Below are 53,641 nucleotides of genomic sequence, written 5' to 3' on the forward strand. Positions count from 1 at the left end.
GGTGGCCGCCTCGGCGTACGCCGGGTGCGACTCCTGGACGTAACCGGTCGCCGCGGCGGCGTTGCCCAGCATGCCCGTCCGGATGACCTTGTCCTTGTCGATCGCGTAGTGCAGCGCCTGGCGCACCCGCTTGTCGTCGAAGGGCTTCTCGGCGCAGTTGAACATGAGGAAGAGCAGGCCGAAGGACTGCACCGCCTCCAGCTTGTGCTTCTGGCCGACCTTCTCGGCGTCGAGGTACGGCACGTCCTCGATCGCCGCGACCCGGCCGGACTCCAGCGCGGTCACGCGGGCGGACGGGTCGGACAGCAGCCGCCACGTCATGTTCTTGACCTTCGCGGGGCGCGGGCCGTTGTACTCGTCCCACCGCTCGAAGACGATCTTGTCTTCCTTGGTCGCCTCGATCAGGCGGTACGGGCCCGAGCCCACGGGCTTGGCGTCGAAGGCGGCCTTGTCCTTCTCCACGATCGCCTTCGGCACGATCTTGACGACCGCGAGCCGCTCCTTGAGCAGGGGGAAGGCATGCTTGAGCTTGATCTCCGCCGCCGTGTCGCCGACCGCGGTGACGCTCTCCACGAACGGGATGAACTGCACCATGAGCGAGGCGTTGGCGGGGTCCATGACGCGCTCGAAGCTGAAGGCGACATCCCCAGCCGTCACCGGGGAGCCGTCGTGGAAGGTGGCGCCCTGGCGCAGGGCGACCTTGTACGTGGTGTCGTCGACCTTCTCCAGCTCTCCGGCGGCGAGCGCGGCGTACGGCTCGCGGGTCACCGGGTCGAGGTCGAACAGCGCCTCCAGGGTGTGCATGTTGGCCGCGACGGGCGTGGCGCCGGACGAGGTCATCGGGTCGAAGCCGGTCGACAGGGCGTACGAGATGCCGGCCTCGATGCTGTCGGCGGCGGCGGGCGCCGCGCTGCCGGTGGAGGCGGGGCCCGAGCACGCGGCGAGCGAGCCGGTGAACGCGGTGGCGGCGCTCATGGCCCCTACGAGCCGCAGGAAGCCGCGGCGGTTGACGGACGGGGCGGGATCGGGCATGGCTACCCCTCTCCTTTGATGGTGACCGTTTTGGGGGGTATCGTCACGGGCGGGCACAGGACACATGACGTCTGATGTCTGATGCCGATGCGGGGAATGTAGACGACCTTTGGACGAAAGGGCAAGATGTTGGCCGTGATCGAGCCCATCTCGCGACCGTCCCGCGGTACGCAACTGCGACAGCGAGAGGTGGCCGAGCGCATCAAGCAGTACATCCTGCACCACCGCCTGCGGCCCGGCGACGCGCTCCCCACCGAGGCGGAGCTGTGCGCGGCCATCGGCGCGAGCCGCTCCAGCGTGCGCGAGGCGATCAAGGCCCTCACCGCCCTCGACATCGTCGAGGTGCGCCACGGATACGGCACCTACGTCGGCACGCTGTCACTCGCCGCCCTGGTCGAGAGCCTGAGCTTCCGGGGGCTGCTCAGCCGGTCCGACGACTACCAGGTGCTCTCCGAGCTGGTCCAGGTCCGCCAGACCCTGGAGCAGGGGCTCGCCTCCGCGATCATCCCCGCCCTGGGCGAGGATCTGCGCGGCGAGCTGGAGAGACTCACCGACGAGATGGACGAGCGGGCGCGGGCGGGCGAGACGTTCATCGAGCAGGACCGCGAGTTCCACCTGCTCCTCATGAAACCTCTGGGCAACGAGCTGGTCACCCAGCTCACCGCCGCCTTCTGGGACGTGCACGCGATCGTCGCGCCCACGATGCCCACCACCCCCGAGTCGGTGCGCGAGACCGTCGCGGCGCACCGCGCGATCGTGCGGGCGGCCTCCGCCGAGGACCTCCAGGGGTTCGCGGAGGCGATCGCCGCCCACTACGCCCCGGTGCGGCGGCACCTGAGGGAAAATCGCGGGCATTGACGGCTCTCCACCCCGCGCTTACAGTACGGGACGTCTGATGTCTGATGCTCCTCGGCTCCAACCCCCCGAACCGAAGGAGCGATCGATCCGTGACGTCCCTGCCCAGAAGGCTCCTGCGCGGAGTCTTAGCCCTCGTCCTGTCCGTCGCCGCCGCGGCGGTCCTCGTCCCCGCCCCCGCCTTCGCGGCCGTCCCCGGCGTGTCGGCGACCGTCGGAGCGGACTGCCCGCTCAGCCGGCTCCAGCTCACCCTGGACAACAAGTCGGCCCAGACCCAGACGTACACCGTGACCTGGCCCGGCCGCTCCGGATCGCCGTGGACCCGCACGGTGCCCGCCGGAGGCAGCGCGCTGCTCCACTGGACGCTCGACCCCGGCACCCCGTACACCCTGCGCACCACCACCCCGACCGGCCACGACACCACGCAGAGCGGCAGGTTCCACTGCGGCGGCGGGATGTCCGCGCTCGTCGGCTTCGACTGCACGGAGAGCCGCCTCCAGCTCATCCTGGAGAACCGGACCACTGCGTCGAAGACGTTCACGGTCACCTGGCCGGGCCGGACCGGCTCGCCCTGGACGCGCACCGTCGCCGCGGGCGGTAACTACCTGCACTACTGGACGGTCCCGGCCGGCACGCCGTACACCCTGCGGACCACGGCGGAAGGCTTCGACGACACGCGTTCCGGCGTCGCGCGCTGCGGTATGGCCGCCGACGCGCCCCAGCTGAACTCGACCGCCGTGCTCCGCACCAGCACCACCATCAGAGGGCTCAACGGCCCCGATGGCCGCTACGACGGCACCGTCCGATCGGTGCGGATCCCCGGCATGGCCGTCACCGGGAACGGCACCGTCATCGCCGTGGCCGACGCGCGCGTCGACGGCTCCTACGACCTGGGCGGCGGCACCAACAACATCCAGATCGTGCTGATGCGCAGCACCGACCACGGCCTCACCTGGGAGCAGCCGCGCGTCATCCACCACGCCGCCACGACGGCCCAGGGCGTCGGGGACCCGAGCGTGCTCGTCGACCGCTCGACCGGAGAGGTCTTCGTCTTCTACACCTACTCGCCGCGGCCGGGGATCAGCTTCTGGTCGGGCGGGTCCGGCTCCAACGCCGCGAACGACCCCGACAGCCTGCACATCCAGTACGTCAAGAGCACCGACCACGGCCTCACCTGGAGCGCCCCGGTCGAGCTCAACCCGTCGGTGAAGGACCCGGGCTGGCGGCAGCTCTTCGCGTCGTCCGGGCACGGCATCCAGACCAGCTCCGGCCGGCTGATCCAGCCGATCGTCTACCGCGACGCCGCCGGGACCAGCCACGCCGCCAACATCTACAGCGACGACCACGGCCGGACCTGGCAGCGCGGCTCGTCGGCGAGCGGCAACGTCAACGAGAGCAAGGCCGTGGAGCGCAGCGGCGGCGCCGTGGCGCAGAACATGCGGCACAACGGCGTCCGCTCCCGCTTCCTGGCCACCTCGGCCGACGGCGGCCGGACCTTCGGCGCCGCCGCCGCCAGCCCGGTGCTGACCGATCCGCTGTGCAACGCCGACGAGCTGTCCTACCTCACCCCCGGGCAGCGCGGCTCGAACGGCGCGCCGATCCGCACCGCCACGGTCCTGTACAGCGGCAACGCCCACCCGACCGCCCGCAACGACCTGACCGTCCGGCTCTCCACCGACGACGGGACCACCTGGCCCGCCAGGGCGCTGGTCAAACCCGGCGCGGCGGGCTACTCGACCATGGCCGTGCTCGCCGACGGCCAGGTCGGCGTCCTCTACGAGATCGGCGACACCGGCGGCATCGTCTTCGCCCGGTTCACCCCCGCCTGGCTGAGGGCCGCCTGACCTGCCGAACACGGACCCGCCGGCCTGCGAACGGCCGGCGGGCCCCGGGGCCACCGGCGGTGGTAGCCGACCAGGGCGACCGCGGCCCGGGAGCGCCGGGCTCGTACAGGACCATGGCCGACCGGGACCGTGTCATGGGGGGTCGGGCCAGAGGTAGCGGACGGCCGCCAGTGCGGCCAGGCCGCCCGCGAGGTTCATGGCCAGCCGGGCGACGGACGCGGTCCACGGCTCCGGGTAGCTGAAGTCGGCCAGCAGCAGCACCGTGACCGGCATCCAGAACGACCAGTAGACGTAGTTGGCCGCCCGGTAGGCGTGCGCCAGCGTGCCGGCCGCGCCCACGCACAGGGCGGTGACCAGGGTGGACGGACGGCAGAGCAGGATCAGCGCCGCCAGCGCGCTGCCGGCCAGGCCGCCCAGCATCCGCTTGACGTAGCGGGAGCCGGTGGCTTCCGGTGTGGGCCGCAGGGTGACGAGGATCGCGGTGACCAGCCAGTGGCCCTCGGCGACGCGCAGCCCGAGCAGAACCGTGATCGACATGGAGACGGCGACCAGCACGCCGAGCCGGGCGGCGTGCCGGGCGCGGCGGGCGAGGCTCAGCTCGGACGGCGGGACCGTGGCCGACAGCCGGCCCAGGGGCAGGACGACGAGGGCCGCCCAGGCAGCCCCGGCGAGCTGGGCCAGGCCGGGCACGCCGATGCCGGGGTCGTCCATGATGGCCATGAGCAGGGCTCCGAGCGCGGCCGTGGTGCCCAGGAGCGGCCAGAAGCTCCCGGCGACGGCCGCCGCCGTCACGCCGGCCGCCAGCAGCCAGGGCTGCCCGGCGACGAGCCAGACGAACACGCCCGCCGCGGTGACCGCCGCCCCGCGCACGAGCATGACCAGGGACAGCGGCTGGGGCGCCGGGTACAGCATGAGCGTGGCCGCCAGCGTCACCGCCGCGCCCAGCGAGGTCCGGTGCAGCGCGGCCCCGGCGAGCAGCGGCACCACGATCAGCACGCCCGCCGCCAGCCCGGCCGGGAAGTCCGGCTTGCCTTGCGGCCGCAGCAGGTCCCACACCTGCTCGGCCCAGCGGCCGGCCGTGCTCAGGGTTTGCGCCTGTCGGGCGCCGGGGTTCCGGTGATCATCCGCCTGGCGACGTCCCACAGGCGTTCCAGCGCCGCGATGACCGGCGGGGACTCCGGCCCGAGCAGCCTCGCCCAGGCGCCGGCGCGGTTCGGCAGCGTGCTGGCCCCGCCCGTGAGCCCGCTGCCCGCCACCGCCCCGTGCAGCGCGTCGGCCAGCTCGGCGGCGTCCACCGCGGACGTGATCACGTACAGGGTGGACAGCACGCCGTGGCCGCCGAACATGGCCGGGCCGGTGACCGGCGCCCGTCCGGGGACGAGCCTGATCGGGTCGGCGAACAGCAGCTCGCCGTCCGGGCCGCACACCTCCAGGTCGCTGCAGCAGGCGTCGTAGGCGTGCCGTTCGCCCCTGGCCAGCCGCCCGGCCAGCATCGTCTCGCCGAGGATCACGGTGGCGGTGGGGTCGGCCGTCACCCTGATCCGCTGGTAGAAGCGCGAGCCGGTGAACGGGATGACCGGGTCCGGCAGGTACTCGACGTAGCCGCCCGGCCCCGCCGTGATGGTGACGAGCTGGCTGGCGTAGTCCTGCTCCATCCGGTAGATCTTCGTGGCGGCCTGCGTCGTCACGTGCGTCGACGCCCCGGCGCCGCAGGCGAGGTCGATCCGGTAGCGGTCGCCCTGCAGCACTCCCCCGCCCGTGGACATGACGATCACGTACGGCAGGTCAGGCCGGTCGGGGTCGTAGTAGAGCGGCCGCATGATCTGCAGCGGCGCCTTCTGGTAGTGGCCGGTCAGCTCCGACCGGCCGCCCCGCCGCTCGAAGGCCAGGTCGAGCACGCCGACCTTGCCCGGACTGCCGACCGGCAGCGTGTGCGGCACCTCGGCGTGCCGCGCCACGTCCTCCGGGATCGAGGTGATCGTGTAATGCGAGGCCGCCAGCCGGTCTACGCGCTCGGCGACCATACCGGCCTGCGGCTGGCGATGAAGTCCGCGACCTCCGCCACGCCCGTGCCCTCCAGCGAGTCGGTGAGGATCACCGGGCGCCCGTCACGGACCCGGCGGGCGTCGCGGGTCATCACCTCCAGGTCGGCGCGCACGTACGGAGCGATGTCGATCTTGTTGATGACGAGCAGGTCGGAGTCGGTGATGCCCGGCCCGCGCTTGCGCGGCATCTTGTCGCCCTCGCCGGTGTCCAGGACGAACACGTACACGTCGGCCAGGACCGGGCTGAAGGTGAGCGTGAGGTTGTCGCCGCCACTCTCGTACAGCAGCGTGTCGATGTCGCCGAAGCGGCGCAGCATCTCGGTCCCGGCGGCCAGGTTCATCGTGGGGTCGTCGCGGACGGCTGTGTGCGGGCAGGAGCCGGTCTCCACGCCCACGATGCGCGCCGGGTCGAGCACGCCGTCGAGGGTGCGCTTGACGTGGTCGGCGTCCTCCATGGTGTAGATGTCGTTGGTGATGACGCCGACGCTGTGTCCCCGCCCGATCAGGATGGGGACCAGCGCCTCGATCAGGGCCGTCTTGCCGGAGCCGACGGGCCCGCCGATGCCGACCTTGAGAACGCCTTCCAGCTCGCGGGGCGTGTCGTGGTCCAGGTGATGGTGGTGGTGGGTGTGCATGGCGTACCCCCTTTCAGGTGGTGAAGAGCCGGGCTTCCGCCCGCTCGTGGACGGCGCTCATGGCGTCCGCGACCGGGGTGGCGGCGTGCAGGTCGAGGGGGCCGCGGGCGGCCAGCGCGTGCGCGGCGGCCAGCCCGATCGCGCCCCCCGCGCCGTACAGCGTGGCCTGCGCCCGCCGGAAGTCGAGCCTGCCGAGCCGGACGGCGGCGCTGACCCAGCTCGCGGCGAACGCGTACAGGTCGCCGATCACCGCGTCGTCCACCGGGACGCCGAGCCCGGCGTAGGCGGCGCCCAGGACGACGGCGTGGTTGCCCGGCGTGGTCCCGGCCTCGACCAGCTCGGTGAGCCGGGCGAGCTCCGGGGTGGCGAAGACCAGGGTCGCGGTGCGGAGCACCTGGTTGCCGGTTCTGGTGGCGGCGGCGCGGATCTCCCGGTTGAGCTTGATCGCGTGCAGCCGCCGGTCCGTCTCCACGACCGCGTCCCAGTCGCCCGCCGTCACCGCCCGGTGGATGAGCACCAGGGCGGTGGCGTCGCCCGGCCCCGCCGCGTGCAGCAGCACGTCCTCCAGCAGCACGCCGACGTCGACCGGCCCGGCCTGCGTGTACGCCTCCAGCCCGTGGGAGAGCGTGTAGAGGCCGCCGGGAAAGGCCGAGTCGGTCAGCTGAAGCTGGGCGAGCAGGGTCATGCCAGGAAGAACAGGTGGTTGAGCGGCAGTTCCTGGGCCGGCGCGATGGTGGCGTGCTCGCCGTCGACGGTGACCTTGTACGTCTCCGGGTCCACGGTGATCGTGGGCAGCGCCGAGTTGCGCACCATGTGCCGCTTGTCGACGGTACGGGTGTGGCGGACCTTGGCGATCAGCCGTTGCAGGCCGAGGCGTTCCGCCACCCCGGCGGCGATGGCGGCGTCGGGCAGGAAGGTCACGTTGCTCTTGCGCTGCGCCATGCCCATCGCACCGAACATCGGCCGGAAGTAGACGGGCTGCGGCGTGGGCAGTGAGGCGTTCGGGTCCCCCATCCGCGACCAGTTGATCATCCCGCCCTTGACCACCATCGCGGGTTTGGCGCCGAAGGAGTGGAACGGCCAGAGCACGATGTCGGCCAGCTTGCCGTCCTCCAGCGAGCCGACCGTCTCGGCGATGCCGGTGGTCCTGGCCGGGTTGATGGTCAGCTTGGCCAGGTAGCGCAGCACCCGGAAGTTGTCGTTGCGCTCGGAGTCCTCCGGCAGCTTGCCGCGCTGGTCCTTGTTGTGGTGCGCGGTCTGGAAGGCCCGGGTGAAGGTCTCCCCGATCCGGCCCATCGCCTGGGAGTCGGAGGAGAACATGCTGATCACGCCCATGTCCTGGAGGACCGTCTCGGCGGCGATGGTCTCGGCCCGCACCCGGCTGTCGGCGAACGACACGTCCTCGGGGATGTCGTGGCTGAGGTGGTGGCAGACCATCACCATGTCGAGCAGCTCGTCCACCGAGTTGATCGTGTACGGCAGCGTCGGGTTCGTCGAGGACGGCAGCGCGTTGGCCTCGCCGGCGATGCGGATCAGGTCCGGCGCGTGTCCGCCGCCCGCGCCCTCGGTGTGGAAGGTGTGGATGGCGCGGCCGTTGATGGCGCTGATCGTGTCTTCCAGGTAGCCGGCCTCGTTGAGGCTGTCGGAGTGCAGCGCCACCTGGACGTCGTACTGGTCGGCCACCCGCAGCGCGCAGTCCACGACGGCCGGGGTGGAACCCCAGTCCTCGTGCACCTTGAGCACGCACGCCCCGGCCTCGATCTGCTCGACCAGCGAGGCGGGCAGGCTGGAGTTGCCCTTGGCCATGATGCCGATGTTCACCGGCAACGCCTCGACGGCCTGGAGCATCCGGCCGATGTTCCACGGGCCCGGCGTGCAGGTCGTGCCCCGGGTGCCGTCCGTGGGGCCGGTGCCGCCGCCGATCAGCGTGGTGATGCCGTTGGTGAGCGCGGCCTCGGCCTGCTGCGGCGAGATCAGGTGGACGTGCGGGTCGATGGCGCCCGGCGTGGCGATCATGTGCTCACCGGCCAGCACCTCCGTGCCCGCGCCGATGACCAGCCTGCGGTCCACGCCGTTCTGGGTGTGCGGGTTGCCGGCCTTGCCGATGCCGACGATCCTGCCGTCCTTGATGCCGATGTCGCCCTTGACGACGCCGAGGATCGGGTCGAGCACGACCGCGTTGGTGATCACCAGGTCGAGCGCGATGGTGGCGTTCTGGGAGAGCGGGTCCGCCGCCATGCCGTCGCGGGCGGTCTTGCCGCCGCCGTAGACGGCCTCGTCGCCGTAGTAGCCGGCCGTGTGGTCCTTCTCGATCTCGATCACCAGGTTGGTGTCGGCCAGCCGGACCCTGTCGCCCACCGTCGGGCCGAACATGGATCCGTACTGCTTGCGGCTCATCGTGGCCATGTGTCAGCCCTTCTTCCCGGCTTGCGGCTTCTTCCCTGCGGACGGCTTCTTGCCGGAGGGAGGCTTCTTCGCCGCCTTGCCGGCCCCGACCGGCTTGGCGGCGCCCTTCGGGCGGATCTCGGCCGACGGCTCCGGCTCGTCGGTGTAGCCGAGCTCGGCCAGCCGCCGCAGCGCGTGGGTCCGGGCGTCCCTGGCCTTGATGCCGCCGTTGAGCAGGCCGGCGAAGCCGACGATGCGCATCCCGCCGCCGTACTGGACCAGGTTGACCTGATGGGTGTCGCCCGGCTCGATGCGGACCGCGGTGCCCGCCGGGATGTCGAGGTGCATGCCGTACGCCTTCTCGCGGTCGAAGCTGAGCGCCCGGTTGGCCTCGAAGAAGTGGAAGTGCGACCCGACCTGGACGGCCCGGTCCCCGGTGTTGCGCACGGTGAGCGTGACCGTGGCCCGGCCGGTGTTGATCTCGATGGGGTCGTCGGCGTAGACGACCCTGTCCGTGTCCGTCATGACGAACCGGTCCCTTCTGGTCGGGCGGCGGTCAGCCGCCGATCGGGTCGTGGCAGGAAACGAGCTTGGAGCCGTCCTTGAACGACGCCTCGACCTGCATCAGCTTGAGCATTTCGCGCACTCCCGGCATGACGTCGCCGGCGCCGAGCACGTTCTTGCCGAGCTCCATGCACTCGGCGACGGTCTTGCCCTCGCGGGCCGCTTCCAGGACGGCGGCGCTGATCAGGGCCACCGCCTCGCTGTAGTTCAGCTTGAGACCGCGATCCCGCCGTTTGGCCGCCAGGTCGGCGACCACGTAGATCAACAGTTTGTCCATCTCGCGAGGGGCGAGGTTCATCAGCTCTCCTTAGGTAGGACTGCGCCGCAGGCCGGAGAACGCCGGCACTGCCGCCAGGAAGATCCAGGTGACGATGACGAAAGGCCAGGTCAGGGTGTGTCCGCCGACGGGCTTGAAGAAGTCGGTGACGAACGCCGTGAGCACGGTCGCCGCTACCGCCCCGGCCACCGCGTACAGCACGCCGAGCCGGGACAGGACGACGAACGTGCCGGTCAGGGCGATGCCGGTGAGCACCGCGTTGTAGCCGTACAGTCCGGCGCCGATGTCGGCGGCGGGCGCGCCGAGCACGATCGCCACCACGATGCCGACGGCGCTGGCGAGGAGCGCGGACAGCGCCACGAGCCGGCCGGCGAACGCCAGGCCGATCAGGAAGATGAGCCCGACGTACCACTTGCTCTGGAAGAACACCTGGCCGACCCCGTTGAACAGGCCCTGCCACAGGTCGGTGAACGTCAGCTCGCGCCCGGGGTAGGCGGCCGACGGCGGCGCCGCCATGCTGCGTCCCCTCCAGATCCGCTCGAAGGCCGGGGCCCCGACCACCATGATGGTGGTGACCGCGCAGAACGGCGCGGTGAAGGTCGGCAGGTTGTACGGGCCGAGCAGCGCGACGAGCGCCGAGGTCAGCACGCTTCCCATGATGGCGCCGATGATCACCAGCAGCACGGTCACCCAGCGGACGTCGAAGTACAGCACCAGCGCGACGCCGATCAGCGTCCCGTTGAAGCCCTCCAGCCCGCCGGTCACCCGATCGGACGAAACGCCGAGCACCACGGCGGTGAGCGTGGCGACGGCGGCGCCGAGCAGGCCGAAGACCCCGAACTGCCAGCCGCCGACGAACAGCGCGACGATGAAGCACAGAGCCGTCCGGTAGTCGACCTGGAAATCGACCTGGCTGACACCGCGGACTATCGCGGGCGGCAGCTCGGAAGCCTTCACATTCAACGCCCGCCCCTGTCTCTCCGGTGCCGATGATTCAACGAGGCGCAGCATTCCCTGGCGTGTTCCCACTAAAGCGCAAATGCCATTAGCTGGACATTTATGAGAGAATGCCACCTCACTCTTTAACCGCTATCAACCCGCGACGGCTCTGCCGAGCAGATAGCAGAGGCTGACCGCGACGAGACCCGCCACGACGTTCATGCCGATGTTGATCAGCCCTTTGCCGGTCGAGCCGGACGAGAGCAGCTTGTACGTGTCGGTGCTGAACGTGCTGAACGTGGTGAGCGCACCGCAGAAGCCGGTGCCGATCAGCGACAGCACGGCGTGAGGCAGCGCGTCGACCGAGGAGAGCCCCATCAGGAAGCCGAGGATGGCCGAGCCGATGACGTTGACGGTCAGCGTCCCCCACGGCAGGGCCGACCCGAACCTCCTCTTGACGGAGGAGTCGACCAGGTAGCGGGTCGGCGCGCCGACCAGGCCGCCGATGAAGACGGCGAGGACCGTGATCATTTCCGGCTCCCTCCCAGCGTGATGCCGGCCCAGACGGCCAGGAGTCCCAGCCCGACGCTGAGCACGAGGTAGACGGCGGCCCAGCCGGGCGAGCCGCCCACGGTCAGCTCCCTGACCCCGTCGACGAAGTGCGAGAACGTGGTGAAGCCGCCCAGGAAGCCGGTGCCGAGCAGCATCTTCACCGGCTGGCGGTGCAGCGGGTGGCGGGTCAGCTCGCCGGTGAGCAGGCCCATCAGCAGGCAGCCCACGGTGTTGACGATCAGCGTCGGCCAGGGCAGCGGGTGGGAGGCGCCCAGCAGCGCCTCGGTGAGCAGGTACCGGGCGACCGCGCCGAAGCCGCCGCCGACCGCGACGAACACCAGGGCGCGCCCCACGCGCGGGGCGTCGGCCATCATTCCTCCTTGCCGAGTTGCATGTCGGAGCCGGCGAGCTGCTCGGCCTCGGTTTCCCGCATGCGCAGGAACCGGTCCACGACCTTGCCGATCACCCAGGTGACGACGAAGGAGTAGATGGCCACCGCGATGACCGCGACGATCTGCTTGAGCAGCAGCGTGATCGATCCTCCGTACAGCAGGCCCTTGGTGGTGCTGGCGGTGGCGCCGGTGGCGAACAGGCCGATGAGGACGGTGCCGACGACGCCGCCCGCGCCGTGCACGCCCACCACGTCGAGGGTGTCGTCGTAGCCGAGGACGAGCTTCCAGGTGACGGCGAACGACACCACGACGGCGGCGACGATGCCGATGACCAGCGCGCCCTCGACGTTGACGAAGGCGCAGGACGGGGTGATGGCGACGAGCCCCGCGAGCGCGCCGGTGGCGGAGCCGAGCCGGGTGAAGTGCCGGTACTGGAACCACTCGATGACCAGCCAGGTGAGCATGCCGGCGGCTCCGGCGATCATGGTGCTCAGGAACGCGGTGACCGCGGTCCTGCCGTCGGCCATGGCCGAGCCGGCGTTGAAGCCGAACCAGCCGAACCAGAGCAGGGCGAGACCCAGCATGACCAGGGGGATGTTGCTCGGCTGGGGCGGCTCCTTCCTGCGGAACCTGACGCCCGGGCCGAGCGCGATGGCGAGGGCCAGCCCCGCCATGCCGGAGTTCAGCTCGACGACCAGTCCGCCGGCGAAGTCGAGCACCCCCCACTTGTTGATCCACCCGGCCGGGTCGAACACCCAGTGCGCGATCGGGAAGTACACCAGCGTCACCCAGACGACGGAGAACACCACCCACGGCCCGAGCCGCGTCCGGCCGGCGACGGACCCGCTGATCAGCGCGACGGTGATGATCGCGAAGGTGAGCTGGAAGAGCGCAAAGGCGTACGTGGGCACCCGGCCGTGCAGCATGCCGGGCGCGATGTCGGAGAACCGCAGGTCACCGAAGCCGATCAGCCCCACCCCGCCCACGTCAGGGCCGAACACCAGCCCGTAGCCGTAGGCGAACCACACGATCGTCACCAGCGAGATCGAGACGAAGCTCATGAAGATGATGCTCAGGACGTTCTGCGCGCGGACCATGCCCCCGTAGAAGAAGGCCAGTCCGGGGGTCATGAGCAGCACCATGGCGGTGCTCACGAGTACCCAGGCGGAGTCTCCGGTGTTCAGACCTGGCGGCATCGCTCGACCTCGTTTCTTTTCCTGCTTCTCCAGGAGTGATCAGAGAAGTGCGGATCAAAACCGAGGATGGGGGCGCTTTTGCCATTCCCTTTCGAAATTAGACTCGCTATCAGAAACCCGAAAAATCGGGATAAACGCGGGAATTTGACGCTTCGGATGATCTACGGCGGCGGCGAGTGCGTACTTTTCCACACTCCTGCCGTTGAACTCGGCGGCGCGGCCGGCCGTACCAAGCCACAGAGAACAGCGAAAGGGTCAAGATGCACAAGCGCACCCTCGTGGCTCCCGGCCTGGCCGCCGCCACTGCTCTGATCGCCACCTCGCTCAGCCCGGTCTCGGCGCAGGCCACCACCCCCGTCTACCTGGCGGCGGCGCTCAAAGGCGCCAACGAGGTGCCCGCCAAGGGAGGGAAGGCCGGCGACCCCGACGGCAACGCCCTCGCCGTGTTCAGGATCCACGGTCAGCGCGTCGACTACGCCATCAGATGGCACGGCGTGGCCGCGCCCAGCGGGTTCCACATCCACCGGGGCCAGAAGGGACAGAACGGCCCGGTCACGGTGCCGTTCTTCGGTCAGGCCCTGCCCGCCACGCTGCACGCCGTCAAGGGCACCGTCCGGGTGAAGGATCTCGGGCTGCTGCGCCGTATCATCACCAACCCCGGCAACTGGTACGCCAACCTGCACAACGCCCAGTTCGCCGCCGGAGCCGTACGGGCGCAGCTCTACCGGATCCATCCGGTGGAGCTGGAGTCGGTGCTCTCGCACGGGTTCGGCAAGACGCTCACCACCCAGGCGAACGGCCGCCAGGAGGTGCCGGCGCCCGGCACGAAGGCCGGCGACCGCGACGGGCGCGCCGGATGGCTGGTGCAGCCGGAGGGGAAGCGCGTCTGGTTCGCCACCGCGTGGAAGCGGATCGGCGCGCCGGTCGCCGCGCACATCCACCGCGCCCCGAAGGGCAGGAACGGCCCCGTGGTGGTGCCCTTCTTCGCCGCCGGCAAGGGCCTGCCGGCGGGCGTCAACGGCGTCGCGGGCAGCGTGCCCACCCCCGCGGCGACGGGCCGCCGCATCTGGAACAACCCGAAGAACTGGTACGTCAACCTGCACAACAAGCAGTTCCCCGGCGGCGCCGTCCGCGGCCAGCTCTACCGCGGCGACTGGTGACCCGACCAGGTCTCAGCCTGACGCGGCGGTCGAGGACTGCGTCATCCGGTAGTGCGACGGCGGGACGCCGTAGCGGTCGACGAACGCCTGGCGCAGGGTCTCGGCGGTGCCGAACCCGCATCTCGCCGCCACCACGGCCACCGGCAGGGACGTGGCCGCCAGCAGGTGGGCGGCCGCTTCGGTGCGGGCCTGCCTGATGAACCTGCCGGGCGTCAGGCCCGCGTGCTTGAGGAACAGCCGGGTCAGGTGACGCTCGCTCACGCCCGCGCCGGCGGCCAGCGTGGTCGTGGTCAGATCGCCGTCCAGGTTGGCGACGATGTGGCTCATGACGCGCTCGACCAGGCCGTTGCCGGGCGGGGGCGCGGCGGTGAACATGCTCATCTGGGCCTGGTTGCCGGGCCGCTGCATGTAGGTGACGAGGTTGCGGGCGACCCGCCGGGCCACCTCCGGGCCGTGGTCCTCCTCGACGAAGGCGAGGGTGAGGTCGAGGGCGCTGGTGACCCCGGCCGAGGTGGCGATCTCGCCGTCGCGGACGAAGATCGGATCGGGATCGACCGAGACCTTCGGGTACTTCGTGGCCAGATGCCGCGCCCACTCCCAGTGGGTGGTGACGCGCCGCCCGTCGAGCAGCCCCGCCGCCGCCAGGATCTCCGCCCCCGTGCAGACCGACGCGACCCGCCGGCTCTCCCTGGCCAGGCGGCGTACGTGGGCGAGGATCCGCGGGTTGTCCGCCGCCGCCATGCAGCCGATGCCGCCGGTGACGACCAGCGTGTCGAGCGGGCCCTTGACCTGTTCGAGCGCCTCGTGGGCCTGCAGGGTCAGGCCGCTGGCGCAGGTGACGGGATGGCCGCCGGGACTGGCCATGACCATCCGGTAGGCGGGCGCGGCTCCGTACCAGTTCGCGCTCTGCAGCGTCGAGGTCACGCAGGCGATGTCGAGCAGCTGCGCGTCGGGATAGCCGACGACGACGACACGACGCTCGTGCATGAGAAGACTGTACGGCGTGCGGGCCGTGAGCGGAGGACCCCGGCGGCGGTCAGATCATCCGGGGCCGGGGCGGTGGTCGGTGGGCAGGGGCGCGGGAAGCAGCTTGCCGAACGGGACGGCGCGCATGGCGCGCAGCCGTTCGGCGGCGCGAAGGTGGCCGTGTCCGGCGGCGAGCCTGTAGTAGGCCCTGGCGATGTCGAGCTTCGACGGGCCCTCCTGCTCGTAGGCCCGGCCGTAGGCGAAGGCCAGATCCGCCGCCAGGTCGATCGGCGGCCGGTGACGGTCGAAGGCCTCGGCGCCGGGATGCCGCCGCTGCACCGCGACGTAGGCCCAGTGCCGGGACTCCGCGACCTCGCCCAGCAGCGCCTTGATGATCGCCAGGCGGTAGGCGGGCTCGGAGTCGCCCTCGGCCGCCCGGCGGACCAGGTACGCGACCATCCTGGAGGTGCGCCGGTCGGCCTCCTCGGCGGGCGTCCGGTAGAGGTCGTACGTGCCGGTCGTGTGCGTGCGGGGCTCGTACGCGCCGGTGGCCTGCGCGCGGGGTTCCTTCCTGGCGGCGAGCCAGCGGGCCTGCCACTGCGGCACGGTGCCGAGGGGGGCCACCGGCAGGCCGGTCTGCTCGGCGTGGCGATGACAGACCGTGACGAAGGAGGAGACCAGCTCCCAGTCAGGGAGGCGTTCCCGCTTGCCGTTGAGTATGTCGCTGAGCGTGCTCGTGGGCAGTTCCTTGGGGATGCCCGGCGCGCGCGACAGCCGGTTCATCCGGCCATAGCTCGGCTGCCCGGCCGCTTCCCGCAGCTCTATGAGCTGGGCTATGAAGGCGTGGTGCTCGCCCTTATGCGTTTCAGTCATCGTCCTTGAAAGTGTCGAACGGATCAGGTTGTCGCCATATTTGCAGAAAAAATCTCGCAGTTTGGACGGTTTTCCGATATCCATCTATTTCGACATCAACGGCCACTTTTATTGATCTCCGGCGCAGCCGTACCAGGTGTGGTACCGGTGGTCAGACGGCCGATGGGATCGTCTTAGGTGGCTGATTTCCGGATAAGTCAGGAACAAGCCGGACGACCTCGTACGATCGCGGAAGTTTGCCCCCGGGGACGCTTCGTTGTCGATCTCGTCCGGCTCTGTCCGGGCATGTTTACACCACTGGCCGGCGCCTTTCCCGGAGCCGCACCATGGGTCGCGTCCACCGCCGCCCTCCGGGAGGCCAGCGCCCCCATGCCGCTTCTCACGGCTCGCCCCTCAAGCATCACGTACCGCGCCGACGCTCCCTGCCCGGCGGACGAGCACCTGCTGGTCACCCTCCTGACGACCTGGGTGCTCGCGACCGGGCGCACACCTCCTGACGTGCGCCCGGAAGAGATGACCCCCGAAGAGCTCATCGACTTCTGGGCCGACGACCGCGCCTGAAGAAAGAGGACCGATGTTCACCACCTGCCAGCTGCTCACGCTCACCGTGACGATCATGATCGCCGCGATCACCTGCGCGCTCTTCCTGGCCACCGGCGCGCCCTGGCCGGCCGCCCTGCTCGGCGGCGGCGGGGCGGGCGGGGCGACGCTGGTGGCCCTGCCCAAACTGCTGAACAGGCTCGACCCGTGACGCGTGAGAGATCCGCCTTTCCCGGGAGCTGTCCTGCTACGGTTTAGCCGCTCATTGGACACATAAGGGGATATATGTTCGGCATTGTCCGCCCATGCCGGCACGTCATGTGCGAGGGACTCTTCGCGGACTGGATGGGCCATCTGTGCGGGCTCTGCCTGGCGCTCCGTGACGAGCACGGGCACCTGTCCCGCCTGGTGACCAACTACGACGGCCTGCTCGTGTCCGTCCTCACCGAGGCCCAGTCCCCCGCGTCCGCGCCGCGCCGGCGGGCGGGCGCGTGCGCGCTGCGCGGCTTCAAGGGCGCCGACGTGGTGGAGGCCGAAGGGGTGCGGCTGGCGGCCTCGGTGTCGCTGCTGCTGGCGGCGGGCAAGGTACGCGACCACGTGGCGGACGGGGACGGCGTGTACGCCCGCCGTCCGGTGGCCGCCGGAGCCACCCGGCTGGCGCGCCGCTGGTCCTCGGCGGGCACGGCCATGGCGGGCACGCTCGGGTTCGACCCCGCCCCGCTGACGGCGGCGGCCGGCCGCCAGGCCCTCCTTGAACGCGCGCCCGCCCGCGCCCTGCGTGAGCTGACCGGGCCCACCGAGGACGCCGTGGCCGCCGCCTTCGGGCACACGGCGGTGCTCACGGGGAAGCCGCACAACCGGGCGGCCCTGGAGGCGGCCGGGCGCGGGTTCGGCAGGCTGGCCCACCTGATCGACGCGGTGGAGGACCTGGCCGACGACAAAGCGTCCGGCGCGTACAACCCGCTCGCCGCCACCGGCACCGGCCTGCGCGAGGCCCGCCGTCACTGCGACGCCGCCCGCGCCGACGTCCGCGCGGCGGTCGGCGAACTGGACCTGCCGCGCCCCTCCCTGGCACGCGCTCTCCTGGTACGGGAGACCGGCCGAGCCGTCTCCCGAGCCTTCGCCATCGCGGAGGGCAGTGGAGCACAGCCCCACCACGCCGCAGACGACCGTGCGGGAAGCCATCACGCGGGGAACCACCTCGCGGGAGACCACCGCGCCGGGCGCTTGTCCGGGCGGGCGCCTGAGACGCCGCCCGGTGATCCCGGGGCGCCGCCGGGCAAGCGTCCGCCGAAGCGGGATCCCGGAGGGTTGCTGTCCTCGTTGTGCGCCGCGCTGACGTGCTGCACGTGCGGGTTGTACCGGCCCGCGTGGGACGAGGAGCACGAGAGCTCCTGCTGCCAGCGCTTCGACTGCTCGGGCTGGGACGCCTGCGGCAACTGCGGCGAATGTTGCAACTGCTGCAACTGCTGCGGCGGAGACGGGTGCTCCTGCGACTGCTGATCCCTCGTATGGAACTTGACACTGCATGCTGCCCTATTGCATCTTGCAATATAGAAGGAGGCAGTATGAGACTGTTAGTGATCGGGGCGACGGGCCGTACCGGTGCGCACGTCCTGGAGCAGGGTGTCGCGCGCGGCCACGAGGTGACGGCGTTCACCCGGAAACCGGAGCTCCTGAAAGGGCGCGAGGGCCTGCGCGCCGTCGTGACCGGGGACGCGACCGACCTGCCCACCGTGCGCGAGGCCGTGGCGGGCCAGGACGCCGTCATCTCGGCGGTGGGCACGAGCGGCATCGCGAGGACGCTGATCGCCGCGATGCGCGAGACCGGCGTGCGCAGGGTGGTGATGACCAGCAGCCGCTCCATCCCCGCCACCCGCCCCCGCCTCGCCGTCGGCCTGGCCTGGCTGTTCTTCCGATCGGCCTACGTGGACCTGGCGCGGGCCGAGGGCATGCTGGAGGTCTCCGGCCTCGACTGGACGATCGTCCGCGCCACCATGCTGACGGGCAAACCCGCCAACGGCCAGCTGCACGTCGACTTCGAGGCCAACGCCACCGGCGGCGAGGCCACGCTGCCCCGCGCCGACTACGCGACGGCGCTCCTGGACGCGGCCGAGGACGACGCCATGATCGGCAGGACGCCGGGCGTGTGCGGCGCCCGGGCCTGAACCGGACCCGCGAAGCCCTCCACCGTCGTCATGGGGTGCACGTGTAGCCCGCCGGCAGGGATGGGTCGCCGCCGGGGCGGGTGGCCTGGAAGCCGAAGGACGTCTCGCCGCCCGGCGCGACGGGTGGCGTTGTGCCCGGCGGACGGGCGGTGGCGGTGCGGCCGTCGAGGGTGATGACGGCGTTCCGGTGGCCGGTGAGCTGGTGGCCGGGCGGCACAGTGAAGGTGACGGTCCAGCCGGTCAGCGGGGCGCTGCCCGGGTTGGCGACGGCGGCCTGGATCACGTAGCCGGTGTCCCACTGGCTCTGGGCGCCGGGCCTGACGGTGCGGCCGGCGGGGTCGGGTGACGGCCCAGGCTCCTCGCCGCCCGGCTCGTAGGTGAGGCCGAACCCGTACGGGAACAGCGGCGTCTTGCCGTCCCCATCGTTGATCGGCTGCTGCGACGAGGCGCGCATCCAGGTCACCGGCAGCTTGCCGGTCGGCTCGACGTCACCGAACAGCACGTCGGCGACCTCCTGCCCCTCGGTGCCCGGCAGCCAGGCGGCGACCAGCGCGTCCCAGCCGGACAGGTGCTCGGCGACGTCCAGCGGGCGTCCGGACACCAGCACCACCACGAGGGGGATGCCGGCCGTGCCGCCGTCGCCGATGTAGTGCTTGGCGGTGGCCAGCACGGACGGGGTCCCGTCCTGGAGGCCGGTGACCAGCATGGCCATCGAGGCGGCCAGTTCCGGCGTCTCGCCGAAGGACTCGTACGTCCTGCCCCAACGGTCGTCGCGGGCCACGCAGAGGCACGGGGCGAAGTTCCAGCCGGTGCCGGTCCCGGCCATCTCCGCGGCCACGGCCCGGCCGATCCGCCGCACCAGGGCGGGGTCGCGGGTGGCGCCGAGCCCGATGTTGTGCGGGAAGATCGTGGCCCCGTGGACGTTGTTGTGCCCGTGCACCGCGTCGACCCCGTACAGGATGGGGATGCCGAGCGGGGTGGCCAGCGCCGCGTTCTGGAACCTGTCGTACATGTCCGCCCAGGCAGCCGGGGTGTTGGGCGACGGCGCGGACCCGCCGCCCGACAGCACGGACCCGAGGCGGTAGGCGGTGACGTCGGCGGGCGCGGGAGCGGTCAGCCAGGGCGCACCACCAGGCCCGATGGAGTGAAACTTTCACCCTTCCCTAACAAGATCGCGCCATGTATGGTCAAGCCGTTGCCGAAAGAAAGTTTCACCCACGGAGGATCGATGGGCAAGAAGCTTCACCTGCTGGCCGTTCCGATCGCGGCCGTCGCCATGGCCGCACTCACCAGCCTTCCCGCACAGGCCGCCGACGGCTACGACCGGTGCCAGCCGGGGAACTACTGCATGTTCTCCGGCCTCGACGGCACCGGTGACATCATCCAGATCACCGCCGACACCCCCGACCTCGCGGCGCTGGGCATGGCCAACCGCGCCAACTCCGACTGGAACCGTACGAGCTCCCTCGTCCACCTCTACTCCGGGGCGAACTACACCGGCTGCACGGCCGTGACCCGCGCCGGCTCCAAGGGCAACTTCTTCTCCACCTACCGCGAGTTCTTCGAGTCCGTCCGCATCGGCGGCCCCAACGGCCCGTCGTGCGGCACGCCGCCCGGCGAGGACTCCCCCACCGTCTCTACGAGATGACCGGCTCTTCGAGATGACCGTCTCTTCGGGATGACGGCCGCGCCCCCGGCCGCCGAACGGCCGGGGGCGTCGCTCAGCGGATGAAGCGGTCGACGTAGTCGGCGCCCAGCCCCACCTCGGCGTAGTGACGGCGGGCGTTCTCGATCTTGGAGAAGACGTCCTCCACGCCGGTGGGGTTGCCGTCCGGGTCGACGTAGATGTACGCGCCCGTGACGTGGAACAGGGTCCGCATCTCCTCGACGCCCTCGGGGACTTCGAGGGTGTGGATGTCGCCCGGCGGCTCGAAGGCGTAGCTGCCCTCCTCGGCCCACCAGTCGTGCTCCAGGTAGTGCCAGCGGCCCCGGAGCGTCGTCGCGTGGACGGGGCCGGCGTGGCGGTGGCGCGACAGGATGCCGGACCTCCTGACCCGCAGGATGTTGACGAAGTAGCCCTGGGTCGCGCTGAGCAGGAGCGGCCTGAAGGTCACGTCGGGCGCCTGCGGCACCCAGAGGCGCTCGTCGCACTCGACGTCCAGCGCGCCGAGCTCGACGAGGTCGTCCACGGTGTTCGGCAGGAGGGGGCCGCGGTAGGGGATCGCGGCTTCGTCGCGGATCCTGCCGGCGTCCGGAGTGTCCGTCATGATGGTCGGTCCTTTCTCGATCGGCGCAGGCGGGAACGCCGCCGGTGCTCCCGCACGGGAGCCGGCGCCGGAAGGGTCGTGCTATCGGTGGTTGTCGGACGGCAGGGGCTTGCCCCACCAGGCGGCGGGCCGGGCCCAGCCCAGGTCTCGCGACGCCCGCTCGGCGGCCTCGACGGTGAGCTCGGCCAGCCGGTTGGCGGGGTCGAGTATGACGTCGCGCAGGCCGCTCACGGACAGGGCGCCCTCGAGCTCGTTGCGGAAGTTGAACACCGGGGCGCCGACGGCGGCGATGCCGGGGGTGACGTTCTGGTCGGAGACGGCGTAGCCGCGCTGGCGCGTGACCTTGACCTCTTCGTTGATCTCGGCCGCGGTGGGCCCGTCCTTCGAGCCGTTCTCCGCGAAGTCGAGCAGCCACTCCCGATAGACGTCCTCGGGAGAGAACGCCAGGATCGCCATCGGCCCGGCGCCCAGGTGGAGCGGCATGGAGCCGCCCAGCTGCAGGGCCAGGCTCTGCACCCGGCGGCCGTCGAGGCGCTCCACGCAGACGGCGTCGAGACCGCGCCGGATGCACAGGAAGACCGTCTCGCCGCTCTCGTCGTGGAGGTGCTGCATGTGCGGCAGGGCCGCACGGCGCACGTCCATCCGGCGGACCGCGCCGGAACCGAGACGGAACAGGTGCAGGCCGATCCCCCACTGACCGCGGGTGCCTGACTCGACCCAGCCGAGGGAGGCGAGGTTGCGCAGCAGCCGGTGGATGGTGCTGCGCGGCTCCCCCAGGGTCTCGGCGAGCTCCGCCGCGCTGACCCACTCGCGCTGGGCGAGGATCTCCAGGATGGCGGACGCCTTGTCGAGCAGGCCGACCGGCTCCCCGTCACTGGTGGAGGGGGTGCCTGGCGAAGCCTGTCCTCTCATGGAACAACCCTATCTTGGTGGTCGCGTGACAATAGTCGGATCAACGATCGGGAAAGTCGTCCTCCCGGTGGAAGGTCCCGTCGACCGTGATGCCTCCGTCGACGGGCAGCACCACCCCGGTGACGAACGCCGCCTGAGGGGAGACCAGGAAGGCCACGGCGTCCGCGACCTCCTCCGGCCTGCCGAACCTGCCCAGCGGGGTGCGCCGCAGCAGGGTCTCCTCGTCGAGGACGCCCATGACCAGCCCGGAGCGGAACATGTCCGTGTCCATGTAGCCCGGCGCCACCGCGTTCACCCGGATGCCGCGCCGGCCCCACTCGACCGCCAGCACCCGGGTGAGCCCCGAGACTCCGGTCTTGGCCGTGGTGTACGCGAGCCGCAGCGGCAGGCCGAAGGTCGACCCCACCGACGCCAGGTTGACGATCGCGGCCCGGGGACTGCGCTCCAGCAGCGGGAAGGCCGCGCGGGAACAGCGCATGGCGCCGCCGAGGTGCACGTCGAGCTCCTTCATGAAGCCCTCGGTCGGGAAGCTCTCGGCCGCCGCCCGCGCGATCACGCCGGCGTTGTTGACCAGCGCGTCCAGCCGCCCGAAGCGGGAGCGCACCTCCTCCAGCAGCCGCCCGACGCTGTCGTCGTCGGTGACGTCGGCGTGCACCCCGACGGCCGTGCCGCCTTCCTTCGCCACCACGTCGGCCGCCGCGGCGGCGCCTTCGCCGTTCAGGTCGGCGATCACGAGGTCGAAGCCGTCCGCGGCCAGCTTGACCGCGATGGCGGCGCCCAGCCCGCGGGCGGCGCCGGTGACGAGGGCGACGGGCCGAGCCGTCTCAGCGGACATCGGAGGTCATCCTCCCCGACTTCAGGAACGCGCGGGCCTCTTCGACGATGCCCGGCCCGTCGAGACGGTAGTGGCGGTAGAGATGGGTCGGCGGGCCGATGGGAGCGTACTCGTCGCGGATGCCGTGCCGCAGCAGGGGCACGCCGATCCCGTGGTCGGTGAGCGTCTCGGCGACCGCGCCGCCGAGCCCGCCGTAGACGTTGTGCTCCTCGACCGTCATCAGCCCGCGTGACCCCTCGGCGGCGGCCACGACCGCGGCCTCGTCCAGCGGCTTGATCGTGTGCAGGTCGATCACGCCGACGCTGTGGCCCTCGGCGCGCAGCTCCTCCGCCGCCAGCAGCGACGGATGCACCGTCGTCCCGGTGGCGATGATGGTGAGGTCGTCGCCCGTGGCGTGCACGATCGCCTGCCCCGGCCGGATCCGCTCGTCGTCCGGCTCGTACACCAGCGGCTCGCGGCCGCGGCCCATCCGGAAGTAGACCGGCAGCGGGTGGTCGGCGTACGCCTTCAGGAGCACGCCCATCGCCACGTGGTCGGCGGGCGCGACGACCGTCATGTTCGCGATCGTACGCATGATCGCGATGTCTTCCGTCGCGTGGTGCGAGGTGCCGTAGAAGCCGAAGGTGATGCCGGAGTGGTGGCCGATGAGCCGGACCGGCTGCCGGGTGTAGGCGATGTCGGTGCGGATCTGCTCGCAGCACAGCAGGGCCAGGAACGAGGCGAAGCCGGTGACGTACGGCCGCAGCCCGGTGGTGGCCAGACCGGCGGCGACGGACACCGAGTTCTGCTCGCTCACCCCGAGCTGCAGGAACCGGTCGGGATGGCGCTCGTGGAACGCCCACAGGCCGTTGGAGAACGACAGGTCCGGCGTGAGCACGACGACCGGCTCGCCGTCGTCGACCAGGGCGCCCAGCTGCTCTCCGAGCGCGAGCAGGCCCGGCGACTTGAGCAGCATGCTGGGGATGTGCCAGGAGCCCTCCGCGAGCGGCTGCCCATCGGCTCCGCGCGGGACGAGGCTGTCGGTGTTCAGGTTCACTTCTCGCCCTTCAGTTCCCGGATGACCGCGGCCTCGTCCTGCTCGGCGAGCCAGCCGAGATGCCAGCCGAAGTCGCGCTCCATGAAGCCGACGCCCTTGCCCTTGACGGTGTGCGCGATGACGGCCGTCGGCTTGGCCGGCGCGCCGTCGCGGAGCCGCAGCAGCGTGTCGAGCAGCGCCGGCACGTCGTGGCCGTCGACCTCCACGACGTCCCAGCCGAAGGCCCGCCAGCGGTCGGCGAGCGGCTCGATCGTGATGATGTCGTCGACCTTGCCGTCGAGGCAGTAGCCGTTGCGGTCGACGATCGCGACCAGGTTGCCCAGGCCGTAGTGACCGGCCGCCGCGGCGGCCTCCCAGATCTGGCCCTCGTGCAGCTCGCCGTCGCCGAGCAGGGCGTAGACGTTGAAGTCACGCCCGGTCATGCGGGCGCCCAGCGCCATGCCGAGCCCGACGGAGAGGTTGTGGCCGAGCGAGCCCGAGCTGAAGTCGCAGCCCGGGACCTTGGTCATGTCCGGGTGGTCGCCGAGCGGGTTGCCGAGGCGCGTGTAGCCGTCGAGCAGCTCGGGATCGAAGAACCCGTGGTCGGCCAGGATCGGGTAGAGCCCGACGGCGGCATGGCCCTTGCCCATGACGAAACGGTCGCGATCCGGCCACTGAGGGTCTCCGTGGCGCAGGCGCAGCACCCCGTAGTACAAGGTCGCGAGGATCTCCGCGCACGAGAACGTCGACGAGTAGTGACCCGTCTTCGCGATCGAGATCAGGCGGACGGTCTCGAGGCGGACGAACTGGGCGCGCTCGCGGATCCGCTCGACCACCTCCGATGAGGTCGTGAGGGACGCGCCTTCACTTGCGGGCATGCAGTCGATTCCTTTTCATGAGGTCAGACCATCGGCGGCCTAGCCATCCAGAGCTGCCTGGTCCCACTATGAACGATGTCCAAAGCTCAGTCAATGACACATACTCTCAGGACATGAGAGCAGACAACAACTCTGTCTCATTCAACGAATGTGTGTCCTACTCATTGACATCGCCCGTTCTGGTTGCCACGCTGCTCGTCATCGCCCCGACCCAACGGAAGGAACGCCATGGAGGCGCTGGTCTACGCCGGTCCCGGCGCGGTCGAGATCCGCGACGTGCCCGAGCCCGAGCCGGGTCCGGGCGAGGTCCTCGTGGAAGTCGGTCACGTCGGCGTCTGCGGGACCGATCACCTCCTGGTCCGCGGCGGCCTGGCACGGGTCCGGCCGGGGGTGGTGATCGGTCACGAGATGGCCGGGCGCGCCGTCGGCGGCGACCTCGGCCGGGCGGGGCTACGGCCCGGCGACCCGGTCGCCGTCGAGCCGCTCATCAGCTGCGGGACCTGCCGCACCTGCCGCCGCGGGCACCGGCACATCTGCGAGGCGCTCGGGCTCTACGGCATCGACCGCGACGGCGGCGCGGCGAGCCACGTGGTGGTCGCGGCCGACCGCCTGCACCGGCTGCCTGACGGCGTCCCGCCGCGGGTCGCGGCGCTCGCCGAGCCGCTCTCGGTGGCGGTCCACATGGTCTCCCGCGCCGGCGTGGCGGTCGGCGACGTCGTCATGATCTTCGGCGGCGGGCCCATCGGCGCGCTGCTGGGCCTCGTGGCCCGGCTGTCCGGCGCCTCCGCCGTGCTGGTCGCCGAGCCGCGCGCGGACCGGCGGGAGCTGCTGGCGGAGCTCGGCATGACCGTCACCGACCCGCTCGGCGCCGACGTGGCCTCCTGGTGCGAGAGCCGCGCGCCCGGCGGGGTGGACGTGAGCTTCGAGGTGTCGGGGGCCGACTCCTCCTACGCGGCCGCGGCCGAGGTCACCAGGCCCCGCGGCACCGTCCTGGTGGGCGCGCTCACCGACCGGCCGGCCCGGGTGCCCATGTCCCAGGTGATGCTCAAGGAGCAGACGCTGGTGGGCTCCCGCGTCTACACCGGCGACCACATGGCCCGCGCCGTCAACCTCATGGGGACGGCGGGGCTGCCCCTCGAAGCACTGGTCAGCGACGTGGTGCCGGTGCGCGAGGCGCCCGGCCGCGTGTTCGGCGACGGGCCCGCGGGGCTGATGAAGACCCTGATCGCGGCGGGTGACGTGTCATGACCGTCCTGGTGGCGGGCGCCTCTGGCGTCATCGGCCAGGCCGCGGTCGAACGCTTCCTGGCCGACGGGACCGACGTCGTCGCCCTGTCGCGGCGGCCTCCCGACGTGGCTCCCCACCCCCGGCTCCGGCACGTCGCCGTGGACCTGACGGACGCCGCCGCGTGCCGGGACGTCCTGGGGCGGCTGGCCGGCGTGACGCACGTCGTCTACGCGGCGCTGTTCGAGAAGCCTGGGCTCGTGGCCGGGTGGCTGCAGGAAGACCAGATGCGCACCAACCTGGCCATGCTCACGAACCTCGTCGAAGCGCTGGTCGGCGCGCCCCGTCCGGTCCTGCGCCACGTCAGCCTCATGCAGGGCGCCAAGGCGTACGGCGGGCACGTCCACCCGCCCCGCCGGATCCCGTCACGCGAGCGGGAGCCGCGCGACCCCCACCCGAACTTCTACTGGCTGCAGGAGGACTACCTCCGGCAGGCGGCCGACCGGCACGGCTTCGACCTCACGATCTTCCGCCCCCAGATGCTGGTCGGCGGAGCCACCGGCTCGGCGATGAACGTGGTCCCCGTCATCGGCGTCTACGCGGCGCTCTGCGCGAGACTCGGCCTCCCGTTCGGCTTCCCCGGCGGGCGGTCCTATGTCTGGGAGGCGGTCGACGCGCGGATCGTGGCCTCGGCGCTGTCGTGGGCCCGCTCGTCGCCCGCCGCCCGGGGAGAGACCTTCAACATCACCAACGGCGACGTCTTCGAGTGGCGGGACCTGTGGCCCGCCATCGCGGCGGAGCTCGGCATGGAGCCGGCGGCCGACACACCCCGGGCGCTCGCGGACTTCCTGCCCCGGCACGAGCACGTGTGGAAGGAGATCGTGCGGGAGCACGGGCTGCGCCCGACGCCCCTGCCGGCCTTACTCGGCGAGTCCCACCACTACGCGGACAAGTGCTTCGCGTACGGGTCGGAGAAGCCGATGCCGCCGAAGTTCCTGAGCACCGTCAAGCTGCGCCGGGCGGGCTTCCACGACTGCCTCGACACCGAGGAGTCGTTCCGGTACTGGCTCGCTCACCTGCGCAAACGCCATATCTTGCCCTATATACACCCTTGAAATCTCATTCCCACTCTGATGTCATATGTCCACTGAGTTGGACAAACGGCTCCAGCAAACGGTCCACGTCCCGCTTAGCGCTACGTCGGGATCGAATGCGACGGCATCTCTTCGTACGACGCCATAAGACAGGAGAAGACGTGATCGCACAGTCGGCCCGTCGGTTCAGCAGGATCCGCGCGCTCGCCGCCATGGGCGCCCTGGCGGCCGTGGTCGCCGCATGCGGGTCCAGCCCTTCCACCGACCAGGCGGGCACGCCCGCGGAGGGCGACCCGTTCAAGGTGGGCATCGTCGCCCTCGACGCGACGCAGATCACCGCGCTCAACGAGCGCACCGCCGCCCAGAAGAAGATGAAGAGCATCGGCTGGGAGACCACGGAGATCAACTCCGACGGCGACCCCGCCAAGGCCATCTCCGCGATGCAGAACCTCGTGCAGAGCGGCGTGAACGCCATCATCGTGCAGACCTACACCCCCGACCAGCTGTCCGCCGGCCTCGCGGCCGCGAAGGCGGCCGACATCCCGGTCTTCTCGACCGCGGGCGGGCTGGCCGGAGGCGGGGAGGCCGGCGCGGTCGAGCTCGTCGCGGCGGCCAACGTCAACGACGAGGTGATCGCGGCGATCAAGGACAAGCCGAAGGTCGAGCTGCTCCAGCTGCGCTACACCCCCGGCGCCCCGTGCCGGTCCAGGGCCGAGGACCTCGACGCCAAGCTCGAAGGGCTGTCCAACGTCAACGTCACCCGCCAGGAAGTGAAGATCCCCGGCGGCGAGCAGTCGGCCCAGGAGGCCACCTCCGCCTGGCTGCAGGCGCACCCCGACGACGGGCAGACGACCTTCATGATCTGGCCGTGCTTCTCCGAGGCCGCCATCGGCGCGGTGTCCGCCGAGAAGCAGGCCGGCCGCGGCCCCTACCCGCTCTACACCTGGGACATCTCGAAGCCCGCGATCCAGGCCATCCAGGACGGCTACGCGACCGGCGTGCTGTGGATCCAGGTCGACAAGGCCGGCGAGCAGATCGTGGAAATGATCAAGGAGTGGCGTGACGCGGGCGGCTCGTGGCAGCCCAAGGACGTCACCGCGCCCAGCGTCCTGCTGACCAAGGACAACATCGAGCAGACGCTCCAGGAGAACCCGGATCTCCTCAGCTAGCGGTACCGGGACCCACCACCAAGGCCTGACGAGGGAGGCGAGTCATACGTGATGGCGACAGGGCATCCGGCCGCGCGGGCGGCCGGAGACGATCCGGCGCCCCTGCTGTCGGTGCGGGGCGCGGTGAAGAACTACGGCCTCGTCCAGGCCTTGCGCGGTGCCGACCTCACCGTCGGGCGCGGGGAGGTGCACGGGCTGCTCGGCGCCAACGGCGCCGGGAAGTCCACCCTGGTGAAGATCCTCGCCGGCCTCGCCAAGCCGGACGAGGGAGACTTCGCCATCGACGGCGCCCCGTTCCGCCCCGGCAGCATCCGCGAGGCGGCGGCGGCCGGCGTGCGCCTGGCCCACCAGGAGCTCGCCATCGTCCCGGCGCTCAGCGTGCGCCAGAACCTCCACCTCGGCCGCTACCTCCATCCCGAGCTGGCCGGCGCCAAGGAACGCGAGCGCGCGTACACGGAGCTGTTCGAGGAATGGGGGCTGGACATCTCGCTGGACGCCGTCATGCGCGAGCTGTCCCCCGCCCACCAGGCGACCGTGGCGCTGGCCAAGACGCTGGTCGGCAGCGGACGCCTGCTCATCCTCGACGAGCCGACCGCCTCGCTCGGCCCGAAGGAGGTGAGCGGGCTGTTCTCCATCATCCGCCGCCGCGTCGAGGCCGGCGCGGGCGTCATCTTCGTGAGTCACCGGCTGGGCGAGGTCAGCCGGCTGTGCGACGCCATCACCGTGCTGCGCAACGGCCAGCGGGTGCACGACGGCCCGATGGAGGGCGTCGACGAGCACGCGCTCGCCGATCTCATCGCCCACGACGCGGGCGGTGACCGGCGCCGCGCCGAACGCACCACGACGGCCCCGGCCGCCTCGGTCAGGAAGAGCGCGAGCCCTGACGGGCCGCTGCTCTCGGTCAGCGGTCTCCGGCTGCAGAACCGCGTGGAGGACGTCTCGTTCGAGGTGAACCCCGGCGAGATCGTCGGCATCGCGGGCCTCGTCGGCGCCGGCCGGACCGAGGTGCTGGAGGCGCTGGTCGGGCTCCGCCGGGTCGTGTCCGGCGAGATCAGCCTCGGCGGCCGGGCCTACCAGCCCCGCGACCCGGCCAGGGCGCTGAAGCAGGGCGTCGTCCTGGTGCCGGAGGAACGCCTGGCCCAGGCGATCTTCACCCAGCGGGACATCGTGTTCAACTTCTCCAGCTCCCGTTTCCGCACGCTGGGCGGCGGGCCGGGGGGCATCCTGAGCAGGCGGTCCCGCTACCGGGAGTCGGCCCAGCGGCTCGCCGAGTCGCTGCGGCTCAAGGCGCGGTCGCTGAACGACTCGATCATGTCGCTCAGCGGCGGCAACCAGCAGAAGGTGGTGCTCGGCCGGGCGACCGTCGACGGGCTGCGCCTGCTCCTGCTGGACGAGCCCACCCGGGGCGTGGACGTCGGCGCCCGTTACGACTTCCAGCAGATGGTGCGCGGCCTCGCCGACCAGGGCGTCGGCGTCGTCTACGTCTCCTCCGAGCTGGCCGAGCTGGAGTACTGCGATCGCATCGTGGTCATGGTCGAGGGCCGCGCCACGGTGCAGTTCGACAACGACGACGGTTTCGACGAGGACGAGCTGACCCGCCTCTGCTTCCTGCGCGCCGGCGCGGCCGCCGTCGAGCAGGCATAGAAAGACGATCCAGGAGAGTTCCATGAACACCGTCCGTCACACCGCGGCTGGCCAGCAGCCCGCCGCGCCGCCACCTGGCTCGCATCGGGCTGAGCAGGCGGGCGCGAGCTCGATGACGCTGAAGGCCGTCAAGTTCCTCGGCCGTTACGGCACGCTGCTCGTCCTCATCCTGCTCGTCCTCGTCTTCTCCTTCCTGGACGGCAGCCGCTTCCTGTCGTTCACCAACTTCCAGAACATCCTCCTGCAGTCGACGATCTCGGTCGTGATCGCGCTCGGCCTCACGGTGGTCCTGGTGGTGGGCGAGTTCGACCTGAGCATCGGCTACACGGCCAGCCTCGCCGGCGTGCTCACGGCGGGCCTGTACGCGGGCTCCGCCGGGGGCAAACTCGGCGCCATCGGGCTGGTCATCGCCGTGGGGGCGCTGGTCGGCCTGGTGAACGGCCTCATCGTGACCAAACTGGGCGTCAACGCGCTGGTCGGCACCTTGGGCATAGGCAGCGTCGTCATGGGCGCCACCTACATCGTCACCGCCGGCGTGCCGCAGAGCCTGGACGCCTCCGGGATGGACCTGATCCAGGTCTACCTGGGCAAGCTGGGCCCGATCCCGTGGCCGATCGTCATCCTCTTCGCGGTCGCCGGGGTGCTCTGGCTGCTGCTCAACCGCACCTCGCTCGGCCTGGAGTGGCAGGCCGTCGGCGGCAACAGGACCGCCGCCGAGCTGAGCGGCATCCGCGTGCACCGGGTGGTCATCTTCGCGTTCGTCGTGTGCGGCGTCCTCGCCGCCGCCGGCGGCGTGCTGATCACCGCGAACGTCGGCAGCGGGCAGATCGCGGGCGGCCAGGGCTACCTGCTGTCCTCGTTCGCGGCGGCCTTCCTCGGCTCCGCGTGCCTGCGCGACGGCGAGTTCCACGTCGTCGGCACCGTGATCGGCGTGGTCACCGTGGCCGTCGGCTTCAACGGCATGGCGATCCACGGCGTGTCCACGTCCGCGCAGTTCATCTTCCAGGGTCTGCTGCTCATCGCGGCCGTCGGCATGAGCACCAGCGCCCGGCGCATGGTGTCCGGAAGGAGAGCAGGCCACTGATGAGCGTTCCCGAAGGCCGCAGGCTGATCGTCGGCATCGACAAGGGGACCACCGTCACCAAGGCGGCGGTCTTCGACGAGACCGGCAACGAGCTGGCCCGCGCGGCCCGCTTCATCGAGGTGCTCAGCCCTCGGCGGGGCTGGCACGAGGAAGATCCCGCGGTGAGCCTGCGCAGCACGATGGACGCGGTGGCCGAGGCGGTCGCCGCGCTGCCCGGCCGCGCCTCCGACATCGCCGTGGTGAGCGTGTCCGGTCACATGACCGGCGCCTGGCTGCTCGACGAGACCGGCCGGCCGGTGCGCAACGCGATCGCCTGGCCGGACGCGCGCACGCTGGACACGCTGACGGCTTTCGAGGCGAGCCCGCCATACGAGGAGTACCTCGACATCTCGGCCACCAGCGCGCTGCCCGGCATGACGATGCTCCTGCTCGGGCATCTGGCCAGGCACGAGCCGGACGTGATCGCCAGGACCCGCTACTTCGCCTGCGCCAAGGACTACGTCCAGTCGTTCCTGACCGGGCGCGTCGTCACCGACCCGACCGACGTGTCCCTGATGCCCGGCGACATCGCCACGGGCCGGATCTCGCCGCGGCTCATGGAGCTGGTCGGGGCGGAGGCGTTCCTCTCCCGGGCGCCGGAGGTGCGCCCGTCCGGGGAGATCATCGGTACGGTCACCCGCGAGGCGTCGCTGGCCACCGGCATCCCCGAGGGCACGCCGGTCGCCAACGGACTCGGCGACGCCATCTCCGCCATGCTCGGCACCGGGGTCGTCATGCCCGGCCAGGCCGTCTCCGTCCTGGGCACGAGCTGGCTGAACCAGATGGTCAACCGCTACCTGGACGACGACCTGCGCGGGGTCGGCTGGGTGTACCCGTCGCCCGACGGCGAGCACTGGATCAGGTGCCTGGCCCACACCGCGGGCGCGGGCACGTTCGACTGGGCCGTGCGCACGTTCTGCCGCGACCTCGCCGGCGGCGCCGCGTCCGACTTCGCCGCCGTCGAGGCCGAGGCGCTGGCGTCGGAGGAGGCCGGCCACGGCCTCACGTTCCTGCCGTACCTCTCTCCCGCCGGCGTCCAGGCGCCCTTCAAGGACGGGAACGTGCGCGGGGTGATGCTCGGCCTGGAGCACGGGACGACCCGCGGCGAAATCCTCCGCGCCGTCTACGAGGGCCAGGTGTACGCCGCCATGGACTGCTACCGGCGGCAGGGTGACGACCTGAGCCTGCTCAGGCTGACCGGCGGCGGCGCGCGCAGCCGGGTCTGGCGGCAGACCTTCAGCAACGCGCTCCAGGTGCCGGTCGAGCTGGTGACCACCAGCGAGTCGGCCGCGCTCGGCGTCGCCATCCTCGCGTCCGTGAACGTCGGCATCTGGAAGGACCTGGAGACCGCGGTGTCGGAGATGGTCCGCACCGTCGGCCGGGTCGAGCCCGACCCCCGCCTGGCCGAGCCCCACCGGGAGGCGTTCGACCGCTTCCTCCGCGCGCAGGCGGCGGCGCGCGAGCTGTTCGCCGGCTTCGGCCGCGCAGGCGACCAAGGAAAGGACTGATCGTGTACACCGCAGAACCGGCAGGGCTGGTCCGCACGGTGCTCGGTGACGTGTCACCCGAGTCCCTGGGAGCGATGCTCGTCCACGAGCACCTGCTGACGGCGCCGCCGGCCTACGCCGTCCACCGGGATCCCGACCTGGAGTTCGGCACCGCGGAGGGCGCCGCCGCCGAGGTCTCCGACTTCGTCGGGGCCGGCGGCGGCGGGCTGGTCGAGCTCACCACGGTCGACTACGGCCGCGACGTCACGGCCGCGCTGTCCGCCGCCAGGGCCACCGGCGCCCACATCGTTCAGGGCACCGGCCTCCAGAAGGGCATCTACTACCCGGCCGGCACGTCCAGGCGGACCAGCGAGGAGCTGGCCGCCGGCTTCGTCGCCGACATCCTGACGGGGTTCGGCCCGGAGAACACCAGGGCCGGCGCCATCAAGGCCGGGACCTGCTCCACCGAGGAGATGTGGGACGTGGAGCGCAAGGTCCTCACGGCGGCGGCCATCGCCGCCAAGGCGACCGGGGCGCCGATCCTGACCCACACCCAGGCGGGCCGCCTGGGCCACGAGCAGCTCGACGTCTTCGAGGCCGCCGGGCTCGACCTGGGTCAGGTGTGCGTCGGCCACCTCGACCGCAACCTCGAAGCCGACTACCTCCTCTCGCTGGCCCGCCGCGGCGCCTGGCTCGGGCTCGACCAGTGGACCAAGGACAAGTACGGCCACGACACCGACCGGGCCGCGATGGTCCGGCGCCTCGTGGACGCCGGCCACACTCGGGTGATGGTCTCCGGCGACCTCGGCCGCGGCTCCTACCAGCGCGCCTACGGCGGCTCGCCGGGGCTCGGCCCCTGCCTCGACGCCATCAGGAAGGCCCTGGGCGACGAGCTGGCCGAGCTGACCCTGGTCACCAACCCGGCCGGGTTCCTCGCCTTCAGGGAGGTCACGCGATGACGCGGGCAGTGCTCTTCGACCTCGACGGGACGCTCGTCGACTCCCGTCCCGCGATCCTGGACTGCTACCGGGCGGCGCTCGAGCCCATCCCCCAGGGCTGGGAGTCCCTGCTGGAGCTCGGCCTCGGCCGGGTGATGCGCTGGCGGATGCGCGAGGTGATGGCCGAGGTCGCGGGCGAGCGCGCCCCCGAGTGCGTGTCCCGGTACGAGCGCCACTACCTGGAGGACGGCCACCGGAAGGTCGTCCTCTACCAGGGGGCGGCCGACATGCTCGACGCGCTGCGCGGGCAGGGGCTGCGGCTCGGCATCGTGACGAACAAGGGCCGGGAGCGGACCGAGCACGACCTGCGCAACGTGCACGGCGCGCGTGACCTGCTGCCGCTGTTCGACGTGGTGGTCACCACCGAGGACACCGTCGAGCGCAAGCCGTCGCCCGAGCCGATCCTGCACGGGCTGCGCCGCGCCGGATGGTCGGCCGGCGACTGCGCCTACGTGGGCGACGGCCCGCACGACGCCGAGGCGGCCATCGCCGCCGGGACCGCGTTCGTCGGCGCCGGCTGGGGCTACTACCCGGATGAGCTCGCGTCGGCCCGGCCCGCGCTGGCCGTCGCCGCCGCCCCGGGTGATCTCGCCGGACTCCTGCCCGGCGGCCGGTGAGCGCCGCCATGGCGTCGTTCACGTTCACCCCGCTCACGCCGTCCGCCTTCCTGGAGCGGTCCGGGGCCGTCTTCCGCGACCGGATCGCGGTGATCGACGGCGCCAGGCTGCTCACGTACGGTGAGTTCCTCGATCGGGCGCGGCGGCTCACCGGGGCGCTGGCGCATCTCGGCGTCGAGCCCGGCGACCGGGTGGCGGCGCTCTGCGTCAACAGCCACGTGATGCTGGAGCTCCACAACGGGGTGCCGATGCGCGGCGCGGTGCTGGTGCCGCTCAACATCCGGCTGTCGGCCGGGGAGCTGGCGCACATCGTCGAACACTCCGGCGCGCGCGTCCTGGTCGCCACGGACGAGCTGGCCGGGCGTGCCCGCGAGGTCGCCGCCGTGACCGGGGTCCGGCTCGTCCTGGCGGGCGGCCCCGGTGACGAGTACGAAGAGCTGCTCGCCGCCGCCGAGCCCCGCCTCGCGGCCTGCGAGGACGAGCGCGGGCTGCTGGCGATCAACTACACGAGCGGCACCACGGGGCGCCCGAAGGGGGTCATGTACCACCACCGGGGCGCCTACCTGCAGACGCTGGCCATGGCGTTCCACGCCGGGCTCGGCCCCTCCAGCGCCTATCTGTGGACGCTGCCCATGTTCCACTGCGACGGCTGGTGTTTCACCTGGGCCGTCACCGCGGCCGGCGGCACCCACGTCTGCCTGCGGGCCGTGGACCCGGCCGAGATCTGGCGGCTGCTGCGTGAGGAGGACGTCTCCCATTTCAGCGCCGCGCCGACCGTACTCACCATGATCGCGAACGCGCCCGAGGCGCGGGCGGGCGCCGCGCTCGGCCGGACCGTGCGCGTGCAGACGGGCGGCGCGCCGCCGACCCCGGCCCTGCTCGCCCGCATGGCCGGGCTGCGCATGGAGGTCACCCATCTGTACGGGCTCACCGAGACGTTCGGACCGGTGGCCGTCAACCAGTGGCAGCCGCAGTGGGACGCCCTCCCCGCCGGCGGGCAGGCCGAGCTCAAGGCCCGCCAGGGCGTCGGCAACGTGATCGCGGAACAGGTGCGCGTCGTGGACGGGTCCGGGACGGACGTGCCGGCCGACGGCGAGACGGTGGGCGAGATCGTGGTCCGCGGCAACGACGTGATGCTCGGTTACTACCGCGACGAGCAGGCCACCGCCGAGGTGGACGCCGGCGGCTGGCTGCGCACCGGGGACCTGGCCGTGCGGCACCCCGACGGCTATCTGGAGATCCGCGACCGGTCCAAGGACATCATCATCTCCGGCGGCGAGAACATCGCCTCCGTCGAGGTGGAGCGGGTCCTCGACGGTCACCCGTCCGTGCTGGAGTCGGCCGTGGTCGGCGTGCCCGACGAGAAGTGGGGCCAGGTGCCCGTGGCCTTCGTCGCGCTCCGGCCGGAGGGGTCCCCGGTGAGCGAGGACGACGTCATCGCGTACGTCCGCGAGCGGATCGCCCGCTTCAAGGCGCCCAGGAAGGTGGTCTTCGGGGAGCTGCCCAAGACCTCGACGGGGAAGATCCAGAAGAACGTGCTCCGCGCGGGCGGGGAGCATCCATGAGTTCCTGCACGCCACTCCTCGTCGCGGCGGGGCCGCGCGCGCTCAAGGAGGGCATCCGCACATGACCACGACCAGGCCCGCGGCGCTGGTGACCGGCGCCTCCCGGGGCATCGGTCTCGCCATCGCCGAGCGCCTCGCCGCCGCCGGGCATGACCTGACCATCTGCGCCCGGGGTGGCGACGCGCTCGCCGCCGCGGGCGTCAGGCTCGCCGCGCTCGGGGCGGCCGTCCGCGCCGAGTCCGCGGACATGGCGGCCGAGGACGACGTGCGGGGGCTCGCCAGGGCGCACGAGGACGCGTACGGGCGGCTCGACGTGCTGGTGGTGGCGGCGGGGGTCGGCACGGCGGGGCCGGTGGACACCGCGCCCCTGCACCGGTTCGACAAGCAGTTCGCCGTCAACGTCCGGGCCCCGTACACGCTGGTGCAGGCGCTGCTGCCGACGCTCAGGGCGACCGCGGCGGCACGGCCGGACCACGGCGTGAAGATCATCATGCTGTCGTCGCTCACCGGGGCCTTCCCCGAGCCGGGCCTGGCCGCGTACGGGGCTTCGAAGGCGGCGCTCATCTCGCTGTGCCGGTCGCTGAACGCGGAGCTCTCCGCCGACGGCGTCACGGCCACCGCCATCTGCCCCGGTTACGTCGACACCGACATGTCCGCGTGGGTGCACGACCGGATCGACCCCGCCGACATGATCCGCACGGCGGACGTCGCCGAGCTGGCGATGAGCCTGACGCGGCTCTCCTCCAGGGCCGTCGTGTCGGAGCTGGTGGTCACCAGGCCCGGAGGGCAGCTCCACCGGGCCTGAAAGGATCACGCCCATGAGAGGATTTCTCCGGTTATATGGGCATGGAGGGCGAAATGTTCGCAGTTTCCTTGGGTGACGGCGCGGAACTGCGGCCGCTGGAGCCCTGGCACGCCGGGGAGTTCCTGAGCCACATCGACCGGGGCCGGGAGTTCATCGGGCGGTACGTCGGGCTCCCCGACTCCGTCACGGACCTGGATTCCAGCCTGGCGTTCCTGCGGGCGTACGCGGAGAAGGCCGCCTCCGACACCGGGCGGGTCTACGGCATCTGGGTGGACGGCGAGCTGGCCGGCGGCGTCCTGTTCAGGACGATGGACGTCCCGAAGGGCACCGCCGAGGCCGGCTGCTGGCTGGAGCCGTCGGCGGCCGGCCGGGGGCTGGTGACCAAGGCGGTGCGGGCGATCATCGACTGGGCCGTCGAGGAGCGCGGCATCCACCGTGTGGAGTGGGTGGTCTCGTCGGAGAACGCGGCCAGCATCGCCGTCGCCCGGCGGCTCGGCATGACCAAGGACGGCGTGCTGCGCGAGAGCTACCCCTACCGCGGCCGGCGGCACGACATGGAGGTCTGGTCGGTGCTGGCGCCGGAGTGGCGGGCCGGCTGGAGCGACTGATCGGCCCCGGTGGCGACGCCCTGTCCGGGATCGGCGCGGAAGTGGATCGATTCCGTTCGAGTCCGTCCGCGCCCCTGTTGGACACCTCGGCCGGGCGGCTTCTCTGGTTCCCGTCCGGCGGAACGGCCGCCGGACACCGAGGGAGGAATCCAGAGATGAACACCCGTACCCGCACCGCGTCCTCCGCCGCCAAGGGGCTCCTCGCGGGAGCGATGCTCCTGACGGGGCTGCTCGCCGGGACCCCCGCCGCGCACGCCGACCACCAGTCGTGCAGCAACCGGACCGACGTCCCCGGGGTCTGCCTGAAAGTGGTGAACGAAGGGCTGCGCGTCACCTACGCCGAGGCCTACCACGACGGCCGCACCGGCGCCTGGACCGGGCACATCGACCTGCATCGCGAAGGCCGGCACACGATCCAGCGGGGCGACCACACCCCGCCCCAGGCGGCGATCTGGAGCGGGGTGGACGACTACACCGCCGGGTCGAGGATCTGCGCGCAGGGCTGGGAGAAGGTCGGATCCGGCTGGCGTCCCAAGGGCCGCACCTGCTTCGAAGTGCGCTGATCACCGCACCTGCTTCCAAGTGCGCTGATCACCGCACACCGCCCTGAGCCCGCCCGGGTCCGGCCACGGCCGGACCCGGGCTGGGCAGGCGAAAACCCCACGAAAGTGGATCAGTTCGCCGATAAAGTGCAGCGGTGAGCGACTTGGAGGCCCTCGTCATCGCCCGGCGCCTGCGCGTCCCCGTCGACGCCCCCGCCGGCGCCGCCCCGGGCTGGGGAGAGGCCGCCGCCCGGCAGCTCGACGCCGCGCTGCTGACCGTCGGCTTCACCTGCTCGCCCGCCCTGCTCGGACGACTGTCGCAACTGCCCGGCGAGGCCGTACTGGATCTGGGCGTACGGGTCCTCGCCGCGGTCAGGACCCTGGCCGGCGACCACGTCCTCCACAACGCCTACTTCGTCGACTTCCCCGGGAACGTGCCCGACACCCTGGAGTTCTGGGCCGGCCTGCTCCGCCAGGCGCTGCTCGACCCGGTGACCGCCGAGCGCGCGCGGCCGGAGATCGTCGACCTGCTGGACTTCCCCGCGTACGGCCGCTACCAGCACACCTACGCCGACCTGCTGGCCGCGCACGCCGAGCTGGTCCCGCTGGCCTCCGACCGGGTGACGGTGCGGCCTGGAGGAGGAGACCCGCGCGCTGTTCCTCTCGATGGCCGGCTCCGAGACCCCTCTCGCCGAGGAGGACCTGGCGGCGCTGCGCCTGCTGGCCGCGAGCTGCGCCGACGAGCCGGAGCGCATCCCGGTGCGCGAGAACCGCGCCGTGCTCAACGAGGCGCGGCCGGCCGCCGGGCGACCGCCGCTGGTGGACACGGTGACCGACGTGCTCCGGCTGGCCTGCGCCCTTTCCGGCGGGGACGTCACGCTGGCCACCCCCACGCGGTTCCGGTCCTTCCGCCGCGCCGAGCGCCGCGCGCTGCTGCGGGCCCTGGACGCGGTGGCCACCCCCGCCAAGCTCGGCGACGTGCCACGCCACCGGGAGCGGTGGAAGCGGCTCGGCGAGCGGCTGCACCCGCACGAGTACCCGCTGCTGCCACGCGCTGATCCCCGCCTGATACGGTGAAGATCGCGAGGCCATGGGAGGGCTTCCTTCTCAAAACTCTTTTGGATCCAGCCTTCCCGCTCTCCTCGCCCGTACGTCGTCAGCGCGCGATGTCCCGCCGCAGCGGCGCCGCCACGGCGACGGCGGCCGCGACCAGGGCGTAGGCGACCAGCACGGCGCCGCCCGCCGCGGCCGGAAGCAGGGCCGTGGCGGAGGTGCCGGTCTGGGTGGCGACGGCCTCCGACAGATAGGTGAATCCGGTCAGCGCCGCCGTGGCGCCGCCCGGCAGGAAGGGGTAGAGCTCCTTGACGCCCGGGACGAGCATCAGCGCGGTCTCGACCATGTAGAAGTACGCCCCGACGGCGAGGAGCGCGAGCACCTGGTTGCGCAGGAGCGCGCCCACCGCCACCCCCAGCAGGGTGTAGACCGCCATGGTCAGGGCGATGCGGCCGAGCAGGACCGCGACGGTGCCTACGGGCAGCCCGAGGGTGACCCCCTTGAGCGCCGCCGCCCCGAGGAGCGCGCCGCCCGCCACGGCCGTGGCCAGCAAGCCGTAGGCGAGCCCCGCGACGGTGTAGGCCGCCAGCTTGGCGGCGAGCCACGTCCAGCGCCTGGGCGCGAACAGCGCCGTGGCGGTGATGGTCCCGTGACGGTACTCGGCGGCCACGGCGTTGGTGCCGAGCAGAGCGGGGGCGAACACGGTGAAGCCCAGCAGGCCGAGCAGGACGCGGGTGCCCTCCTCGGTTTCGAGGCCGGGCAGCGGCGGGGTGAAGTTCTCCGGGCCGACGAGCGCGGCCAGGCCGATGAGCGCCCCGCTGCCCAGCGCCGCCAGCAGGCCCCACAGCCAGAGCCTGGTGCTCGTCAGGCGCGTCCACTCCGCCGCGACCAGCGTCATCATGGGGAACCTCCGGTGAGATGCAGGAACGTCTGTTCGAGGGTGGGGCGCTCGGGGGTGATCTCGTGCAGGACCACCCCGTACGAGGCCGCCAAGGTGGCGATCTCGGCGGTGGTCAGGCCGTGGACACGCAGGACACCGGGACGCGGCTGGCCCACCTGGGTCCCGCGCTCCGCCAGCCGGGCCGCGAACAGCTCCGCCTGCGGGGAGTGGATCACCACCGCCGCGCTCCCGTACAGCTCGGCCATGGGCCGGTCGAGGACCAGCCGGCCGTCGCGGATCACCACGACGTGGTCGGCCAGATGCTCGACCTCGCCGAGCACGTGGCTGGAGACCAGGACGGTGCGGCCCTCAGCGGCCATGGCGCGCAGGAACCCGCGCAGCCAGGCGATGCCCTCGGGGTCGAGACCGTTGCCCGGCTCGTCGAGCAGCAGCACCCCGGGGTCGCCGAGCAGCGCGGTGGCGAGGTTGAGCCGCTGCCGCATGCCGGTGGACAGGGTGCGCGTGGCGCGGTCGCCGAACGCCGACACCCCGGTCAGGTCGGCGACCTCCGCGACCCGGGCCGCGCCGTGGCGGCCCATGCGGGCGTAGATCCGCAGGTGGTCGCGGGCGGTGCAGGCCGGGTGGAAGCCCGCGCCGTCCAGCACGGCGCCGACGGTCGCCGACGGCCTGGCCAGGTCGGAGTAGCGCCTGCCTGCGTAGGTGACGGTGCCGGAGCCGGGCGCGACCAGGTCGAGCATCATCCGCATGGTGGTGGTCTTGCCGGCGCCGTTGGGCCCGAGGAAGCCCGTCACGGCGCCGGGCGCGACGTCGAAGCTGAGGCCGGTGACGGCGGCGACCGGCCCGAACGTCTTCGTCAGGCCGCGCACCTCGACCTTCATGCCCGCGCCGCCGTCAGGTCGTGGTGGAGCCGCCGGGCGTCGGGGACGCCGAGGATCAGCTCGTCATAGCCGGCCACCCGGTCCTTGAGCACGACGCGCACGCCGGGGACCTCGCGCCGGGCGGCGGCCAGGCGCCGGACGCCGCCGGGGGACGTCCACGTGCCGAGCTTGACGACGCCGGAGACGAGCAGGCCCGAGTGGAAGCCGGTGAGGGCGGCGAGCGGCCGGTCGAGGTGGTGCACCTCGGCGATGGCCGCCAGCGGCACGCTCACGACGCCGGTCCTGGTGAACAGCCGCGCCCACGGGGCGAAACGCAGGGTCAGCGTGCCCTGGCCGATTTCTACGTGCATCATCTTTGTGCCTCCTCAACTATCTGTTCTATAAGTTGTATATCAGATAGACTGCGGATGTGCACCTGACCCTCGACCTCGACAGCGAGGTCCCGATCTACCAGCAGATCCGCGACCGGATCGTGGAGGCCATCGCCCGCAGGCAGGCCGGGGAAGGCGACCCGCTGCCCTCCACCCGCCAGCTCGCCGCCGACTTCGGCGTCAACTTCCATACGGTGAACAAGGCGTACGACCTGCTGCGACAGCAGGGCGTCATCCGGATCAACCGCAAGAGCGGCGCGGTCGTACGGCGGGACGCCGGCAGCGGCCCGCCCGAGGCCCCCTTCACCGAAGACTGGGAGGAACGCATGCGTGTGCTACTGGCCGAGGCCACCGTCCACGGCATGGACCGTCAGGACGTGCTGCGCCGGTGCGCGGCCATGCTGGACGGCTTCGGAGAGCCGGCATGACCCCGTTCATCGTCACCGCGCTCGTCTCCGTGCTCGTCTCCGTCGCCCTGATCACCTGCCTCATGCTGGCGCTGCCCGCGCTGGCCAGGCCGGCCCTGCCCTTCGGCGTGCGGGTGCCCGCCGACCGCGCGGGCGATCCGGCCGTGGTCGGCCAGCGGCGCCGCTTCGCCCGCCTGGTGATCGTGGTGGGCGTGGTCGCCGCCGTGATGGCCGTCCCCGTGCTGCTCGTCACGGGCTACGCGGCCGGGGTCACCGTCACGGTGTCGGCGGTGATCGTCGCGGACCTGCTGCTCTACTACCTCGCCCACCGCCGGGTCAGCGCCGCCAAGCGGGCCGGCGCGTGGTCGGCCGGGCGCCGCCAGGGCGTCACCGTCGACACCACCTTCCGCACCGATCCCGTCCGGGTGCCGTGGAAGCACGGGCTGCCCGCGCTGGGGGTCTTGCTGATCACCGGAGGCATCGGCTGGTCACGCCTCGGCGGGCTGCCCGCCACGCTGCCGCTCTACCTCGGGTTCGCCATCGACCCCGGGGAGCGCGTGGCCACGACCCCGCTGCGGGTCTTCGAGCCGCTGCTCTACCAGGTCGCGGTCCTCGTGGTCGTCGTCGCGCTGGTCGTGGTCGTGCTCCGCGCCCGTCCCGACCTCGACGCCGCCCGTCCACGGGGGTCGGCCCGCCGCTACCGCCTCTACCTGCGCGGCGTCGCGTCGATGTCGCTGCTGGCCGCCGCCTGCCTCAACCTGAGCCTGCTCGTCGGGGCGCTCCAGCTGTGGGACGTGGTCACGCCGGACATCGGCTGGCAGGTGGCCGCGTACGTGCCGCTCGTCGCGCTCCTGGCCGGCTGGGTCGGCTGGGAGATCAAGGCCGGGCAGGCCGGGCACCGCCTGCCCGGCCTGCCCGGCGAGGAGGACGAGGACTCCGGGATCGAGCAGCGCGACGACGACCGCCACTGGTTCCTGGCCGGCGCGGTCTACGCCAACCGCCGCGACCCCGCCCTGCTGGTGCACGCCCGCCTGGGGACCGGCTCGTGGACGCTCAACCTCGGGCACCCGATCGCCTGGCTCCTGCTCGGCGTCCTCGCGGTCGCTCTCCTCGTGCTCGGCGCGCTCTCGCTGTCCGGCGTCGTCGACCTGCCCCGGCGGCACAGCCTGTGGTGACGGTTTCCCCTTGGCCGGGCTGGGCAGGCGGCCAGAAAGGACCACCTGCCCAGAGAACGAACGGCACGGACACGCCCGGTCCCGACGAGCGCGTCCTGTCCCAACAGGATCTGGCCGAGGAAGGCGAGCGCAAGGGCTGGGCGCCGGCCCGTGGATGGGGGGCCACGCTTCCTGCTCGCCGGGAGCACGTTGCATACTGCAAGGAGACGCGAGGGCGGGGGTGACCGCCATGGGCCTTTCACACGAGGAACGCCAGACGCTTCAGGAGATCGAGGAGCGGCTGGCCTTCGACGATCCGGACCTCGACGCCCTCCTGTCCGGGTCCCAGCAGGGGCACGCGAAGGAGGTGCCGGTGGCCTTCTGGTGGGTGCTCGCCATCGTGGCCTACGTCGTGTTCCTGATCGGCGTGGTCATGACCGTGGCCGCCCCGCAGAACGCCTGCCAGGGCGGCGGGAGCGGCTGCGATCATCCGGCGGTCCGCACGTCCCAGACCGGCCCGTAGTCGCCGCGCGGGCAACCGTCCGGTTGCCAGGCCACGAGGAGGCAGTCATGAGGGTGAGGACGGCGGCCTGGCTCGCGGCGCTGGCCCTGGGCCTCGCAGGCTGCGGGGCCTCAACCGCCGGTGGGCCGACCACGGCCGCCACGCCACCGCCGCCGACGGCCGAACCGTCTCCCGCGCCGTGCCGCACCGCCGAGCCCGTGGTCGCCCTCGGCGACGCCGTCGATCCCCTGCCGGTCGCCTGGACGTCGGCCGAGCCGGTGAGCGACGGCCACGGCCTGCTGGTCACGTGGACGTCCGGCGTGGCGCCGTGCCGGGTGCTCGACCGGGTGGACGTCTCGTACGGGACGGACACGGTCGAGGTGACGCTGTACGAGGGCTCGGACCCGGACGTGCGCGACCCGGTGTGCGTGGAGATCGCGATCGAGAAGCAGACGCTGGTCAAGCTGCGTGAGCCCGTCGCGGGGCGCGAGATCGTCGACGGGGCGGGCCCGAGCCCTTCGTAGCGGTGAACCGCCGCTCCGGGGGCAGGGGGCGGGGATGAACAGGAAGGACGACGATCCCGACGACGAGTTCTTCGCGCCCGTGCTCCGCGAGCCGCCGCCTCCCGAGGAGGTCAGCCGCTCCGGCGTGGTGAGCGACACCGGCGTGCCCGAGGTCCCCGGCGGCGGCCGGGGAGACCGGGACGAGAGCCCGCCGCCCTCGAACGCGTCGAGCTACCGCCTGCTCGGCGCGGCGCTCGTGCTGCTCGCCGGGGTCGTGCTGGCCGTGCTGGCCCTGCTGGCCGGGATGCCGTGGCCGGCGCTCGTCCCGGCCGCCGTGGCGCTGGTAGCGGCGGGCTACCTGATCCGGGTGAGCGTACGCCGCTCCCGGTCGGGAGGCGGCCCGCCCGCCTTCGGGTAGTCAGCGGGGTTCGTCGCCGGGGTTCCCGCGCACCGGCTGGTACGTGGCCGCGCGGAACAGGAACGAGGCCCACGAGCGGTAGGGCCGCCAGTGGTCGGCCAGCTTCCGGTACGCCGCGGCGGGCGCGTCCTCGGGCAGGCCGTACACCTCGCGGAGGATCGCGAACAGGCGGGGCTCGTCGCCGGGGAAGGCGTCGGGGGCGCCGGCGCCGCGGATCAGGATCAGCCCGGCGGAGAACGGGCCCACGCCGGGCAGGGCGCGCAGCTCGGCCAGGGCCTGCTCCGGGGCGAGGGAGCGCAGGTGCTCGGCGGTGAGGACGCCGTCGAGCGCGGCGCGGGCCAGGCCGCGGATCCGCTCCTCCTTCTGCGCGGGCAGGCCGAGGCCGCCGGCCTCCAGGAGCGTCACGGGCGGCGGGAAGACGGCGTGCTCGCGGCCGTCCACGGCGACCGTCGCCCCGTACCGCTCGGCGATGCGCTGCTTGATGCGGGCGGCGATGAGCATCGACGAGCGCTGCACGATCACCGCCCAGCACGCCGCCTCCCACGGACTCCAGAAGCACACCGGCCGCAGGCCGGGGCTGCGGCGCTGCAGGTCGCCCAGCACCGGGTCGGCCTCGCCGAGCGCGGCGAACCCCGAGCCGTCCACGTCGAGGGAGAGGATGCGCGCGACCTCGCCCCGGATCCCCGCGCCGACCGGCCGCGTCGTGGCCACGGCGACCCCGCCCGGCGCGGCGGTCACGGACACGCCGATCGGCAGCCAGTCGGTCTCCGGGCAGAACCCGAACCGCAGCGCCCGCCCGTCGGAGGGCAGGGCGCTGGTCGCCGGCCAGTCCTCGACGAAGCGCAGCGAGGCGCCGAAGTCGAACGGTCCGCCGGCGATGATCGTGAATCCGAACGAGGTCATGCGCCGTATCGTAGGAGCTCGCCCGGACAGCGCCGTTAATCCGCCCTCCGAGCGCAGGTCCACCTAACAGATTTTCACCGCGCCCGGGTTTGCCCGCTCCGGTCCACGGAAGGGGCTACACGTGGCACGCATAGCGATCGTGGGCACCGGCTTCGGCGGGTACACCTGCGCGAAACTTCTGGAGCGCTGGCTCAGGCCTGGCGAGGCGGAGATCGTACTGATCACGCCGAAGGACTACACGCTGTACCTCCCGCTGCTGCCACAGGTGGCCGGCGGGGTGCTGCAGCCCCGCTCGATCGTGACGCCGCTGCACACGCGGCTGCGGCGCAGCAAGCTGCTGCCGGGCGTGGCGCACCAGGTGGACCTGGACGCCCGCGCCGTGGACGTCCTCAGGATCGACGGCGAGCCGGTGCGGGTGCCGTACGACGTGCTCGTGCTGGCCCCCGGCAGCATGACGCGGACGTTCGACATCCCGGGCCTGCAGGAGTACGCGCGCGGCATGAAGACGCTGGCCGAGGCGGTCTACCTGCGCGACCACTCGATCGCCCAGCTCGAACTGGCCGCCTCCTCCAATGACCCGGAGGAGCGGGCCGCGCGGTGCGGGTTCGTGGTGGTGGGCGCCGGCTACTCGGGCGTCGAGACGGCGGCCACGCTCCAGCTCGTCACCCGCCGGGCGATGGCCCGCTTCCCGCGGCTCGACCCCGGGCTGCTGCGCTGGACGCTGATCGACATCGCGCCCAAGGTGATGCCCGAGCTGGGCCCCGAGCTGGGCGCGGCGGCGACGCGGCTGCTGGAGGAGCGCGGGGTCGAGGTGCGACTCGGCGTCACGCTCGACCGGATCACCGTGGACACCGCGAAGCTGACCGACGGCACCACGCTGCCCTCCCGCACGGTCATCTGGACGGCGGGGGTGACGCCCAGGCCGGTGGTGTCCAGCCTCGGCACCGAGACGGTCAAGGGCCGCCTGGTCGTGGGCGCCGATCTGAGGGTGCCGGGCTGCGACGGCGTGTTCGGGCTGGGCGACGCCGCGGCGGTGCCCGACCTGACGGCCGAGCCGGGGACGCCCTGCGCGCCGACCGCGCAGCACGCCCACCGGCAGGCGAGGACCGCGGCGCGGAACGTGCTGGCGGCCCTGCGCGGCGGCAAGCTGCGTGAGTATCGTCACCGCGACCTCGGCCTGGTGGTCGACCTCGGCGGCTCGGACGCGGTGGCCAGGCCGTTCGGGATCGACCTCAAGGGGCCGCTGGCGCAGCTCGTCACCCGCGGCTATCACCTGCTGACGACGCCGTCGGGCCGCTCTCGGCTGCGCGTGAGCGGCGACTGGCTGCTCAACATGATGGCCCCCGACGACCTGATCAGGCTCGACTTCCTCAAGGACACCCCCGGCACGCTGGAGGACCTGGAGCACATGCCGATCACGCCGCGCGCGCGCCGGATCAGCGTGACCGAGGAGCCAGCGGGATCCCGACCGTGATCTCCTTGCCGAGCTTGTGGTCGCCGAGCAGGTCGAGGTCGTCGCCGCTCCAGAACCGGCCCGGGTCGTACCAGTTGGGCCTGCGGCCCGGCGGCAGCAGCCCCATCTCCTGGTAGGTGACGGCCACCACCTCGGCGCAGTAGGCGTTCTCCAGCGCCCGCTCCCCCGCGACCCGGCGCGGGCGCGGCAGCCGGCCGCCCACCCAGCGGGCCGCCAGCCTGGCGGTCGACGGGAACGGGGTGCCGTCGAGCCGGGCCACCGCGCGCAGCGCGGCGTCCTCCATCTCGCGGGTCGCCTGCGGCTCCAGCTGGCGCAGCCACGCGCGCTGGCCGTAGCGGTCGGCCCAGACCGTCACCGCGTCGCGCAGGTCGTGCAGCTGCACGCCGCGGTGGTGGGTGCCCGACCACAGGTCGAGCAGCGACTTGCCGAGCTCGGCGTGGAACATCATGGGCGGCAGGTCCTCGATGACGATCGCCATGCCCACGTGGTTGACCGGGCTGTTGGTCATGGTCTGGATGGCCCGGTCGGGGACGGTCCGGCCGCGGAAGATCCACAGGTCGCCCGTCCGGGTGAGCTCAACCGCCTCGTCGAGAGTCAGCATGGGGCTAGCCTAGGCACATGCGCTGGTGGAAGATACTCGGCCTGGCGGGGGTCGCGGGCGTCGCGGCCACGGGAGTGGCGATCGCGCGCGCCGAGCGCCGCCGCCGCGCCTACACGCCGGAGGAGATCAGGGTACGGCTGCGCGAGCGGGTCGAGGGTCAGCCCGAGGGCCGCAGGTCGTAGACGAAGACCACGTCCGGATAGGCCGGGTTGTCCACGTATCCCTGCACGCTGCCCAGGTAGGCCCGCCGGTAGTTGACCACCCACGGCATGGCCGCCGCGGCCTGCTGGTCCAGCACCCTCCTGGTGGCCCTGGCGAACGCCTGCTGCGCCGTCCGCTGGTCCGTCACGGTCAGCTCGGGCAGCGAGTCCAGCAGTTTGTCGGTGGTCGGGTCGTTCAGGTAGGAGAGGTTGAACACGGGCGGCTCGGCGCTGTGGAAGACGTTGCCGAACCACGAGTAGCCGTCGGCGTAGTCCGGCCACCAGTACATCGCGAAGATGTCCTGGCCGCCCTTCTTGCCCAGCTCCCACTGGTCGATCCAGGGCATCGCCCGGACCCTGAGCGTGACGTTCAGCGTCTTGAGGTCGCGGCGCAGCCGTTTGACCAGGACCTGCTGGTCGCTGTCACCCTCGGTGTAGGTGAGGGTGAGCCGCAGCGGCCTGCCCTGCGGCCCGTACCCCGCCTGCCGGAGCAGCTCGCCCGCGCCCGCGAGGTCCTGCCGGGGCACCCGGCCCGGCACGTGGCCGAGCAGTCCTTCCGGCACCACGCCGCTGTGCGGGCTGACGCCGCCGCGCAGCGCCCGGACCGCCCCCCGGTAGTCGACGGCCTTCTGCACCGCGCGCCGCACCCGCTGGTCGGACATGGGCCCCTCGGCGGTGTTGAACAGCAGCATTGCAGTCTGGAACGAGGGCCGCTCGGAGGTGCGCAGCCCCGGCGCGGCCTCCGCCCGGGCGAACAGCCTCGGCTCCAGCCGGCGCAGGAAGCTGACCTCGCCCTGCAGCAGGAGCTGCCAGGCGCGCCGCTGGTCGGGTATCACGCGGAACTTGACCGTGCGGTAGTGCGGCTGGTCCCAGCCTCCCCAGTAGTCGTCGTACGCCTTGAGCGTCAGCTCGGTCTCGGCCCCGTCCTTCCAGGTGTCCACCTTGTACGGCCCGGTCCCGGCGTCCCGGCCGGCCTGGAACCACTTCCCCAGGTCGGGGGCCGCCTCGGTGTCGTAGATGTAGGCCGCGTAGGCGGAGGAGGCCGCCAGGTCGAGCGGCACCGGGTAGCGCAGCGCGAACGTGAGCGTATGAGGGTCCTCGACTCTGATGGAGGAGACCGCGTCCCAGATGTAGTAGGCGCCGGCCTTGGTGGACATGGTCCGCTCGATGGACTGCTTGACGGCGGTGGCGTCCATGGGCCGCCCGGTGTGGAAGGTGACGTCCTGGCGCAGCGTGAACGTCCAGGAGCGGCCGTCGGCGGTGGTCCGCCACGAGGTGGCCAGGCGGGGTGAGCTCTTCTTGGTGACCGGGTTCCAGAGGGTGAGCGTCTCGTAGACGTTCTGCAGGGCGACGACCTCGTTGGAGTAGGACGTGCCGGGATCCAGATCCGTGACCACGTCGCCGTGCTGGACGTAGACGAACGCCGATTCCCCCAGCCGCGGCTGCCGCACCACTGCCGGTGCCGAGCACGCCGTGAGGAGCAGCACCAGCGTGGCGACCGCTGCGAGACGACGGCGCAACGCATCTCCCTCTATGACCGATCTCCTGGGAGAACCTACTAGACGATCATGGCCCGATGGCCGAAACCACCGAAAAATTGGGCAATCCGGAGATCGAATTGCTATTCTCGTGCCTTGTCCCGTCCGGGGTTGCCAGCAGGGGACCGACCGGAGTGAGGTGCCATGGGTCGTAGCCGAACGATCCGCCTGAAGATCATCGGCCTACTGCTGGTTCCGCTGGCCTCGATGGTGGTGTTGTGGGGGGTTATCACCGCCGTCACGGCGGGCGAGAGTCTGGAGCTGAGGCAGTATCAGACGCTCTGGACGAACCTGCGACACCCGGCGTACAAGCTCGGCAACGAGCTGCAGCGCGAGCGCCTCGCCTCCGTTCAGCTCCTGGGCGCCGGCGTGTCGGCCGACAGGTCGGCGCTCATCGAGCAGCGCTCACGCAGCGACAGGGCGAAGGAGGAGTTCAAGAAGTCCTCGGGCAAGTCCCGGGATACCTCGGAGGCGATCCGCAAGCAGGTGGACGCGGTGTACACGCAGCTCGACAGGCTCGACGCGGTCAGGGGAGAGATCGACACGGGCCTGTCCGACCGTCTGCGCACGGTGGAGGGGTACAACACGATCCTCGACGCCCTCTTCGACCTGCACCGGCGGGTCGGCTACATCGACGACCTGCCGATCTACGAGCAGTCCAGGATCGTCATCGACCTCGGCTACGCCAAGGAGCTGCTCACCCGCGAGCAGGCACTGGGCCTGGGCACCACCACGGTGGCCGAGCGCAGGCTGTTCACCCGGCTGGTGGGCAACCGGCGCTTCCTCATCGACCACTCGCTCGGCCAGCTGGACCCGAGCCTGCGCGAGACCCAGGTGTCGATCATCACCTCGCCCGTCTACCAGCGGATGCGGCTGATGGAGGACCAGATCGTCGCGGGCGGCTCGCCGCGCGGATGGCTGGACACCACCGAGTCTCTGGCGAAGTCTTTCCAAGAGGCCCAGATGCGCGCGAGCATGATCCTGCAGGAGCGCTCAGAGCCGGTGGCCGACGCCGGGCTCACCCGGGCGCTGCTGCTGGCCGGGACATGCTTCGCGCTGATCCTGGTCTCGATCGCGTTCTCGCTGCGGATGGGCAACCGCCTGTCCAAGGAACTGGCCAATCTCCGCGGGGCGGCGCTGGAGGTGGCCCAGGAGCGGCTGCCCGAGGTCGTCGCCAAGCTGCGGAAGGGGGAGACGGTTGACGTGCCCGAGCTCTCCGTCGCCAGCACGACCGTCGAGATCGACGACGTCGGCCAGGCCTTCTCCACGGTCCAGCAGACCGCGGTCGAGGCGGCCGTCGGCCAGGCGCAGCTGCGTGACGGCGTCGGCCACGTGTTCCGCAACCTCGCCAGGCGCAGCCAGGCGCTGCTGCACCGCCAGCGCATCCAGCTGGAGGGCATGCAGCACCGCGCCACCGACCCCGACGACCTCGACGACCTGTTCCGGCTCGACCACCTGGCCACCCGGATGCGCCGGCACGCCGAGGGCCTGATCATCCTGTCGGGCGCCACCCCCGGCCGCGGCTGGAGCAAGCCCGTGCCGATGCTGGACGTGGCCCGCGGCGCCGCCGCCGAGGTGGAGGACTACCAGCGGGTGATCGTCGACCCGATGCCGGCCCAGCGTCTGGCCGGGCCCGTGGTCGGCGACGTGATCCACCTGGTGGCCGAGCTCATCGAGAACGCCACCGTCTACTCTCCCCCGCACACCTCGGTGATCGTGCGAGGCGAGGTGGCGGCCCGCGGCTTCGCCTTCCACGTGGAGGACCGGGGGCTCGGGATGAGTGACGAGCAGCTGGCCGAGTACAACGAGCGGCTGGCCAGCCCGCCCGAGTTCGACCTGGCCGACAGCGAGCGGCTCGGTCTCTTCGTCGTTTCCCGCCTGGCCGCCAGGCATGACATTCGCGTGATGTTGCGCGATTCACCATATGGAGGGACCACCGCCATCGTGCTGATCCCGGCAGAACACGTAACAGATCCTCCGGACGAGCCGGAGGAGCCCACCGCGGCCCCGGCCCGCCCGATCCGGGTGGTGCAAGGTGAGTAGAGACGAGCGCTGGCTGGACGAGGACGCCGGTCCGATCGTCCCCGCCTACTTACTCACCCGGGGCCGGACGGTGCCCGCGAGCGAGGCCATCGACCTCATCGCCGTCATCATCACCTCCGGCGGCCTGACGCCGCCGGTCGGGCTCGGTCCCGAGCATCTGATCATCCTGCAGAAGTGCACCAAGCCGACGCGGCTGGTGGACGTCGCCGCGGAGCTGAACCTGCCCATCGGCGTGGTCCGGGTCCTCGTCGGCGACCTGCACCAGCAGAAGCTCGTCCAGGTGGAGTCGCCGCCTCCGGCGCCCGACGCCACGGTGCTCCTGGAGGTCATCGACGGGCTGAAGGCTCTCTGAGCACGTCCTCGGCCCGGTGGCAGGCGACCCGGCGCCCGTCCTGTCCCTCCTGATGCCCTCCTAGGTCCCGCAGCGCGGGCGCGCGATCGCACTCCGTCACCGCCATCGGGCAACGCGGCCGGAACGGGCAGCCCGTCTCCGCCGGCCTCACCTCCGCGCGCCCCCGCGCCACGGGCGGCTCTCCCCCCAGCTTCGGGACGGCGTCGCGCAGCGCCAGCGTGTACGGGTGAGCGGGCCTGGCGAGCAGGTCGGCCGTGGGGCCCGACTCGACCACGCGGCCCGCGAAGAGCACGTGCGAGGTGCGGCACAGCTTCCCCACCACGGCCAGGTTGTGCGTGATCAGCAGGCGTTCCGCCGCCAGCCCCGCGATCAGGTCGAGGATCCTGGCCTGGACCGTCACGTCCAGGGCGCTGGTGGGCTCGTCGAGGATGAGCAGTTTCGGGTTCACGGCGAGCGCGCGGGCGATGACCACCCGCTGGCGCTGGCCGCCGGAGAGCTGGTGCGGCCTGCGGCTCGCCAGCGCGGGGTCGAGGCCGACCTGTTCGAGCAGCTCGGGGACGCGGTGGCGGGCGTCCCGGGGCAGCGCCTCGGCTATGGAGTTGCCGACGCGCATGCGGGGGTCCAGGGCCTCGGCCTGGAAGACGGGCTGGACGTCGCCGCGGAAGCGCCTCATGTCCACTTTTTTCAGGTTCTGGTCCCCGTACAGGATATTTCCGGACATGGGGGTGAGGAGGCCGAGGAAGGCGCGCGCCAGCGTCGACTTGCCCGACCCGCTCTCTCCGATCAGGCCGACCCCGCCCCCGGTGATGTCCAGGGTGACGTCGTGGACCACGGGGGTGCGGCCGTACCCGAGCGTCACCCGCTCCGCCCTCAGCAGGCTCCCCGACGATGTCACGGCAGCGCCTCCAGCAGTTCGCGGGTGTAGGGGTGGGCCGGCTCGGCCAGCACGCGGGCGGCGGGGCCGCTCTCCACGACCTCGCCGGCGCGCATGACCAGCACCCGGTGGGCGATGGTGGAGACCAGGGCCAGGTCGTGCGAGACCAGCAGCAGCGCCAGCCCGCGCTCGGCGCAGAGCGTGCGCAGCACGGCGACCACCTCGGCCTGCACGGTCACGTCCAGCGCGCTGGTCGGCTCGTCGGCCAGGATCGCCTCCGCGCCCAGCGCGATGGCCAGCGCGATCGCGAACCGCTGCGCCTGCCCGCCGGAGACCTCGTGCGGGTAGCGGCGCAGGATGGCCGGGTCGAGCAGGACGGCCTCGACCGCCTCGGCCATGACCCGCTCCGCGTCGCCGACGCCGTGCAGCCTGAGCGCCCGGCGCATCAGCGTGCCGAGCCGGAGGGTGGGGCTGAGCGCGGCCTGCGGCGACTGCATGACGAGCGCCACCCTGGCTCCCCTGATCGCGCGCAGCTCGGCCGGCGAGGCGCTCGTCACGTCCACCCCGGCCACCCGGATCCGCCCGCCGACCTCGGCGCCCTCGGTGAGCCCGAGCAGCGCCAGCAGCGTGGTGGACTTGCCGGAGCCGCTCTCCCCCACGATCGCCACGCACTCGCCGGGGGCCACGTCCAGCTCCGGCACCCTAGCTACGACCCGCCCGCCGTAGCTCACCCGGAGGTCGCGTACCTCGATCACTTCACGATCCTCCGCGGGTCCAGCGCGTTGCGCAGCCCTTCGCCCAGCACGTTGAACGCGAACGCGGTCAGCAGGATCGCCAGCCCGGGGAAGGTGACGACCCACCAGTTCGTGGTGAACAGCGACTGCCCCTGCTCCACCATCAGCCCCCACTCCGCCGTCGGCTCCTGGGCGCCCAGCCCCAGGTACGACAGCGCCGCGGCGGTGAGGATGACCCCGCCGCCGTCGAGCGAGACCTGGACCAGGACAGGCGTCAGCGAGTTCGGCAGCACGTGCCGCAGGATGATCATGGGCGCGGGCACGCCCAGGCAGCGCGCGGCGTCCACGTACGGGCGGGTGGCGATGGAGGCGGCCATCGACGCCGACAGTCGCGCGTACCACGGCCACCAGGTGACCGCGATGGCCACGATCACGGTGGTGACGCTCGGCTGCAGCACGACCGCCAGGGCCACCGACAGCAGCAGCGCGGGGAAGGCCAGGAACACGTCCGTGATCCGCATGATCACGTCTCTGACCCAGCCGCCCGCGTACCCGGCCACGACGCCCAGCAGGACGCCCGTGGTGGCCGAGACCGCCAGCACGGTCACGGCGATGAACAGCGACGTCCGCCCGCCGTACAGCACCCGGGTGAGCACGTCGCGGCCGGCGGCGTCGGTGCCGAACCAGTGCGCGGCGTCCGGCGCCCGCAGCGCGGCGAACGGGTCCACCTCGTCCGGCGGGTAGGGGGCGAGCCAGGGCGCGAGCAGGGCGGCCAGCGCGATGAGCGCGATCAGCACCGCCCCGGCGAGTGCGAACCGGTCGGTGACCCTCGGCAGGGTGCGGCGCAGCGGCGCCGCCTCGGGCAGCGCGCTCACCGGGCCCTCGCCCTCGGGTCGACGACGCCCTGCAGCAGGTCCACCACGAGGTTGGCGAGCACGTACATCAGCGCGACCAGCAGGGTGACGCCCGCGACCGCCGGGGTGTCGGAGCTGGAGATGGCGTTGACCGCGTAGCGGCCCAGGCCGGGCCAGTTGAAGACGGCCTCGACCAGGAACCCGTTCACGATCGCGTACGCGAACACCAGCGCGATCAGCGACAGCACCGGGTTGAGCGCGGGCCGCAGCGCGAACCGGGTCAGGATGGTCGTCTCGCGGAAGCCGAGCGCCCGCTCCAGCCGGGCGTGGTCCTGCGACGCCTCCTCGATGAGCGTGGCGCGCACCATCTGCGCGATCACCCCCGCCGGGTACGCGGCCACGACCAGGGCCGGGAGCACCAGATGCGCCAGCGTGCTGGTGAGGATCGGCCAGTTGCCGGTGATGAGCGCGTCCACGACGGTGATGTTCGTCCAGAGCGTCAGCGGGCTGGTGGTGTCGAGCGCGCTGTCGTACTCCCCGGCGACCGGGAACCAGCCCAGGTTGCTGGCGAAGACCGTCTGCAGGGCCAGCGCCAGCCAGAACACCGGCAGCGACACCGCGAGCATGCTGGTCAGCCGGACCGAGAAGTCAGGGAAGCGGCCCCTGAACCGGGCG

At 71.9% G+C, this 53,641-nt stretch carries 61 protein-coding genes (2 of these 61 cut by a window edge); 30 read left to right on the plus strand and 31 right to left on the minus strand.

What is annotated here, in order from left to right:
- On the minus strand, nt 1-1,032 hold the 5' portion of the coding sequence (locus tag ABD999_RS31190) for an ABC transporter substrate-binding protein (RefSeq protein WP_271278012.1). 555 nt of this gene lie to the left of the window's left edge; only the first 1,032 of its 1,587 coding nucleotides appear in the window; it begins with the start codon at nt 1,030-1,032; its stop codon lies beyond the left edge, outside the window.
- A gap of 135 nt (nt 1,033-1,167) precedes the next feature.
- On the opposite strand from ABD999_RS31190, the gene ABD999_RS31195 reads away from it, so the two are divergent.
- On the plus strand, nt 1,168-1,890 hold the full coding sequence (locus ABD999_RS31195; protein ID WP_271278013.1) for a FadR/GntR family transcriptional regulator: 723 nt from the start codon (nt 1,168-1,170) through the stop codon (nt 1,888-1,890).
- An 89-nt stretch (nt 1,891-1,979) separates the two neighbouring features.
- Nucleotides 1,980-3,731, plus strand: coding sequence for a sialidase family protein (locus ABD999_RS31200; protein WP_271278014.1), 1,752 nt, complete (start codon nt 1,980-1,982; stop codon nt 3,729-3,731).
- Nucleotides 3,732-3,863: 132 nt separating this feature from the next.
- On the opposite strand, the gene ABD999_RS31205 is transcribed toward ABD999_RS31200, so the two are convergent.
- From ABD999_RS31205 to ABD999_RS31255, 11 genes are all read right to left on the minus strand, one after another.
- A complete protein-coding gene (locus ABD999_RS31205) occupies nt 3,864-4,874 on the minus strand; it encodes an FUSC family protein (RefSeq protein ID WP_271278015.1) in 1,011 nt (336 codons plus the stop codon).
- Nucleotides 4,814-5,755: an urease accessory protein UreD gene (locus ABD999_RS31210; RefSeq protein ID WP_271278016.1), complete on the minus strand. Its 942-nt coding sequence runs from the start codon at nt 5,753-5,755 to the stop codon at nt 4,814-4,816. The genes ABD999_RS31205 and ABD999_RS31210 overlap by 61 nt, the downstream gene beginning before the upstream one ends.
- Complete coding sequence (gene ureG, locus ABD999_RS31215; RefSeq protein WP_219543884.1) at nt 5,737-6,411, minus strand: urease accessory protein UreG; 675 nt, start codon at nt 6,409-6,411, stop codon at nt 5,737-5,739. Before ureG ends, ABD999_RS31210 begins: the two co-directional genes overlap by 19 nt.
- Before the next feature lie 13 nt (nt 6,412-6,424).
- A complete protein-coding gene (locus tag ABD999_RS31220) occupies nt 6,425-7,096 on the minus strand; it encodes an urease accessory protein UreF (protein WP_271278017.1) in 672 nt (223 codons plus the stop codon).
- Nucleotides 7,093-8,817, minus strand: coding sequence for an urease subunit alpha (gene ureC / locus ABD999_RS31225; RefSeq protein WP_271278018.1), 1,725 nt, complete (start codon nt 8,815-8,817; stop codon nt 7,093-7,095). The genes ABD999_RS31220 and ureC overlap by 4 nt, the downstream gene beginning before the upstream one ends.
- Nucleotides 8,818-8,820: 3 nt before the next feature.
- Nucleotides 8,821-9,321, minus strand: coding sequence for an urease subunit beta (locus ABD999_RS44015; protein ID WP_219543881.1), 501 nt, complete (start codon nt 9,319-9,321; stop codon nt 8,821-8,823).
- A 31-nt stretch (nt 9,322-9,352) separates the two neighbouring features.
- The gene (locus ABD999_RS31235) at nt 9,353-9,658 is read right to left on the minus strand and encodes an urease subunit gamma (RefSeq protein ID WP_219543880.1); all 306 of its coding nucleotides are present in this window, start codon (nt 9,656-9,658) and stop codon (nt 9,353-9,355) included.
- A 9-nt stretch (nt 9,659-9,667) separates the two neighbouring features.
- The gene (locus ABD999_RS31240; RefSeq protein WP_271278019.1) at nt 9,668-10,594 is read right to left on the minus strand and encodes an urea transporter; all 927 of its coding nucleotides are present in this window, start codon (nt 10,592-10,594) and stop codon (nt 9,668-9,670) included.
- A gap of 135 nt (nt 10,595-10,729) precedes the next feature.
- Nucleotides 10,730-11,107, minus strand: a complete 378-nt coding sequence (crcB, locus tag ABD999_RS31245) for a fluoride efflux transporter CrcB (protein WP_271278020.1) — start codon at nt 11,105-11,107, stop codon at nt 10,730-10,732.
- Nucleotides 11,104-11,502 carry a fluoride efflux transporter CrcB gene (gene crcB / locus ABD999_RS31250; protein WP_219543877.1) on the minus strand — a complete coding sequence of 133 codons (399 nt, stop codon included), beginning with the start codon at nt 11,500-11,502 and terminating at the stop codon, nt 11,104-11,106. The genes crcB (ABD999_RS31245) and crcB (ABD999_RS31250) overlap by 4 nt, the downstream gene beginning before the upstream one ends.
- The gene (locus ABD999_RS31255; RefSeq protein WP_219543876.1) at nt 11,499-12,716 is read right to left on the minus strand and encodes an ammonium transporter; all 1,218 of its coding nucleotides are present in this window, start codon (nt 12,714-12,716) and stop codon (nt 11,499-11,501) included. Before ABD999_RS31255 ends, crcB (ABD999_RS31250) begins: the two co-directional genes overlap by 4 nt.
- A 260-nt stretch (nt 12,717-12,976) precedes the next feature.
- Between ABD999_RS31255 and ABD999_RS31260 the strand changes: the two genes are divergently transcribed.
- The gene (locus ABD999_RS31260; protein WP_271278021.1) at nt 12,977-13,876 is read left to right on the plus strand and encodes a CHRD domain-containing protein; all 900 of its coding nucleotides are present in this window, start codon (nt 12,977-12,979) and stop codon (nt 13,874-13,876) included.
- A gap of 12 nt (nt 13,877-13,888) precedes the next feature.
- On the opposite strand, the gene ABD999_RS31265 is transcribed toward ABD999_RS31260, so the two are convergent.
- Both ABD999_RS31265 and ABD999_RS31270 read right to left on the minus strand, forming a co-directional pair.
- On the minus strand, nt 13,889-14,863 hold the full coding sequence (locus tag ABD999_RS31265) for a GlxA family transcriptional regulator (RefSeq protein WP_271278022.1): 975 nt from the start codon (nt 14,861-14,863) through the stop codon (nt 13,889-13,891).
- A 54-nt stretch (nt 14,864-14,917) separates the two neighbouring features.
- Entirely contained in the window at nt 14,918-15,715 is a 798-nt protein-coding gene (locus tag ABD999_RS31270) for a hypothetical protein (RefSeq protein WP_271278023.1), read from the minus strand.
- A 369-nt stretch (nt 15,716-16,084) separates the two neighbouring features.
- On the opposite strand from ABD999_RS31270, the gene ABD999_RS31275 reads away from it, so the two are divergent.
- The 4 genes from ABD999_RS31275 (at nt 16,085) to ABD999_RS31290 (ending at nt 18,423) form a co-directional block, all read left to right on the plus strand.
- Nucleotides 16,085-16,276 (plus strand): hypothetical protein, encoded by a 192-nt coding sequence (locus ABD999_RS31275; protein ID WP_271278024.1) that lies wholly within the window; start codon nt 16,085-16,087, stop codon nt 16,274-16,276.
- 13 nt (nt 16,277-16,289) lie between these two features.
- Nucleotides 16,290-16,466: a hypothetical protein gene (locus tag ABD999_RS31280; protein ID WP_219543872.1), complete on the plus strand. Its 177-nt coding sequence runs from the start codon at nt 16,290-16,292 to the stop codon at nt 16,464-16,466.
- 74 nt (nt 16,467-16,540) lie between these two features.
- Nucleotides 16,541-17,758: a DUF5685 family protein gene (locus ABD999_RS31285; protein WP_271278025.1), complete on the plus strand. Its 1,218-nt coding sequence runs from the start codon at nt 16,541-16,543 to the stop codon at nt 17,756-17,758.
- Between the two features lie 65 nt (nt 17,759-17,823).
- On the plus strand, nt 17,824-18,423 hold the full coding sequence (locus tag ABD999_RS31290) for an NAD(P)-dependent oxidoreductase (protein WP_271278026.1): 600 nt from the start codon (nt 17,824-17,826) through the stop codon (nt 18,421-18,423).
- A gap of 28 nt (nt 18,424-18,451) precedes the next feature.
- Here the strand turns inward: ABD999_RS31290 and ABD999_RS31295 are convergent, their stop codons facing one another.
- Nucleotides 18,452-19,564 (minus strand): glycoside hydrolase family 3 N-terminal domain-containing protein, encoded by a 1,113-nt coding sequence (locus tag ABD999_RS31295; protein WP_333485726.1) that lies wholly within the window; start codon nt 19,562-19,564, stop codon nt 18,452-18,454.
- Nucleotides 19,565-19,651: 87 nt separating this feature from the next.
- Between ABD999_RS31295 and ABD999_RS31300 the strand changes: the two genes are divergently transcribed.
- Nucleotides 19,652-20,071 carry a peptidase inhibitor family I36 protein gene (locus ABD999_RS31300; protein WP_271278027.1) on the plus strand — a complete coding sequence of 140 codons (420 nt, stop codon included), beginning with the start codon at nt 19,652-19,654 and terminating at the stop codon, nt 20,069-20,071.
- A gap of 73 nt (nt 20,072-20,144) precedes the next feature.
- Here ABD999_RS31300 and ABD999_RS31305 read toward each other — a convergent pair whose 3' ends face one another.
- From ABD999_RS31305 to ABD999_RS31325, 5 genes are all read right to left on the minus strand, one after another.
- Nucleotides 20,145-20,690, minus strand: coding sequence for a 2,4'-dihydroxyacetophenone dioxygenase family protein (locus tag ABD999_RS31305; protein ID WP_148029722.1), 546 nt, complete (start codon nt 20,688-20,690; stop codon nt 20,145-20,147).
- Nucleotides 20,691-20,771: 81 nt separating this feature from the next.
- Nucleotides 20,772-21,602, minus strand: coding sequence for an IclR family transcriptional regulator (locus tag ABD999_RS31310; RefSeq protein WP_148029721.1), 831 nt, complete (start codon nt 21,600-21,602; stop codon nt 20,772-20,774).
- Between the two features lie 40 nt (nt 21,603-21,642).
- The gene (locus ABD999_RS31315; RefSeq protein ID WP_148029720.1) at nt 21,643-22,437 is read right to left on the minus strand and encodes an SDR family NAD(P)-dependent oxidoreductase; all 795 of its coding nucleotides are present in this window, start codon (nt 22,435-22,437) and stop codon (nt 21,643-21,645) included.
- The gene (locus ABD999_RS31320; RefSeq protein WP_271278028.1) at nt 22,427-23,473 is read right to left on the minus strand and encodes a transketolase family protein; all 1,047 of its coding nucleotides are present in this window, start codon (nt 23,471-23,473) and stop codon (nt 22,427-22,429) included. The genes ABD999_RS31315 and ABD999_RS31320 overlap by 11 nt, the downstream gene beginning before the upstream one ends.
- Nucleotides 23,470-24,330, minus strand: a complete 861-nt coding sequence (locus tag ABD999_RS31325; protein WP_271278029.1) for a transketolase — start codon at nt 24,328-24,330, stop codon at nt 23,470-23,472. Before ABD999_RS31325 ends, ABD999_RS31320 begins: the two co-directional genes overlap by 4 nt.
- Before the next feature lie 228 nt (nt 24,331-24,558).
- On the opposite strand from ABD999_RS31325, the gene ABD999_RS31330 reads away from it, so the two are divergent.
- From ABD999_RS31330 to ABD999_RS31385, 12 genes are all read left to right on the plus strand, one after another.
- Entirely contained in the window at nt 24,559-25,578 is a 1,020-nt protein-coding gene (locus tag ABD999_RS31330) for a zinc-dependent alcohol dehydrogenase (RefSeq protein ID WP_271278030.1), read from the plus strand.
- On the plus strand, nt 25,575-26,669 hold the full coding sequence (locus ABD999_RS31335; RefSeq protein WP_271278031.1) for an SDR family oxidoreductase: 1,095 nt from the start codon (nt 25,575-25,577) through the stop codon (nt 26,667-26,669). Before ABD999_RS31330 ends, ABD999_RS31335 begins: the two co-directional genes overlap by 4 nt.
- Before the next feature lie 140 nt (nt 26,670-26,809).
- Nucleotides 26,810-27,817, plus strand: coding sequence for a sugar ABC transporter substrate-binding protein (locus tag ABD999_RS31340; RefSeq protein ID WP_187280984.1), 1,008 nt, complete (start codon nt 26,810-26,812; stop codon nt 27,815-27,817).
- 51 nt (nt 27,818-27,868) lie between these two features.
- Nucleotides 27,869-29,461, plus strand: a complete 1,593-nt coding sequence (locus ABD999_RS31345) for a sugar ABC transporter ATP-binding protein (RefSeq protein WP_271278032.1) — start codon at nt 27,869-27,871, stop codon at nt 29,459-29,461.
- Between the two features lie 22 nt (nt 29,462-29,483).
- Entirely contained in the window at nt 29,484-30,545 is a 1,062-nt protein-coding gene (locus tag ABD999_RS31350) for an ABC transporter permease (protein WP_148029714.1), read from the plus strand.
- Nucleotides 30,545-32,092, plus strand: coding sequence for an FGGY-family carbohydrate kinase (locus ABD999_RS31355; RefSeq protein WP_271278033.1), 1,548 nt, complete (start codon nt 30,545-30,547; stop codon nt 32,090-32,092). Before ABD999_RS31350 ends, ABD999_RS31355 begins: the two co-directional genes overlap by 1 nt.
- Before the next feature lie 2 nt (nt 32,093-32,094).
- Nucleotides 32,095-33,030 (plus strand): phosphotriesterase family protein, encoded by a 936-nt coding sequence (locus tag ABD999_RS31360; protein WP_271278034.1) that lies wholly within the window; start codon nt 32,095-32,097, stop codon nt 33,028-33,030.
- Nucleotides 33,027-33,686 (plus strand): HAD family hydrolase, encoded by a 660-nt coding sequence (locus ABD999_RS31365; protein ID WP_271278035.1) that lies wholly within the window; start codon nt 33,027-33,029, stop codon nt 33,684-33,686. The genes ABD999_RS31360 and ABD999_RS31365 overlap by 4 nt, the downstream gene beginning before the upstream one ends.
- Nucleotides 33,687-33,694: 8 nt before the next feature.
- Nucleotides 33,695-35,251, plus strand: a complete 1,557-nt coding sequence (locus ABD999_RS31370) for an acyl--CoA ligase family protein (RefSeq protein ID WP_345483037.1) — start codon at nt 33,695-33,697, stop codon at nt 35,249-35,251.
- Nucleotides 35,252-35,312: 61 nt separating this feature from the next.
- Nucleotides 35,313-36,056: an SDR family NAD(P)-dependent oxidoreductase gene (locus ABD999_RS31375; RefSeq protein WP_271278619.1), complete on the plus strand. Its 744-nt coding sequence runs from the start codon at nt 35,313-35,315 to the stop codon at nt 36,054-36,056.
- A gap of 53 nt (nt 36,057-36,109) precedes the next feature.
- The gene (locus ABD999_RS31380; RefSeq protein WP_271278618.1) at nt 36,110-36,664 is read left to right on the plus strand and encodes a GNAT family N-acetyltransferase; all 555 of its coding nucleotides are present in this window, start codon (nt 36,110-36,112) and stop codon (nt 36,662-36,664) included.
- A 155-nt stretch (nt 36,665-36,819) separates the two neighbouring features.
- Nucleotides 36,820-37,227, plus strand: a complete 408-nt coding sequence (locus ABD999_RS31385; protein WP_271278617.1) for a hypothetical protein — start codon at nt 36,820-36,822, stop codon at nt 37,225-37,227.
- 110 nt (nt 37,228-37,337) lie between these two features.
- On the opposite strand, the gene ABD999_RS31390 is transcribed toward ABD999_RS31385, so the two are convergent.
- Nucleotides 37,338-37,796 (minus strand): hypothetical protein, encoded by a 459-nt coding sequence (locus tag ABD999_RS31390; RefSeq protein WP_345483038.1) that lies wholly within the window; start codon nt 37,794-37,796, stop codon nt 37,338-37,340.
- A gap of 76 nt (nt 37,797-37,872) precedes the next feature.
- On the opposite strand from ABD999_RS31390, the gene ABD999_RS31395 reads away from it, so the two are divergent.
- Nucleotides 37,873-38,283 (plus strand): hypothetical protein, encoded by a 411-nt coding sequence (locus ABD999_RS31395; RefSeq protein ID WP_271278615.1) that lies wholly within the window; start codon nt 37,873-37,875, stop codon nt 38,281-38,283.
- Nucleotides 38,284-38,362: 79 nt separating this feature from the next.
- On the opposite strand, the gene ABD999_RS31400 is transcribed toward ABD999_RS31395, so the two are convergent.
- The 3 genes from ABD999_RS31400 to ABD999_RS31410 are packed head-to-tail and all read right to left on the minus strand — an operon-like array spanning nt 38,363 to nt 40,391.
- The gene (locus tag ABD999_RS31400; protein ID WP_271278614.1) at nt 38,363-39,160 is read right to left on the minus strand and encodes an ABC transporter permease; all 798 of its coding nucleotides are present in this window, start codon (nt 39,158-39,160) and stop codon (nt 38,363-38,365) included.
- Nucleotides 39,157-40,038, minus strand: a complete 882-nt coding sequence (locus tag ABD999_RS31405; protein ID WP_271278613.1) for an ABC transporter ATP-binding protein — start codon at nt 40,036-40,038, stop codon at nt 39,157-39,159. Before ABD999_RS31405 ends, ABD999_RS31400 begins: the two co-directional genes overlap by 4 nt.
- Nucleotides 40,035-40,391, minus strand: a complete 357-nt coding sequence (locus tag ABD999_RS31410) for a hypothetical protein (protein ID WP_271278612.1) — start codon at nt 40,389-40,391, stop codon at nt 40,035-40,037. Before ABD999_RS31410 ends, ABD999_RS31405 begins: the two co-directional genes overlap by 4 nt.
- A gap of 56 nt (nt 40,392-40,447) precedes the next feature.
- Here ABD999_RS31410 and ABD999_RS31415 point away from each other — a divergent pair, with 56 nt between their 5' ends.
- From ABD999_RS31415 to ABD999_RS31435, 5 genes are all read left to right on the plus strand, one after another.
- A complete protein-coding gene (locus ABD999_RS31415) occupies nt 40,448-40,837 on the plus strand; it encodes a GntR family transcriptional regulator (RefSeq protein WP_148029703.1) in 390 nt (129 codons plus the stop codon).
- Nucleotides 40,834-41,991 (plus strand): DUF1648 domain-containing protein, encoded by a 1,158-nt coding sequence (locus ABD999_RS31420; RefSeq protein ID WP_271278611.1) that lies wholly within the window; start codon nt 40,834-40,836, stop codon nt 41,989-41,991. The genes ABD999_RS31415 and ABD999_RS31420 overlap by 4 nt, the downstream gene beginning before the upstream one ends.
- 229 nt (nt 41,992-42,220) lie before the next feature.
- A complete protein-coding gene (locus tag ABD999_RS31425) occupies nt 42,221-42,493 on the plus strand; it encodes a DUF3040 domain-containing protein (RefSeq protein WP_187280983.1) in 273 nt (90 codons plus the stop codon).
- A gap of 47 nt (nt 42,494-42,540) precedes the next feature.
- Nucleotides 42,541-42,996 carry a hypothetical protein gene (locus ABD999_RS31430; RefSeq protein WP_271278610.1) on the plus strand — a complete coding sequence of 152 codons (456 nt, stop codon included), beginning with the start codon at nt 42,541-42,543 and terminating at the stop codon, nt 42,994-42,996.
- Between the two features lie 34 nt (nt 42,997-43,030).
- Nucleotides 43,031-43,393 carry a hypothetical protein gene (locus ABD999_RS31435; RefSeq protein ID WP_271278609.1) on the plus strand — a complete coding sequence of 121 codons (363 nt, stop codon included), beginning with the start codon at nt 43,031-43,033 and terminating at the stop codon, nt 43,391-43,393.
- Here ABD999_RS31435 and ABD999_RS31440 read toward each other — a convergent pair whose 3' ends face one another.
- Nucleotides 43,394-44,296, minus strand: coding sequence for a DNA-3-methyladenine glycosylase family protein (locus tag ABD999_RS31440; protein WP_271278608.1), 903 nt, complete (start codon nt 44,294-44,296; stop codon nt 43,394-43,396). It lies immediately after the preceding gene.
- Between the two features lie 121 nt (nt 44,297-44,417).
- On the opposite strand from ABD999_RS31440, the gene ABD999_RS31445 reads away from it, so the two are divergent.
- Nucleotides 44,418-45,770 (plus strand): NAD(P)/FAD-dependent oxidoreductase, encoded by a 1,353-nt coding sequence (locus tag ABD999_RS31445; protein ID WP_271278607.1) that lies wholly within the window; start codon nt 44,418-44,420, stop codon nt 45,768-45,770.
- On the opposite strand, the gene ABD999_RS31450 is transcribed toward ABD999_RS31445, so the two are convergent.
- Nucleotides 45,733-46,371: a hypothetical protein gene (locus tag ABD999_RS31450; protein ID WP_219543847.1), complete on the minus strand. Its 639-nt coding sequence runs from the start codon at nt 46,369-46,371 to the stop codon at nt 45,733-45,735. The two genes, ABD999_RS31445 and ABD999_RS31450, sit on opposite strands and share 38 nt — an antisense overlap.
- Nucleotides 46,372-46,388: 17 nt before the next feature.
- Here ABD999_RS31450 and ABD999_RS31455 point away from each other — a divergent pair, with 17 nt between their 5' ends.
- Complete coding sequence (locus tag ABD999_RS31455; protein WP_187280982.1) at nt 46,389-46,553, plus strand: hypothetical protein; 165 nt, start codon at nt 46,389-46,391, stop codon at nt 46,551-46,553.
- Here the strand turns inward: ABD999_RS31455 and ABD999_RS31460 are convergent.
- Nucleotides 46,529-48,091 carry an ABC transporter substrate-binding protein gene (locus tag ABD999_RS31460; protein WP_271278606.1) on the minus strand — a complete coding sequence of 521 codons (1,563 nt, stop codon included), beginning with the start codon at nt 48,089-48,091 and terminating at the stop codon, nt 46,529-46,531. The two genes, ABD999_RS31455 and ABD999_RS31460, sit on opposite strands and share 25 nt — an antisense overlap.
- Nucleotides 48,092-48,253: 162 nt before the next feature.
- Here ABD999_RS31460 and ABD999_RS31465 point away from each other — a divergent pair, with 162 nt between their 5' ends.
- Entirely contained in the window at nt 48,254-50,152 is a 1,899-nt protein-coding gene (locus tag ABD999_RS31465) for a sensor histidine kinase (RefSeq protein WP_261808352.1), read from the plus strand.
- Nucleotides 50,145-50,504 (plus strand): DUF742 domain-containing protein, encoded by a 360-nt coding sequence (locus ABD999_RS31470; protein ID WP_148029695.1) that lies wholly within the window; start codon nt 50,145-50,147, stop codon nt 50,502-50,504. The genes ABD999_RS31465 and ABD999_RS31470 overlap by 8 nt, the downstream gene beginning before the upstream one ends.
- Here the strand turns inward: ABD999_RS31470 and ABD999_RS31475 are convergent.
- The 4 genes in view from ABD999_RS31475 to ABD999_RS31490 are tightly spaced (each overlapping or abutting the next) and all read right to left on the minus strand, a layout consistent with a single transcriptional unit that may run on beyond the window.
- Nucleotides 50,479-51,399: an ABC transporter ATP-binding protein gene (locus ABD999_RS31475; RefSeq protein WP_271278605.1), complete on the minus strand. Its 921-nt coding sequence runs from the start codon at nt 51,397-51,399 to the stop codon at nt 50,479-50,481. The genes ABD999_RS31470 and ABD999_RS31475 overlap by 26 nt on opposite strands.
- Entirely contained in the window at nt 51,396-52,133 is a 738-nt protein-coding gene (locus ABD999_RS31480) for an ATP-binding cassette domain-containing protein (RefSeq protein ID WP_271278604.1), read from the minus strand. The genes ABD999_RS31475 and ABD999_RS31480 overlap by 4 nt, the downstream gene beginning before the upstream one ends.
- The gene (locus ABD999_RS31485; protein WP_271278603.1) at nt 52,130-52,987 is read right to left on the minus strand and encodes an ABC transporter permease; all 858 of its coding nucleotides are present in this window, start codon (nt 52,985-52,987) and stop codon (nt 52,130-52,132) included. Before ABD999_RS31485 ends, ABD999_RS31480 begins: the two co-directional genes overlap by 4 nt.
- Nucleotides 52,984-53,641, minus strand: partial view of an ABC transporter permease gene (locus ABD999_RS31490; RefSeq protein ID WP_148029692.1) — the 3' portion only. Its footprint extends 359 nt past the window's final position; 658 of the gene's 1,017 nt are visible here — the last part of the coding sequence; the start codon falls outside the window, past its right edge — the gene reads right to left on this strand; it ends in the stop codon at nt 52,984-52,986. Before ABD999_RS31490 ends, ABD999_RS31485 begins: the two co-directional genes overlap by 4 nt.

The sequence above is a fragment of the Nonomuraea ferruginea genome, from assembly GCF_039540635.1.
GTDB classification, from domain to species: domain Bacteria; phylum Actinomycetota; class Actinomycetes; order Streptosporangiales; family Streptosporangiaceae; genus Nonomuraea; species Nonomuraea ferruginea.

What these genes read in the sequence shown, in the direction of transcription:
- ABD999_RS31210 (WP_271278016.1), bottom strand. Translation starts at nt 5,755, where the DNA reads ATGGTCGCCGAGCGCGTAGACCGGCTGGCGGCCTCGCATTACACGATC.
- ureG (WP_219543884.1), bottom strand. Translation starts at nt 6,411, where the DNA reads ATGCACACCCACCACCACCATCACCTGGACCACGACACGCCCCGCGAG.
- ABD999_RS31220 (WP_271278017.1), bottom strand. Translation starts at nt 7,096, where the DNA reads ATGACCCTGCTCGCCCAGCTTCAGCTGACCGACTCGGCCTTTCCCGGC.
- ureC (WP_271278018.1), bottom strand. Translation starts at nt 8,817, where the DNA reads ATGGCCACGATGAGCCGCAAGCAGTACGGATCCATGTTCGGCCCGACG.
- ABD999_RS44015 (WP_219543881.1), bottom strand. Translation starts at nt 9,321, where the DNA reads ATGACGGACACGGACAGGGTCGTCTACGCCGACGACCCCATCGAGATC.
- ABD999_RS31235 (WP_219543880.1), bottom strand. Translation starts at nt 9,658, where the DNA reads ATGAACCTCGCCCCTCGCGAGATGGACAAACTGTTGATCTACGTGGTC.
- crcB (WP_271278020.1), bottom strand. Translation starts at nt 11,107, where the DNA reads ATGATCACGGTCCTCGCCGTCTTCATCGGCGGCCTGGTCGGCGCGCCG.
- crcB (WP_219543877.1), bottom strand. Translation starts at nt 11,502, where the DNA reads ATGATGGCCGACGCCCCGCGCGTGGGGCGCGCCCTGGTGTTCGTCGCG.
- ABD999_RS31255 (WP_219543876.1), bottom strand. Translation starts at nt 12,716, where the DNA reads ATGCCGCCAGGTCTGAACACCGGAGACTCCGCCTGGGTACTCGTGAGC.
- ABD999_RS31260 (WP_271278021.1), top strand. Translation starts at nt 12,977, where the DNA reads ATGCACAAGCGCACCCTCGTGGCTCCCGGCCTGGCCGCCGCCACTGCT.
- ABD999_RS31265 (WP_271278022.1), bottom strand. Translation starts at nt 14,863, where the DNA reads ATGCACGAGCGTCGTGTCGTCGTCGTCGGCTATCCCGACGCGCAGCTG.
- ABD999_RS31270 (WP_271278023.1), bottom strand. Translation starts at nt 15,715, where the DNA reads ATGACTGAAACGCATAAGGGCGAGCACCACGCCTTCATAGCCCAGCTC.
- ABD999_RS31275 (WP_271278024.1), top strand. Translation starts at nt 16,085, where the DNA reads ATGCCGCTTCTCACGGCTCGCCCCTCAAGCATCACGTACCGCGCCGAC.
- ABD999_RS31280 (WP_219543872.1), top strand. Translation starts at nt 16,290, where the DNA reads ATGTTCACCACCTGCCAGCTGCTCACGCTCACCGTGACGATCATGATC.
- ABD999_RS31285 (WP_271278025.1), top strand. Translation starts at nt 16,541, where the DNA reads ATGTTCGGCATTGTCCGCCCATGCCGGCACGTCATGTGCGAGGGACTC.
- ABD999_RS31290 (WP_271278026.1), top strand. Translation starts at nt 17,824, where the DNA reads ATGAGACTGTTAGTGATCGGGGCGACGGGCCGTACCGGTGCGCACGTC.
- ABD999_RS31300 (WP_271278027.1), top strand. Translation starts at nt 19,652, where the DNA reads ATGGGCAAGAAGCTTCACCTGCTGGCCGTTCCGATCGCGGCCGTCGCC.
- ABD999_RS31305 (WP_148029722.1), bottom strand. Translation starts at nt 20,690, where the DNA reads ATGACGGACACTCCGGACGCCGGCAGGATCCGCGACGAAGCCGCGATC.
- ABD999_RS31310 (WP_148029721.1), bottom strand. Translation starts at nt 21,602, where the DNA reads ATGAGAGGACAGGCTTCGCCAGGCACCCCCTCCACCAGTGACGGGGAG.
- ABD999_RS31315 (WP_148029720.1), bottom strand. Translation starts at nt 22,437, where the DNA reads ATGTCCGCTGAGACGGCTCGGCCCGTCGCCCTCGTCACCGGCGCCGCC.
- ABD999_RS31325 (WP_271278029.1), bottom strand. Translation starts at nt 24,330, where the DNA reads ATGCCCGCAAGTGAAGGCGCGTCCCTCACGACCTCATCGGAGGTGGTC.
- ABD999_RS31330 (WP_271278030.1), top strand. Translation starts at nt 24,559, where the DNA reads ATGGAGGCGCTGGTCTACGCCGGTCCCGGCGCGGTCGAGATCCGCGAC.
- ABD999_RS31335 (WP_271278031.1), top strand. Translation starts at nt 25,575, where the DNA reads ATGACCGTCCTGGTGGCGGGCGCCTCTGGCGTCATCGGCCAGGCCGCG.
- ABD999_RS31345 (WP_271278032.1), top strand. Translation starts at nt 27,869, where the DNA reads ATGGCGACAGGGCATCCGGCCGCGCGGGCGGCCGGAGACGATCCGGCG.
- ABD999_RS31350 (WP_148029714.1), top strand. Translation starts at nt 29,484, where the DNA reads ATGAACACCGTCCGTCACACCGCGGCTGGCCAGCAGCCCGCCGCGCCG.
- ABD999_RS31355 (WP_271278033.1), top strand. Translation starts at nt 30,545, where the DNA reads ATGAGCGTTCCCGAAGGCCGCAGGCTGATCGTCGGCATCGACAAGGGG.
- ABD999_RS31365 (WP_271278035.1), top strand. Translation starts at nt 33,027, where the DNA reads ATGACGCGGGCAGTGCTCTTCGACCTCGACGGGACGCTCGTCGACTCC.
- ABD999_RS31370 (WP_345483037.1), top strand. Translation starts at nt 33,695, where the DNA reads ATGGCGTCGTTCACGTTCACCCCGCTCACGCCGTCCGCCTTCCTGGAG.
- ABD999_RS31375 (WP_271278619.1), top strand. Translation starts at nt 35,313, where the DNA reads ATGACCACGACCAGGCCCGCGGCGCTGGTGACCGGCGCCTCCCGGGGC.
- ABD999_RS31380 (WP_271278618.1), top strand. Translation starts at nt 36,110, where the DNA reads ATGTTCGCAGTTTCCTTGGGTGACGGCGCGGAACTGCGGCCGCTGGAG.
- ABD999_RS31385 (WP_271278617.1), top strand. Translation starts at nt 36,820, where the DNA reads ATGAACACCCGTACCCGCACCGCGTCCTCCGCCGCCAAGGGGCTCCTC.
- ABD999_RS31395 (WP_271278615.1), top strand. Translation starts at nt 37,873, where the DNA reads ATGGCCGGCTCCGAGACCCCTCTCGCCGAGGAGGACCTGGCGGCGCTG.
- ABD999_RS31400 (WP_271278614.1), bottom strand. Translation starts at nt 39,160, where the DNA reads ATGATGACGCTGGTCGCGGCGGAGTGGACGCGCCTGACGAGCACCAGG.
- ABD999_RS31405 (WP_271278613.1), bottom strand. Translation starts at nt 40,038, where the DNA reads ATGAAGGTCGAGGTGCGCGGCCTGACGAAGACGTTCGGGCCGGTCGCC.
- ABD999_RS31410 (WP_271278612.1), bottom strand. Translation starts at nt 40,391, where the DNA reads ATGATGCACGTAGAAATCGGCCAGGGCACGCTGACCCTGCGTTTCGCC.
- ABD999_RS31420 (WP_271278611.1), top strand. Translation starts at nt 40,834, where the DNA reads ATGACCCCGTTCATCGTCACCGCGCTCGTCTCCGTGCTCGTCTCCGTC.
- ABD999_RS31425 (WP_187280983.1), top strand. Translation starts at nt 42,221, where the DNA reads ATGGGCCTTTCACACGAGGAACGCCAGACGCTTCAGGAGATCGAGGAG.
- ABD999_RS31430 (WP_271278610.1), top strand. Translation starts at nt 42,541, where the DNA reads ATGAGGGTGAGGACGGCGGCCTGGCTCGCGGCGCTGGCCCTGGGCCTC.
- ABD999_RS31435 (WP_271278609.1), top strand. Translation starts at nt 43,031, where the DNA reads ATGAACAGGAAGGACGACGATCCCGACGACGAGTTCTTCGCGCCCGTG.
- ABD999_RS31440 (WP_271278608.1), bottom strand. Translation starts at nt 44,296, where the DNA reads ATGACCTCGTTCGGATTCACGATCATCGCCGGCGGACCGTTCGACTTC.
- ABD999_RS31450 (WP_219543847.1), bottom strand. Translation starts at nt 46,371, where the DNA reads ATGCTGACTCTCGACGAGGCGGTTGAGCTCACCCGGACGGGCGACCTG.
- ABD999_RS31455 (WP_187280982.1), top strand. Translation starts at nt 46,389, where the DNA reads ATGCGCTGGTGGAAGATACTCGGCCTGGCGGGGGTCGCGGGCGTCGCG.
- ABD999_RS31465 (WP_261808352.1), top strand. Translation starts at nt 48,254, where the DNA reads ATGGGTCGTAGCCGAACGATCCGCCTGAAGATCATCGGCCTACTGCTG.